At 53.2% G+C, this 57671-nt stretch carries 53 protein-coding genes and 2 pseudogenes (1 of these 55 running past the window's edge); 42 read left to right on the top strand and 13 right to left on the bottom strand.

Going from position 1 to position 57671, the window contains the following annotated elements; all coding sequences use genetic code 11:
* The 15 genes from DNH61_RS15035 to DNH61_RS14965 all read left to right on the top strand — a co-directional run.
* Nucleotides 1-490: the 3' portion of a helix-turn-helix transcriptional regulator gene (locus DNH61_RS15035; RefSeq protein WP_111147505.1), read on the top strand. The gene continues 170 nt to the left of window position 1, outside the view; 490 of the gene's 660 nt are visible here — the last part of the coding sequence; its start codon lies off the left edge, out of view; the stop codon is at nucleotides 488-490.
* On the top strand, nucleotides 487-1296 hold the full coding sequence (locus DNH61_RS15030) for a pyruvate, water dikinase regulatory protein (protein WP_111147504.1): 810 nt from the start codon (nucleotides 487-489) through the stop codon (nucleotides 1294-1296). Before DNH61_RS15035 ends, DNH61_RS15030 begins: the two co-directional genes overlap by 4 nt.
* 30 nt (nucleotides 1297-1326) lie before the next feature.
* Nucleotides 1327-2292, top strand: a complete 966-nt coding sequence (glpX, locus tag DNH61_RS15025) for a class II fructose-bisphosphatase (protein WP_111147503.1) — start codon at nucleotides 1327-1329, stop codon at nucleotides 2290-2292.
* Nucleotides 2293-2386: 94 nt separating this feature from the next.
* Nucleotides 2387-2785, top strand: a complete 399-nt coding sequence (ndk, locus tag DNH61_RS15020) for a nucleoside-diphosphate kinase (RefSeq protein ID WP_111147502.1) — start codon at nucleotides 2387-2389, stop codon at nucleotides 2783-2785.
* A gap of 254 nt (nucleotides 2786-3039) precedes the next feature.
* Nucleotides 3040-4206, top strand: a complete 1167-nt coding sequence (locus DNH61_RS15015; RefSeq protein WP_146241032.1) for a P-loop NTPase family protein — start codon at nucleotides 3040-3042, stop codon at nucleotides 4204-4206.
* Complete coding sequence (locus tag DNH61_RS15010) at nucleotides 4163-5410, top strand: TadA family conjugal transfer-associated ATPase (protein WP_111147500.1); 1248 nt, start codon at nucleotides 4163-4165, stop codon at nucleotides 5408-5410. The genes DNH61_RS15015 and DNH61_RS15010 overlap by 44 nt, the downstream gene beginning before the upstream one ends.
* Nucleotides 5407-6153: a type II secretion system F family protein gene (locus tag DNH61_RS15005; RefSeq protein WP_111147499.1), complete on the top strand. Its 747-nt coding sequence runs from the start codon at nucleotides 5407-5409 to the stop codon at nucleotides 6151-6153. The genes DNH61_RS15010 and DNH61_RS15005 overlap by 4 nt, the downstream gene beginning before the upstream one ends.
* Before the next feature lie 60 nt (nucleotides 6154-6213).
* Nucleotides 6214-7080, top strand: coding sequence for a type II secretion system F family protein (locus DNH61_RS15000; protein WP_111147498.1), 867 nt, complete (start codon nucleotides 6214-6216; stop codon nucleotides 7078-7080).
* A 97-nt stretch (nucleotides 7081-7177) separates the two neighbouring features.
* Complete coding sequence (locus DNH61_RS14995) at nucleotides 7178-7366, top strand: Flp1 family type IVb pilin (RefSeq protein ID WP_111147497.1); 189 nt, start codon at nucleotides 7178-7180, stop codon at nucleotides 7364-7366.
* The gene (locus tag DNH61_RS14990; RefSeq protein ID WP_111147496.1) at nucleotides 7350-8045 is read left to right on the top strand and encodes a hypothetical protein; all 696 of its coding nucleotides are present in this window, start codon (nucleotides 7350-7352) and stop codon (nucleotides 8043-8045) included. Before DNH61_RS14995 ends, DNH61_RS14990 begins: the two co-directional genes overlap by 17 nt.
* A gap of 81 nt (nucleotides 8046-8126) precedes the next feature.
* Nucleotides 8127-10439, top strand: a complete 2313-nt coding sequence (locus DNH61_RS14985) for a pilus assembly protein (protein WP_111147495.1) — start codon at nucleotides 8127-8129, stop codon at nucleotides 10437-10439.
* Nucleotides 10405-11361: a TadE/TadG family type IV pilus assembly protein gene (locus DNH61_RS14980; RefSeq protein WP_181438725.1), complete on the top strand. Its 957-nt coding sequence runs from the start codon at nucleotides 10405-10407 to the stop codon at nucleotides 11359-11361. The genes DNH61_RS14985 and DNH61_RS14980 overlap by 35 nt, the downstream gene beginning before the upstream one ends.
* Nucleotides 11362-11429: 68 nt before the next feature.
* Nucleotides 11430-11969, top strand: coding sequence for an A24 family peptidase (locus DNH61_RS14975; RefSeq protein WP_245948199.1), 540 nt, complete (start codon nucleotides 11430-11432; stop codon nucleotides 11967-11969).
* Between the two features lie 47 nt (nucleotides 11970-12016).
* The gene (locus DNH61_RS14970; RefSeq protein ID WP_111147492.1) at nucleotides 12017-13921 is read left to right on the top strand and encodes a DUF6382 and FHA domain-containing protein; all 1905 of its coding nucleotides are present in this window, start codon (nucleotides 12017-12019) and stop codon (nucleotides 13919-13921) included.
* A 299-nt stretch (nucleotides 13922-14220) separates the two neighbouring features.
* Nucleotides 14221-16071, top strand: coding sequence for a S8 family peptidase (locus DNH61_RS14965; RefSeq protein ID WP_111147491.1), 1851 nt, complete (start codon nucleotides 14221-14223; stop codon nucleotides 16069-16071).
* 678 nt (nucleotides 16072-16749) lie between these two features.
* Here DNH61_RS14965 and DNH61_RS14960 read toward each other — a convergent pair.
* Together DNH61_RS14960 and DNH61_RS14955 are read right to left on the bottom strand one after the other, a co-directional pair.
* On the bottom strand, nucleotides 16750-17241 hold the full coding sequence (locus DNH61_RS14960) for a hypothetical protein (protein ID WP_111147490.1): 492 nt from the start codon (nucleotides 17239-17241) through the stop codon (nucleotides 16750-16752).
* Between the two features lie 177 nt (nucleotides 17242-17418).
* On the bottom strand, nucleotides 17419-18336 hold the full coding sequence (locus DNH61_RS14955; protein WP_111147489.1) for an arginase family protein: 918 nt from the start codon (nucleotides 18334-18336) through the stop codon (nucleotides 17419-17421).
* A 105-nt stretch (nucleotides 18337-18441) separates the two neighbouring features.
* On the opposite strand from DNH61_RS14955, the gene DNH61_RS14950 reads away from it, so the two are divergent.
* Nucleotides 18442-18783 (top strand): winged helix-turn-helix transcriptional regulator, encoded by a 342-nt coding sequence (locus DNH61_RS14950; protein ID WP_111147488.1) that lies wholly within the window; start codon nucleotides 18442-18444, stop codon nucleotides 18781-18783.
* A 40-nt stretch (nucleotides 18784-18823) separates the two neighbouring features.
* Entirely contained in the window at nucleotides 18824-19315 is a 492-nt protein-coding gene (locus DNH61_RS14945; protein ID WP_111147487.1) for an HXXEE domain-containing protein, read from the top strand.
* A 101-nt stretch (nucleotides 19316-19416) separates the two neighbouring features.
* On the opposite strand, the gene DNH61_RS14940 is transcribed toward DNH61_RS14945, so the two are convergent.
* The 3 genes from DNH61_RS14940 to DNH61_RS14930 all read right to left on the bottom strand — a co-directional run bounded on the left by DNH61_RS14940 (nucleotide 19417) and on the right by DNH61_RS14930 (nucleotide 21500).
* A complete protein-coding gene (locus DNH61_RS14940) occupies nucleotides 19417-20313 on the bottom strand; it encodes a TIGR01777 family oxidoreductase (RefSeq protein WP_111147486.1) in 897 nt (298 codons plus the stop codon).
* Between the two features lie 111 nt (nucleotides 20314-20424).
* Entirely contained in the window at nucleotides 20425-20958 is a 534-nt protein-coding gene (locus tag DNH61_RS14935) for a hypothetical protein (RefSeq protein WP_111147485.1), read from the bottom strand.
* Between the two features lie 104 nt (nucleotides 20959-21062).
* Nucleotides 21063-21500 carry a DUF2621 domain-containing protein gene (locus DNH61_RS14930; RefSeq protein ID WP_111147484.1) on the bottom strand — a complete coding sequence of 146 codons (438 nt, stop codon included), beginning with the start codon at nucleotides 21498-21500 and terminating at the stop codon, nucleotides 21063-21065.
* Between the two features lie 110 nt (nucleotides 21501-21610).
* On the opposite strand from DNH61_RS14930, the gene DNH61_RS14925 reads away from it, so the two are divergent.
* The 4 genes from DNH61_RS14925 (at nucleotide 21611) to ppnP (ending at nucleotide 26457) form a co-directional block, all read left to right on the top strand.
* Entirely contained in the window at nucleotides 21611-22741 is a 1131-nt protein-coding gene (locus DNH61_RS14925; protein ID WP_111147483.1) for a deoxyribonuclease IV, read from the top strand.
* 203 nt (nucleotides 22742-22944) lie between these two features.
* Nucleotides 22945-23847: a formyltetrahydrofolate deformylase gene (gene purU / locus DNH61_RS14920; RefSeq protein ID WP_111147482.1), complete on the top strand. Its 903-nt coding sequence runs from the start codon at nucleotides 22945-22947 to the stop codon at nucleotides 23845-23847.
* A gap of 151 nt (nucleotides 23848-23998) precedes the next feature.
* Nucleotides 23999-26017, top strand: a complete 2019-nt coding sequence (tkt, locus tag DNH61_RS14915) for a transketolase (protein WP_111147481.1) — start codon at nucleotides 23999-24001, stop codon at nucleotides 26015-26017.
* A 122-nt stretch (nucleotides 26018-26139) separates the two neighbouring features.
* On the top strand, nucleotides 26140-26457 hold the full coding sequence (gene ppnP / locus DNH61_RS14910; protein ID WP_111147480.1) for a pyrimidine/purine nucleoside phosphorylase: 318 nt from the start codon (nucleotides 26140-26142) through the stop codon (nucleotides 26455-26457).
* Nucleotides 26458-26602: 145 nt separating this feature from the next.
* Here ppnP and DNH61_RS26800 read toward each other — a convergent pair.
* Both DNH61_RS26800 and DNH61_RS14905 read right to left on the bottom strand, forming a co-directional pair.
* A pseudogene (locus tag DNH61_RS26800) lies at nucleotides 26603-26935 on the bottom strand (PilZ domain-containing protein); the annotation flags it as partial.
* Nucleotides 26936-26986: 51 nt separating this feature from the next.
* A pseudogene (locus tag DNH61_RS14905) lies at nucleotides 26987-27874 on the bottom strand (NAD(P)-dependent oxidoreductase); the annotation flags it as partial.
* A gap of 282 nt (nucleotides 27875-28156) precedes the next feature.
* Between DNH61_RS14905 and DNH61_RS14900 the strand changes: the two are divergent.
* From DNH61_RS14900 to DNH61_RS14870, 7 genes are all read left to right on the top strand, one after another.
* Nucleotides 28157-29506 (top strand): glucose-6-phosphate isomerase, encoded by a 1350-nt coding sequence (locus DNH61_RS14900; RefSeq protein ID WP_111147478.1) that lies wholly within the window; start codon nucleotides 28157-28159, stop codon nucleotides 29504-29506.
* Nucleotides 29507-29530: 24 nt separating this feature from the next.
* A complete protein-coding gene (locus DNH61_RS14895) occupies nucleotides 29531-30163 on the top strand; it encodes a YigZ family protein (RefSeq protein ID WP_111147477.1) in 633 nt (210 codons plus the stop codon).
* Nucleotides 30164-30301: 138 nt separating this feature from the next.
* Complete coding sequence (locus tag DNH61_RS14890; RefSeq protein ID WP_111147476.1) at nucleotides 30302-30673, top strand: DUF4383 domain-containing protein; 372 nt, start codon at nucleotides 30302-30304, stop codon at nucleotides 30671-30673.
* A 347-nt stretch (nucleotides 30674-31020) separates the two neighbouring features.
* Entirely contained in the window at nucleotides 31021-31827 is an 807-nt protein-coding gene (gene cysT / locus DNH61_RS14885) for a sulfate ABC transporter permease subunit CysT (protein ID WP_425452255.1), read from the top strand.
* The gene (locus tag DNH61_RS14880; protein ID WP_111147474.1) at nucleotides 31824-32621 is read left to right on the top strand and encodes a sulfate ABC transporter permease; all 798 of its coding nucleotides are present in this window, start codon (nucleotides 31824-31826) and stop codon (nucleotides 32619-32621) included. The genes cysT and DNH61_RS14880 overlap by 4 nt, the downstream gene beginning before the upstream one ends.
* Nucleotides 32622-32624: 3 nt before the next feature.
* Nucleotides 32625-33689, top strand: coding sequence for a sulfate/molybdate ABC transporter ATP-binding protein (locus tag DNH61_RS14875; RefSeq protein ID WP_111147473.1), 1065 nt, complete (start codon nucleotides 32625-32627; stop codon nucleotides 33687-33689).
* 122 nt (nucleotides 33690-33811) lie between these two features.
* The gene (locus DNH61_RS14870) at nucleotides 33812-34837 is read left to right on the top strand and encodes a sulfate ABC transporter substrate-binding protein (protein WP_111147620.1); all 1026 of its coding nucleotides are present in this window, start codon (nucleotides 33812-33814) and stop codon (nucleotides 34835-34837) included.
* Nucleotides 34838-34919: 82 nt separating this feature from the next.
* Here DNH61_RS14870 and DNH61_RS14865 read toward each other — a convergent pair whose 3' ends face one another.
* Nucleotides 34920-35729, bottom strand: coding sequence for a Cof-type HAD-IIB family hydrolase (locus DNH61_RS14865; RefSeq protein ID WP_111147472.1), 810 nt, complete (start codon nucleotides 35727-35729; stop codon nucleotides 34920-34922).
* A gap of 226 nt (nucleotides 35730-35955) precedes the next feature.
* On the opposite strand from DNH61_RS14865, the gene DNH61_RS14860 reads away from it, so the two are divergent.
* Together DNH61_RS14860 and DNH61_RS14855 are read left to right on the top strand one after the other, a co-directional pair.
* Entirely contained in the window at nucleotides 35956-36798 is an 843-nt protein-coding gene (locus DNH61_RS14860; protein WP_111147471.1) for an aldo/keto reductase, read from the top strand.
* Nucleotides 36799-36991: 193 nt separating this feature from the next.
* Nucleotides 36992-38434 (top strand): S41 family peptidase, encoded by a 1443-nt coding sequence (locus DNH61_RS14855; RefSeq protein WP_245948192.1) that lies wholly within the window; start codon nucleotides 36992-36994, stop codon nucleotides 38432-38434.
* Nucleotides 38435-38632: 198 nt separating this feature from the next.
* Here the strand turns inward: DNH61_RS14855 and DNH61_RS14850 are convergent, their stop codons facing one another.
* A complete protein-coding gene (locus DNH61_RS14850; protein ID WP_111147469.1) occupies nucleotides 38633-39325 on the bottom strand; it encodes a hypothetical protein in 693 nt (230 codons plus the stop codon).
* Between the two features lie 679 nt (nucleotides 39326-40004).
* The gene (locus DNH61_RS14845) at nucleotides 40005-41540 is read right to left on the bottom strand and encodes a M14 family metallopeptidase (protein WP_245948191.1); all 1536 of its coding nucleotides are present in this window, start codon (nucleotides 41538-41540) and stop codon (nucleotides 40005-40007) included.
* Between the two features lie 300 nt (nucleotides 41541-41840).
* Here DNH61_RS14845 and DNH61_RS14840 point away from each other — a divergent pair, with 300 nt between their 5' ends.
* The 10 genes from DNH61_RS14840 to DNH61_RS14795 all read left to right on the top strand — a co-directional run bounded on the left by DNH61_RS14840 (nucleotide 41841) and on the right by DNH61_RS14795 (nucleotide 51620).
* The gene (locus DNH61_RS14840) at nucleotides 41841-42896 is read left to right on the top strand and encodes a FecCD family ABC transporter permease (protein WP_111147468.1); all 1056 of its coding nucleotides are present in this window, start codon (nucleotides 41841-41843) and stop codon (nucleotides 42894-42896) included.
* Nucleotides 42896-43903 (top strand): FecCD family ABC transporter permease, encoded by a 1008-nt coding sequence (locus DNH61_RS14835; protein ID WP_111147467.1) that lies wholly within the window; start codon nucleotides 42896-42898, stop codon nucleotides 43901-43903. Before DNH61_RS14840 ends, DNH61_RS14835 begins: the two co-directional genes overlap by 1 nt.
* 46 nt (nucleotides 43904-43949) lie before the next feature.
* On the top strand, nucleotides 43950-44765 hold the full coding sequence (locus DNH61_RS14830; RefSeq protein WP_111147466.1) for a helix-turn-helix domain-containing protein: 816 nt from the start codon (nucleotides 43950-43952) through the stop codon (nucleotides 44763-44765).
* Between the two features lie 166 nt (nucleotides 44766-44931).
* Complete coding sequence (locus DNH61_RS14825; protein WP_111147465.1) at nucleotides 44932-45492, top strand: VanZ family protein; 561 nt, start codon at nucleotides 44932-44934, stop codon at nucleotides 45490-45492.
* Between the two features lie 122 nt (nucleotides 45493-45614).
* Entirely contained in the window at nucleotides 45615-46427 is an 813-nt protein-coding gene (locus tag DNH61_RS14820; RefSeq protein ID WP_342771449.1) for a DUF368 domain-containing protein, read from the top strand.
* 200 nt (nucleotides 46428-46627) lie between these two features.
* Nucleotides 46628-47017, top strand: coding sequence for an ArsR/SmtB family transcription factor (locus tag DNH61_RS14815; RefSeq protein ID WP_111147463.1), 390 nt, complete (start codon nucleotides 46628-46630; stop codon nucleotides 47015-47017).
* Nucleotides 47010-49199, top strand: coding sequence for a heavy metal translocating P-type ATPase (locus tag DNH61_RS14810; protein ID WP_111147462.1), 2190 nt, complete (start codon nucleotides 47010-47012; stop codon nucleotides 49197-49199). Before DNH61_RS14815 ends, DNH61_RS14810 begins: the two co-directional genes overlap by 8 nt.
* 169 nt (nucleotides 49200-49368) lie before the next feature.
* Nucleotides 49369-49863, top strand: a complete 495-nt coding sequence (gene lepB / locus DNH61_RS14805) for a signal peptidase I (protein ID WP_245948190.1) — start codon at nucleotides 49369-49371, stop codon at nucleotides 49861-49863.
* Nucleotides 49864-50052: 189 nt separating this feature from the next.
* Entirely contained in the window at nucleotides 50053-50772 is a 720-nt protein-coding gene (locus DNH61_RS14800; RefSeq protein WP_111147460.1) for a futalosine hydrolase, read from the top strand.
* A 2-nt stretch (nucleotides 50773-50774) separates the two neighbouring features.
* Nucleotides 50775-51620 (top strand): 1,4-dihydroxy-6-naphtoate synthase, encoded by an 846-nt coding sequence (locus tag DNH61_RS14795; protein ID WP_111147459.1) that lies wholly within the window; start codon nucleotides 50775-50777, stop codon nucleotides 51618-51620.
* Nucleotides 51621-51738: 118 nt separating this feature from the next.
* On the opposite strand, the gene speD is transcribed toward DNH61_RS14795, so the two are convergent.
* Both speD and DNH61_RS14785 read right to left on the bottom strand, forming a co-directional pair.
* Nucleotides 51739-52566, bottom strand: a complete 828-nt coding sequence (speD, locus tag DNH61_RS14790; RefSeq protein WP_111147458.1) for an adenosylmethionine decarboxylase — start codon at nucleotides 52564-52566, stop codon at nucleotides 51739-51741.
* Between the two features lie 161 nt (nucleotides 52567-52727).
* The gene (locus DNH61_RS14785) at nucleotides 52728-53510 is read right to left on the bottom strand and encodes a squalene/phytoene synthase family protein (protein ID WP_111147618.1); all 783 of its coding nucleotides are present in this window, start codon (nucleotides 53508-53510) and stop codon (nucleotides 52728-52730) included.
* Nucleotides 53511-53803: 293 nt separating this feature from the next.
* On the opposite strand from DNH61_RS14785, the gene DNH61_RS14780 reads away from it, so the two are divergent.
* On the top strand, nucleotides 53804-55093 hold the full coding sequence (locus DNH61_RS14780; protein WP_425452249.1) for an aspartate aminotransferase type Ic: 1290 nt from the start codon (nucleotides 53804-53806) through the stop codon (nucleotides 55091-55093).
* Between the two features lie 77 nt (nucleotides 55094-55170).
* Here the strand turns inward: DNH61_RS14780 and DNH61_RS26440 are convergent, their stop codons facing one another.
* Complete coding sequence (locus DNH61_RS26440; protein WP_181438723.1) at nucleotides 55171-55344, bottom strand: hypothetical protein; 174 nt, start codon at nucleotides 55342-55344, stop codon at nucleotides 55171-55173.
* 211 nt (nucleotides 55345-55555) lie between these two features.
* On the opposite strand from DNH61_RS26440, the gene DNH61_RS14775 reads away from it, so the two are divergent.
* Complete coding sequence (locus DNH61_RS14775; protein WP_111147457.1) at nucleotides 55556-57625, top strand: methyl-accepting chemotaxis protein; 2070 nt, start codon at nucleotides 55556-55558, stop codon at nucleotides 57623-57625.
* Nucleotides 57626-57671 lie beyond the last annotated feature (46 nt).

The raw sequence follows: 57671 nt of genomic DNA, 5'->3' as shown, positions 1-57671 counted from the left end.
CGGTTACTTCCTGGGTACGGCTTACCGGGCGGAGTCCGGAAGGCTGAACGGCTTCAACCACTTAAAAGTTAGGGAGGTGCAGGCGGTACCGGTCAGTGTTGCGGAGACCCAGTCCGTGCATGATGCGGTTGTGACATTGTTCACCGAGAATGTGAACACGCTGCTGGTCGTAGACAGTCAGCAGCGGTTTGTCGGCATTATTACGCCGAAGGACCTGTTGAAGGTGACGCTTGGCAATCCGAATGCCGAGGCAATTCCGGTCAGCATGGTGATGACCCGCTATCCGAACATTGTGACAGCGGCGCCCGATGAGCTTGTCCGGGATGCCGTGCGCAAGATGGTCACTCATGAACTGGACTGCCTACCGGTCATAGACAGCAGCTCGGGCAGCGGGCGTGAGGCGACGGGCTGGATTACGAAGACGCATGTCATCAGTCTCTTCGGTGATATCGTGTCCGCTGCACAGTTGGGAGGGCAGGCGGACGGATGACGGCACAGCAGACGATTTATATTTGCTCGGATGGAGTGGGAGAGACGGCGGAAGCGGTTGCCCAGGCAACAATGCGGCAGTTTGGCGGCGACAAGGTGCGGATTAAGCGGTATGCTCCTGTGAAGGATGAGGACGAGATTTCACAGGTAGTGGCGGAAGCCTCCCAGAACGGCGGCTTCATCGCCTTTACGCTTGTACAGCCCGAGCTCCGGGAGATGATGCGGGAGGAAGCGCTGCGGCACGGCGTGCGCGCTGTCGATGTGCTCGGTCCGATGATGCAGGCTTACATAGACACGTTCAACGGCATGCCGAAGCGTGAGCCCGGGCTGCTCCATAAGCTGGACGATGATTATTACAGGCGGATTGAGGCGGTCGAGTTCGCCGTCAAGTTCGATGACGGCAAGGATGCGAGAGGCCTGCTTCAGGCCGATGTTGTGCTGATTGGCGTATCCCGGACGTCGAAGACGCCGCTCAGCATTTATCTGGCTCACAAGGGGGTGCGGGTGGCGAACTACCCGCTCATTCCCGAGGTGAAGCCCCCTGCCGAGCTGCTGGGAACACCCGGCAGGCTAATAGTTGGGCTGACAATGGAAGCTTCGCATATGAGGATGATTCGAAGTGAACGGCTGAAGTCCATGGGGCTGCCGCAGAGCGCTTCCTATGCAACCGAGAAGCGGATTGAGGAAGAGCTTGCTTACGCAAGGGGGGTTATGGAAACGGCGGGCTGCCGGGTCATTGATGTAACCCGCCGTTCCATTGAGGAAACAGCCGGTATCATCATGGGATGGATGAATGAAACGGGATAGATCAGGCAAGACAGAATAGGGAGGTTCGGTATGGAGAGGGAACTAGCGCTTGAACTGGTACGTGTGACGGAGCTTGCGGCATTGTCGGCATCCCCTTGGATGGGGCGGGGAGACAAGAACAGCGCAGATGGAGCAGCAACCGAGGCAATGCGCCGAATGTTCGATTCCGTATCGATTGAGGGAACGGTCGTCATCGGGGAAGGTGAAATGGATGAGGCGCCGATGCTGTTTATCGGCGAGGAAGTGGGGAGCGGCAACGGTCCGAAGGTGGATGTGGCGGTCGATCCGCTGGAAGGTACGGAGATTGTCGCCAAGGGTCTGAACAACGCAATGTCTGTTCTGGCTGTTGCTGGGAAGGGACAGCTGCTGCATGCGCCGGATATGTACATGGAGAAGCTCGCGGTTGGACCGGCCTTGGCCGGCAAGCTGAACGTGCTGGACCCGATCCGGACGACAGTTGAGAAGGCTGCGCTTGCGCTTGGCAAGCCGCTGTCGGATCTGACTGTGATTCTGCTGGACCGGGACCGCCATGCGGAGATTACGGCTGAGCTTCGCGCAGCCGGTGTACGGATCAAGTTTCTCTCTGACGGCGATGTTGCCGGTGCAATGGCGCCGTCCTTTCCTGAAACGGGTATAGACTTGTATGTCGGCTCGGGAGGCGCTCCCGAAGGGGTGCTCGCCGCTGCTGCGCTGAAATGCCTGGGCGGAGAAATTCAGGGCAGGCTCATGCCGGAGAACGACGAGCAGTTTCAACGCTGCATCGACATGGGCATCACAGACCCGCGCCGCGTTCTGACAATGGACGATATGGTTGGCACCGGGGATGTCATATTTGCCGCAACCGGTGTAACGCCGGGCGAATTTCTTGGCGGGGTCCGTTATTTGCCGGATCAGCGGGCCGAGACTCATTCCATGGTCATGAGGGGGAAGACACGGACGATCCGTTATATCAAATCCCTCCACTATTTGCCGAATAAGCCGCTGCTGCGCAAGTAATCCGGCCGGAAGACGGCAGGGCAGCGAAGGCTGCTGGCCGCAGTGCGCTTTTCGAATAGCATTATATCTATCTCGTTGAAAGGGCTGAATTAGTATGGAAAAGACGTTTGTCATGGTGAAACCCGACGGTGTGCAGAGAGGCTTGATTGGTGCTGTCGTGTCGCGTTTCGAGCAGAAGGGCCTGACGCTGGCGGATGCGAAGGTTATGACCATTCCCCGGGCGCTGGCTGAGGAGCATTACGGCGAGCACAGGGAGAAGAAATTTTTTGGTGAGCTGGTCGATTTTATCACCTCCGGTCCAGTATTCGCTATGGTTTGGGAGGGACCGAATGCTGTGCAGAACGCGCGCACGCTGATCGGCAAGACCAATCCGGCAGAAGCAGGTCCAGGCACGATCAGGGGAGACTACGCACTTATCGTTGACAGCAATATTGTTCACGGCTCGGATTCACCGGAAAGCGCAGCCCGCGAGATCGGATTGTTCTTCGGATAGCATGCGGCCTCTAAACTCGTCTATTGACGAAGGAATAGAAACGTGGTAAATTTATCCCAAAATTACACGATTGACCGGTAACGGAAGCACCGTTTACGGCCTTGCAGATTCTCTGCGGGCGTAAGCGGTGCTTTTTTTTTGCGTCTTGGCAGGAAACCGGCCCAGTGTGTCAGCTGGAAGCGGCGGAAGTCTCTGCTGGTATGGATGTAAGAGCATCGGGTTTGTATTCAGAACAACAGGAAGGGGAAATCAGGATGTATCAATTGGCGGTAGCGGTGAAGGAGGAGGGGTATATCAAGCGTCTGGCCGATTATGTACGGAGCTCTCCTCAGGGCTCCGAATGGAGGATTACAGGCTTTACTTCAACGGCAGCTCTGAGGCAGTACATGAAGGGCGGTTATGCGGTAGACATGATGCTGGCCGCTCCTGACTTCATGGAGGAGGCATTCGCCTCCTGCGCTCCGTCCGTCATTAAGCTGGCGCTGGTCCGCAGACTGGGTGAGCTGACGGGATTGAATGCTGGCGCAGAAGAACTGCTGCAGTACCAGCCGCTGCCTCAGCTGCTGCGGCAGATTGCAGACCGGCGTTTGGCGGGGAAGGCTCGTTCTTCTCACGGGGCAGCAGAACGGAACGGGACGAAGATAGCTGCCGTCTATTCGGCGGCAGGGGGGATCGGCAAGACGGTAACGGCCTTGAATATGGCTCATCAGGCAGCGGTTTCCGGCCTGCATGTGTTCTATCTGAATCTTGAGCCGTTCGATGCGACTCCGCTGCTGCTGGGAGGGGCTCAGGAGGAAGGGCTGTCACGCCTGCTGTATGCTCTTAAGTCCCAGCCGGATACGGCAGGGGACCTGATGCGCAAGCTGCGCAGGCAGCATCCTGTATTGAGAGCGGATTTCCTGGCGGGCGGTTCGCACCCGGACGAGCGGTTCGCCATGACGCCTGAGGATACGGACAGGCTGCTTGAGCTGCTGCGGTCAGAAGGTGACTACGACCTGATCATTGTTGATTTGGACAACGTGATGCATGACTGTCATCGCGTCATCTTTGAGAAGAGCAGTTCCATTGTCTGGCTGACCACAAGGGACGCTATTGTAAGGCGCAAGAATGAGATTGCACTTCAGTATATGGAGCGAAGCTGGCCCGATAGCCGGGATCAGCTAATGGACGCGATCTGCTGGGTGCAGACGCGGATGCTGGAGGGAATGCTGCCGGAAGAGGAGCTGCGGGATACACACGGGATGACCGTGGCGGGCATTCTGCCTTATATCCCGGAATGGAAGTGGATGCAGCCGGGCCAGCTGCTCGGTTCACTGCCATTCCAGGCAGCTGTCGTTATGCTTCTGGATAAGCTCGGCTTGAAGGGAGGAGAGGCCATTGCTTGCGGAGGAAGACATACTGCTGCTGCGGGAGCGGGTTAAGCAGCGCATTGATCTGCAGGGGGCAGTGGAGGACAGCGAGCTGCTGGGCGTTATTGAACAGGTTGTGTTCGAATGGTCTGCAAGCCGTGTCCTGACGGCCGCGGGCAAGCATCAGGCGGTCCGGCGGCTGTTCCATTCATTTCGCGGTTTGGATATGCTGCAGCCCCTGCTGGACGATCCTGCGGTCACGGAAATTATGATCAATGGCCATGAAGAGATATTCATCGAGCGTGCCGGATTAATCAGCCGCTACCCGCAGAGCTTCGAGAGCAGGGAAAGGCTCGAGGATCTGATCCAGTCCATTGTCGGCTCGGTGAACCGGGTGGTGAACGAATCGAGCCCGATCGTGGATGCGAGGCTGAAGGATGGCTCAAGGATACATGTCGTACTGCCGCCGGTGGCTCTTAAGGGTCCGACACTGACCATCCGGAAGTTCCCCGAGCGGCAGCTGCTGATGGATGACTTGATTGCGCGAGGCGCACTGCCATCAGAGGCGGCTGAACTGCTGGGAAGGCTGGTTGAAGCCAAGTATAACCTCTTCATAAGCGGCGGTACGGGTACAGGAAAGACAACCTTCCTCAATGCGCTGTCCCGCTTCATCCCGGCAGACGAGCGTGTGGTGACCATTGAGGATTCCGCTGAGCTGCAAATCCGCAACGTGCCGAACCTGGTTTCGCTGGAAGCCCGTAACGCCAATACGGAGGGCAAAGGGGCAGTCACCATCCGCGAGCTGATCCGGGCATCGCTCCGTATGCGGCCTGATCGCATAGTGGTTGGCGAGGTGCGCGGCGGGGAAGCGCTGGACATGCTGCAGGCCATGAACACTGGGCATGATGGAAGTTTGTCAACTGGGCATGCGAACAGTGCGAAGGATATGATTGCCAGGCTGGAAACGATGGTCCTGTCAGCGGCAGAGCTGCCGATACCGGCAATTCGGGGGCAGATTGCTTCGGCCATTGATATTATGGTCCATCTATCGCGGCTGCGTGACGGCTCCCGGCGTGTAACGGAGATTGCAGAGGTTGCCGGATTTCATGACGGCGACGTGCAGCTTAATACGCTCTACCGTTATGCGGAGCATGAGGGGGGAGCCGGAGAAGAGATGTCCGCAGTTGGCGGCCTGGTACCAACCGGAAGAGGGCTCATCGATACACGTAAATGGGAGATGGCCGGTTTTCAGAGAAGGGAGGTTGATGCGGGGTGATTTTGCCGGATTATCAGAATGCCCGCCTCTCTAGATTGCAGCTGGTTGGCTCGGTATGCGGCGGTGCGGCTGTTGTCTTTGTCGGCGCGTATCTGTTCTACAACTCGGTCCTTATTTCACTGCTGATGTCTGCTCTGGGCTGGTTTACCCCCCGGTATGTACGCAGGTGGCTGATTGACTGGAAGAGGACGCGGCTGAAGCGGCAGTTCAAGGAAGCGCTGCAGTCCATTGCTTCTTCACTGGCCGCGGGTCGTTCCGTAGAGAATGCGATCTGCACGGTTCCGGAGGATCTTAAGCTGGTCTACCCGGATGCGAGAATAGAGATCATTCGCGAGTTTCTTTTTATGGGGAGCTGCCTCCGTAATGGCGAAACGCCTGAAAGATGCCTGCGTGCATTTGCTGACCGTGCCCGAATTGATGATATTACCCAGTTTGCTGATGTACTGGCTACGGCTAAGCGGTCGGGCGGCGACATGGTTGGCATCGTCAGACGGACGGCACAGATGATTGGCGACAAGATGGAGGTCGAGCAGGAGATTGCAGTGCTGATCGCACGCAAACGGTTTGAGTCCAAGGTTATGCTGGCCGTGCCCTTCGTGTTTATGGCCTTTCTTTCGCTGACAGCTCCCGACTATATGGCGCCGCTCTACAGTGGAATGGGATATCTGCTGCTGACTGCAGCGCTGGGTGTGCTGTATGGCTGTTATCTGCTGATTCGCAAGTGGATGACCATTGAAGTTTAGGGGAAGCGGTTTAACAGAAGCGTGAAATGCGCCGCCAGATTACAGGAGAGGAGGGATGCCATGCAGGCATTGATTGTGGGTGTGCTTGCAGGCTTATGGGGCTGGATGTTCTGGAACTCGGAACGGGTAACCAGGAAGAGGGAGAACGGATTGCAGGCCGCAGCCAAGTCATCACAGCTGGAGAGGCTGATCGGCAGGCCGTTCATGCTGGCACTGGAGAAGTGGAGACTGTTCGAAATACTGCAGTCGTTCCTTGCGGTCCTGCACGTTAGACTACTGCTGATTGAAGGTGAAGCCGTAACCCCTCGCCGCTCCAGAATGTTCATCGCAGAGACAGTGGGGCTCGGTTACGCATCGTTAACCGGCCTGGCATTACTGGGCCTGCTGGCGGATGAACCCGCCATGCTGGCCATGGGCGTTCTGATGCTGGGGCTGGTTCCGGCTGCGAGGATACGCGGGTTATTCAACAAGGTGGAGGAGCGCAGAAGGGAGATGATTCGAACACTGCCGGATCTGCTCAGTAAGCTAATGCTGCTGGTAGGGGCAGGCGAGACCGTACAGACCGCGCTGTTCCGCTGCGCTGAGGCCGGTAAGGAAGACCATCCGCTGTACAAGGAGCTGCGCAGGGCGATGAATGCGTACCGGAACGGCGAGCCATTCGGCCAGTCGCTGGAAGCCTTCGGCAAACGCTGCGGTGTCCAGGAGGTATCCGTTTTCACTGCGGTTCTGCTGCTTAACAGCCGCAAAGGGGGCGACAGCTTTGTTGTCTCCCTGCGGGAGCTGTCCCTTACGCTCTGGGAAAAGCGCAAGGCGCTTGCCAAGGTGAAGGGAGAGGAAGCGTCCTCGAAGCTGGCTTTTCCGCTGACAGCCATTTTCTTCGTATTAATGGTGCTGGTCGGTGCACCTGCCGTGCTGATGATGTCTTAGCTGGTTCAGGCACCGATATTGGAATGACTACGTAAATTTAAGCCAAATTATATAACCGCACGGGCGCAAAGCCGGCGGATTACAGGAGGATTTTATCATGTTAACTATGATGAAGAATCATGCACGGAAGCTGTGGAAATCGGAAGAAGGGCTTGGAACGCTGGAGGTTATTCTCATCATCGCTGTCATTATCATTATTGTTATATTGTTCCGGAGCTGGATTGTTGAATTTCTAACTAAACTGATGGGCAAGGCGGAAACGAGATCCAATGAGATTTTCTCCTAACAAGCTTGCCAGGGCCTGGCGTGATGAGAAGGGAAGTGCGGTGCTGGAATCGACAACGGTGTTTCCGCTTGTCTTCATCTCTATACTGCTCATGATGCTGCTTGGACTGGTCGTTTACCAGAGAGTCATTCTATACTACAACGCTTCATCTGCTGCTGACCGGGCTGCCTTCCGCTGGGATAACAGCCACAGGGATCCGGCGACAGGCCTTGCACCCACCGGGATGTACGACGGCTTATATTGGCGGCTTGCCGAAGACGATATGCTGGATGGTATTTTTGGGTTGGTGGCGGGAAGTGATGGCGGAAGAGTCGAGCTTGATCTCCCGGCCGCCGGGGAGAGGGAAGGAGAAGAGTCGGGTCTGCAGCTGAAGAAGATGAAGCAGGCCGCTGCAAGACTGCCGGCAACGCTCTCTGGAACAATGGGGTCTGACCGCCAGAAATTAATTCGTACGATAGATATGCATCTCGTTTCACCCTTGACGGTGGGGGCAATCACCAGGATGACGGGAAGCTCCACGATGGAGGGAAGAGCGGTCAGTACGGTTGCGGACCCGGTGGAATTCATCCGTACGGTGGATTTGGCCCGTTATTATGCGGCGAAATTCGGCACGGGACCAGCGGCAGCAGCCAAGCGGCAGGAGGCCGGTGAAATTGTTAAACAGCGGGGAAGGCCTTAATGGAAAATGCGAGTTGTACGCTGGGCAGGCGGCTGTGATGAGTTTAGCGCAGCAGGCTAGGAAAGCAGGTGAATTTGTTATATGGATGACATAAGACATATCCGCCGAAGGAATAGCGGCGGGGGGCGGAATGGCGGCAGAAGCAAGAGGGGGAAAGAGATACCCCGGCTGGTAAAGAGGGAGGGACGAAGCGCATTCCGGTCCGTGAATGGTTCAGTATCACTTTACCTTGTCATGATTGCTTCCGTGGTACTGCTCTTCATGTCCGTCCTGATCGATTACGCCCGGATTGCCGCCTTTGAACGCCAGGTGGAAAGTGCCGCGTATGCCGGTGTCCGATCCGTACTGTCTGCTTACGATGAGACGCTGTACAGCCGGTACGGATTATTCGGCAGAGGTGGTACTGATTCGCTGACTATCCTTCAGGATTCGATTGAGGACGGCATGTTAATTCAGCGCGAGCAGTCCTTTCAGCTGCTGAGGGGAAAGGTAGAGAATCTTCAGGCTTTTGACGGCGACAGTCTTGGGCTGCATCCGGTGCTCAGGCGGCAGATTCTCGAGGATATGAAATATAAGGCGCCTGCTGACTTTGCGATGGAGCTGGCTAATCGGCTAAAGCCTCTGTCTTCTTCAATGAAAGAAGCCAAGGAGACGGTTCAGCGTATGGATGAGTTGAGGAAGCTGTATGACAAGCGGCAAAAGCATCTGCTGCAGGCGTTGGCTTACCAGCGGCAGGCGGCACAGGAGGCAGAGCAGTCGGGAATTGGCGGACTGGTCCCTTCCGCCTTCAGCGTTGTCTCCGGCTATGCCAGCTACCAAAGCTGGATTGCGAGTGATGCGGCACGCGAAGAAGGCACAGAACCGGAGTATGAGGATGAGATTGCACAGTATGCGGCTTCCGCCAGATCCACAGCATCCCAAGTTGGAAATGCGGGAACGAGGTTTAAACCGGAGCATGACCGGCTGCTTGGGCTGGCAGCGGGGGAGGTTGCAAGTGCGAAGGCTGTCAACGAACGCATGAAACAAGCAGCAGCGGCTTTGTCCACGGCTGCTCAAACAAGTATCCAGTCTGGGCAATCTGCGGGAAGTAACGGGGGCAGCAGCGGGGGAATGGGAGGGCTAACAGGCAGTGGGACAGGGGTGTCCGGCAATCAGCAGGATACCGAGCGGCTGGTTCTGCCTGATAGATGGTTTGACGAATATCAGACAGAGCTGGATGAGCAAAAGACGGATGCAGGCGCCATACAGCAGGCAGCAAGCCGCTTCCAGTCATCAGTGTATGCTGCTGTTGGCGGCTATGCAGCTTCAGACAGCGGAATGCCGGTTGCGGCTGCATCGTTAAGCAGCGCCTATACCTTGTACAGCGAGCGCTATCTCTCGCCTGGCAGCCGGCTGGCCGCAAGAGAAAGGGCTATCCGGTATGATCAGGCAGCTGACGATGAACGCAAGGCACTGGAAAGGCAGGCAGAGTCCAAGATGAGTGAAGCCCGCCAGCTTCTGGACCGTGTCGCCGATATGCAGCACTCCGAGGAAGCGGCAGCAGCCTTCGAGGAGCTGAAGGGGCTGTATGAGCACAACAGGAGCCTGAATGAGCAGGTATCAGCCGCCGGTGAAGCGGTGGAATTATCACCTTCGGGAAGCGCAAGAGCTCCGGCCGGTGAATTGGACAGCGGGGGAACAGCAGCAGAGTCGATGTCTTCAGCCGATCAAGTATTCGGCGGGCTTTCGGACACGATGCTGTCCATACGGGATGAGCTGTATATTAATGAATACGCTGTTCACCGCTTTACCTCGCTTAGCCCTGACCAGCTGGGACTGATGCCTTCCCCCGCTGGGGGCGGGACCGTGTCGCCGGTACCAGTGTTCGCAGCTGAAAGGCAGGAAGTGGAATATATCTTGTACGGCAGCCACGACCAGAAGATGAACCTCGGGCTCGCCTACGGAGAAATCTTCACGATACGTCTAGCCGTACGGACGATGGAAGGACTGATTGAGTGCCGTTCACTTGGACACCCTCTGCTTATTCTTGCGGCAGCAGTTGTCTACGGTATTGAGAAGACGCTTGAGGATATGGCCGAGCTGTTCCGGGACGGAACTACGCCCATCTCCAAGTATATACCCGGAGAGCTTCGCTATAAGGATTATCTGCGTCTGTTCCTTCTCATCCACGGAAGCGAGGCTGATAAACTCTCCCGTATGTCAGCTGTTATTGAGCATAACACCGGATACAGGCTGCACGAGATTCCCGCTGCAGTATCAGGGGAAGTGAAGGCGTCTGTACGGTTATGGTTCCTTCCGGGTGTCATGAGGATGGTCGGTTATGTCAGCCCATTACAAGGAAAGGTTGTCGGAAACCGTTATGAGACAACTAAGACGGCGGCTTGGTCTTATTAAGCCACTACGGGATGAGCGGGGCGCAATGGCAGTGGAGGCATCCGTCGCACTGCCTGTATTTCTGTTCGTGCTGCTGTTCCTGATCTTAATGATCCGTATGGCAACTGCCCAGATGGTTCTACAGGACACGGCTTCACAGGTAGTCAGGCAGTCGGCGGCGCATATTTATCCGGCTGCACTGGCGGCGGAACGGCTGCCCGGCAGCCTGTCCGCTGTACCGACGCTGCCGCAGATTGAGCTTGGAGAAATTGGACCTGTAGCGGCGGAGCTGGCGGAGTATTTGCCGGAGCCAGCCGGGGCCTTAGTGAGCGGAGCCCTGAATGGGGACTGGAGACCACTGCAAAATATGGCTGCGACCGAGCTTGGAAGAGGACTGGTTATGCCGGTCGTTAACGAGCTTGCTGAGGACACTGAACTGCAGACGGAACGTATCGGTCTGCGTGAGCTGTCGCTGCCAGATATCCAGACACGGGAGCATCCGTACTTTACGGTAGTGCTCGATTATGATTTTCCGCTCGGCCTGCCATTCACGAAGCAGTCCATAACGCTGACCGCTACAGCAAGGGAGAGGGTGTGGCTCAGCGATTCGGCTTCTGCCAAGGTTCATACCGGCGGGACAGAGGAACAGTCTGAGCTGCGGATTATCGCGATCGAGCCTTCACCGGTACGGCCGGGCCGCAAGGCAAGAGTCATTGCATCCGCTGCTCCTAACCAGGCGGTTTCGCTAACAGTAATATATAAGAGCGGTACAAGCCGGGCGAAGCATTTGGGCCAGGCAACTGCTGACGAGCACGGCATTGTAACCTGGGAATGGCATGTATCGGGGAATACCACATCGGGTACTTGGGAGGTCCAGGTTGAAGACAGCAGCGGTGCAGCAGTAAGCGGGCATTTTATCGTGGCGAGGATGGATGAGGGTTAGCGTGGTAACCGGCAGAGAAGATGAGAGTGTTGCCGGATTAGTAACTATATAAGGATAGAATGGCGGTGATGGTTTTGATGATTGCATGGTGGTCTGCAGCAGGCGCTGCTGTCCTGCTGGCTGCAGCCTTCATAACGGATATCCGGTCGATGACAATCCCCAATTGGTTGACTGTCCCCTGCTGTGCCGCAGGGCTGCTGGCCCATTTGGCGGCCGGGGGATGGTTAGGGCTTGGCAGCGCCCTGCTTGGGGTGTCGGTAGGCTTTGCACTGATGTATGTGCTGTATGTGTTTGGCGGTGTAGGCGCGGGAGATGTCAAGCTGTTCAGCGCTTTGGGGGCTTGGACAGGGGTTGCGGGCGTTTGGGGTGTAACCATGTATTCCATACTTTTTGCGGGTGCGGCAGGGTTCATTATTCTCGTCTGGAAGAAAGCCCGCCGGGGGAAACCGCTGAACGGCCAGCTTCGTTTGGCGGGTATTCACCTGAAGCTGCTTGATGGCTTCAACAACTTGAATGGACCGGCAGCGGCCGAAGAGAAGGTAACGATCCGCTTTCCGTTTATGCTTGCTGTTTTACCGGGGGCAGCAGTGTTCTGGTTCGCAGGATGAGCAGCATTGGAGCCGGATTTATTATGTAGATAGAGGAGGCTGCATACGTGGAGCCGTTTATAGTGGATTTTGCCATGCAGCGGGGGCATGAAATGATTATTACGCGGAACCCTCCGATGCGCAGAGACGAGCTGGATGAAGTGGATTTGCAGATGCTGCAAGCGGAGAGCTCGCCGCGGCTGCTGCCGGTAGACTGGCTGGAGGTTGATGGCGGGATTACCTTCCGCTTTACGATTACAGGCAAGCGAATGCTGTCCAATGTGCTGCAGACGAAGGCTATTACCATGCAGCAGTATTACGAGCTTCTGCTCGCTGTTGTGGAGGCTATGGATGATTGCCGTCATTATCTGCTGAGGGAGTCCTGCTGCCTGCTGCATGAGAACATGATGTTCATGGAAGGGGAACGGTTTGACGGGCTGCGTCTGGCCTACATTCCGATGAAGGATCAGGCGATGTCTGAGCAGACCTCCGTGACTGCCAGGCTGCTGACCTTGGCGGTTCGCTGGGTAGCAAGGGTGCCAGCGGTGGATGGAGCCGGCCTGCAGCAGATACTGAAGCTACTGGAGCAGCCGGGAATGCCTCTTAGCAGATTGCGGGAACTGCTGCTTAAGCTGATTGGTGAGCCTTTTGCGGCAGCAGCTGCTGCGAGTCCGACTGCGACAGACAGCACAGCGAAAGCAAGGACCAGCCGCGGACAGACAGCAGCAGGCATTGCTTCCAGGGGTTATGAGTATGGCTCCAGTCAAGGATTGCATGCCGGGGCATCCGGGAACCCGGAATTAATGGGGGTTAACGGGCAGCGGGGGCGCGGACAAGCAGACCGGAAGGCAAAAGCGGAGCTGCTTGATTCCATATTTTCATCACCTGACGGTGATCATGAAGCCGAAGCCGTCCGGCAGGGCGGCAGCAGCCGAACGAGCTTTGGAGCTGACAAACGGGTACGATTCGAACCGGCTGCCGGGCAGGAATGGGATAATGGACGTATGGGTATACAGCCGGTGGTTGCAGACGCATCTCATCAAAATGCTGATGGTGGCGGCCCCAGTGGAGATACGGCAAGAGCCAAGTGGATTGCGGCTGCAATAGCTGTTTTGGCTTGTGCAAGCTGCTGGAGGTTTCTCTATCTGGATAACCCGTCAACCAACCAGCTGCTACTAAGCAGCGGACTCACTCTGCTTATTGCTGGAGGGCTTCTGCTTGCTTGGAAGCGGATGGCTGGCGGAGAGACGGATGATGAGGAGGATACGATGGCAGATGGCGTGATGGACTCGGGACCATTGCTGAACGGTGCGAGGTCTTCCAGATGGAGCTTTCCGGAAAAGGAAGAGAGCATGCTTCAGGGCAACTGGCGTGAGGCGGAGCAGGAAAAAAATTCGCAAAGCCGTATGGGAGCGGCGAATGCAGCGGATAGGCGGGCCGGCAGCGCCAATTCTTCGGGAAACACGGTGTATGATGCTTACAGAGTGGAACACATCCTGGAAGAACAGAGCAGCGGAATGCCGCACACCGGCGGCGGTGAAATGCCATTTAACATGAACACTGCTTACATAGGTGCCCATGCAGATGAAACAGTATTGCTGCCGCAGAACCGCAGCGGGCAGAGTAGCCTGGATTTGACCGCTGTGCTTCCCGAAAGATGCCTGCCGGTATTAAACCGGTCCCATGATAAATCCGATACTGTGTTTCCATTAGCTGCAGGCCAGTGGTTTATCGGCCGCAGCAGTGAGTTATGCCAGATTGTGGATGAAGCCGATGGTGTATCCCGCACTCACATTGAAGTCAGCTCCAATTCTGAGGAAGGAGTTGCGGTCAAAGACCTTGGCTCCCGCAATGGCAGCAAGCTTAATGGCAGCCCTATGGTTCCCTATAAGCTTTACCGGCTGTCTGAAGGCGACTCCCTGCAGCTTGCGGGCGCAAATGGCCCGGTGTATACCTTTCGCAAGAATGGATAGCAGCGTAAGAGACCTTATCTTAAGGAATAGTTCCTTGGGAGTCGTCTTTTTGTTTATATATTTTCTGTATGACAAGTGACCTTGTTCTACAAAATGGACAGCTTGAATTGATTTGGTGGCCTTTTCTAATTTGTAAAGCCCTGCTCGACTCAACGGATCATGCGCTATAAATAACTCCCTTAATGGAAACCATAAAACACCAAAAAATTGTTTGGATAAAGAAAATTCTTTCAATACAAACTATGCTAGTGGTCTTAATACAAGGTCTATAACTATTTCTACCACAAAGGAGAATATCAATGCGCCTCGAAGAAACTACTGACCGAGTACTTACTGAAATTGACCCCAAACTGCAAAGGATAATTGAGAGAAATACAAGAGAAAAAACCAATCTAACAACTGCTGTTGATGGTGAAGAACATTTCATACCGGTAATCGCTAAGGTTACGGATATTGACGAATGGAATACCATCCCGGGAGTCAAGCATAAGGCTGATATGGGCTTGGCACCGGATAAAAGTGGTCGAATTGTTACTGCTCGTGTTGATATGAATGAGCTTGAGAATGTAAGGAAATCAAGTGCTGTACTTAGCTTAAAACTAGCTCAGCCTGTGAGCACAACCCTTAATAAGACAACTGAGGAGATAAACGCGCGAACCGATCTCTTGCCGCCCAGTATAGCGAAAGACCATGCGGGCCACGGGGTAGTGGTTGGAATAGTGGATATCGGTTGCGATGCTGTCCATAACAATTTTAGAAATAGCGATGATTCAACAAGGCTGCTTACTCTTTGGAATCAGCATGCCACAGGGGAAACCTACACCGGTCCCTTTGGGTATGGCAGGGTCTTTAGCAAGGAGGAAATAAATCAGGCAATTCAGGCGGAAAACCCTTATGAAGCACTAATGATCCCAGATGAATTAATTCATTACATTCATGATGAACCTTGGCATGGAACTCATGTTATGGATATCGCAGCTGGAAATGGAAAGGGTACAGGAACTCCCGGAGTAGCGCCAAAAGCTGATCTTGTGTTTGTTGAGCTTGCTGCCAATGATATTCCTTGGGATGGAGCTAGAGCTGTTGGTCACTTTTTTGGTGATTCGGCACAGGTATTAGAAGCCGTTAGATATATTTTTGACACGGCAGGAGAAAGGCCATGTGTCGTTAACCTTAGCTTGGGTACCAATGGAGGCCCTCATGACGGTACCTCCCTTGTTGAACAAGGATTTGATGCGATACTTAATGAAAAGCCTAATCGTGCTATTGTTATTGCGGCAGCCAATTCATACGGAGATGGTATCCACGCAAGCGGGAAAATAGTTGAAGGTAATACCTTCGACCTGCGCTGGGAAATAAAGCCTAACGATTATACCTCCAATGAGCTTGAGATATGGTACAACGGAGGGGATGAGTTTGTTCTTGAGGTGATCGACCCAACGGGCTTGAGTATTGGCACCGTACAACTCGGGTCAAATGCTACCGCCAAAAATCAAACGGGACAAGTTGTCATGTTCGTGGCTCATCGAAAACATGATCCTAACAACCAAGATAATTTGATCGGCGTTTTCCTCGAACGCGGCGTATCCCCGGGGACTTGGACATTGCGACTTCATGGTAAAAAGGTAATAGATGGTGATTTTCATGCATGGGTTGAGCGGGATGATCCTAGCCGTAGACAACCGAACAACCAATCTAAGTTTGCTTCTCCTAATAATAACTCTCATACGCTCGGGTCCATTGCATGTGGGCATAAAAGTATTGTGGTGGGTTCGTATAATGCTTATGATCCCAAGAAGACGATCTCCGCCTTTTCAAGTGCTGGTCCGACGAGAGATGGGCGCCAGAAACCTGAAATCAGCGCCCCAGGGCATACTGTTATAGCCGCGAAATCAGGTTCTAAAGACGGCACGACCACGATGTCGGGAACGAGTATGGCATCACCAGCAATAACTGGTGTTGTTGCTTTAATTCTTGCTGAGGCAAATGCACAGGGCATTAAGCTAAGCATAGATCAAACCCGCGAAATTGTTGATAAAGCAGCAAGAAAAAATCCACCTAATGCCTCGGCTTGGGATGAACGTTATGGATTTGGAAGAATAGATGCTAAAGCGGCAATTGAAGCTATAAAATCACTTGTTCCAGTTTAAGAGAAAAAGCTTTGTTCTTGGGCTGGTTCCTAGCAGAATTTCAAAGGATGATTTTTTCTCGTAATGGATCACGTCGGTTTAAGCAGTTGCATAAGATGCAGAGATCGGAATGTCGGTTGCAATTAAGTCGCTAAGCAGCGCCTACACCTTATACAGCGAGAGCTACCTCTCGCCTGGCAGCCGACTGGCCGCAAGGGAAAGGGCTATCGGGTATGAGAACCGGGCAGCGAGATTCAGTATACCGGCAGCGGTGAGATGTCCTCCATCCTGAATACCGACTATATAGGTGCCCATACGAACGAGTACTGCTGCCCAGTAACCGGAACCAGGCTCCTGCTGCGGCCGAACAAGAGTTGCCGTTACTGAACCGGTCCTATAACATGAGCTAAATGGATTTTCCAATATCCGAGAGCGAGTGGTTCATCGGCCCCAGCAGTGAGTTATGCCAAATTGTAGACGAAGCCGATGGTGTATCCCGCACCTATATAGGGGTGAATTGAACATGGTAATAAAGGGATGAATGTAATTATCCCAAGGGAGAATTATAAGTGTGGGTACCAGGTTTCTTGGCTGGCTGGACAAAAAAAGTAGACCGCCCCGTACCAAGGTGATGGTCTACTTTTTCGTGGTTCTGTGAGTAAGACTGGAGCTTTCAACATAAAACGGACCTTGCTTAAGTTACCTTGAGCATAGACCTTCGTTATGTTCAAATTCTGTACATAGTCCTGTTAGCCTCGTGTGAACCTCTACAGCTTGTTCCTTATCTACAGCAGGAGAGCTTATAATAAGAGTTCCGCCCTCGCTATTGTCACCTTGTAAGGCTCCATACAATTTGCCTTCGGTTAGATGTATGCTGTAGTCTTTGGTTTCGTTATCGTAAAAAATCAATCCGAGAATGGTTCTTTCTGCTTTATCATAAGCGATTAATCCAAACCCATGTTTAAAAAGTATAGTTGGATATTCCATCCCACCAATGGTTAGAGAACCTTGAAAGTTATTATCTTTGTCATATTGCCCACTAATAGAAACTTCAATGCTAGTTCCTGTATTCGATGAAGAGTTGTATAGGAATGCGGGGGTGTTTATCTCAACTTTCTCGCTATTGGAACAACCGGACAAGCCGATAATTAAACAAAGACATGCTAGGACTGTCACAGTTATTCTATTCATCTCGTTGCCCCCAGTAATAACCTTTGACCCAATCATTACGAGTACAGCAGTTGATTTCTCTTTGAAGGATTAAAATCCACCACTTATCCAGTATTGTAACTATAATACATCTGCCTTTTTAGTATACAGTATTTGGCTGTATTGAAGTGCTTTTCTTTTTTCTGAGGCTGTCATCAATCAGCTATTGAGTATAGGGATCTCTCCAAGCAGCTTCTTCAGGTTAATGGAATCCCATGGAAGATGCTCCGTTATCCCGAGGCCAACAACGTCTGTTACAGCGGATAGTTCCTTCAGCAGAGTCAACAGCTGGGGCAGCTGCATGGTTCCTTCAGGAGAATAGTTAACGGGTGCAGAGGGATTGGCGAATAATTGAGAACGGAATGCCTTGGGGTCAAGCACATCTACATCAAGGTGGATAGCCAGATGCTTAATTCCGCTAGCTCTGATCCATTCTTTAATTACATCCAGATTGTCCGTTAACTCCTCGGCTCCAGCTGTTCTGATGCCAAGTCTTTCAATCACTTTTGAGTCTTCTTCCGCAGGATATATGCCCAGCCGTTGAAACGCTTCTGAAATGACCTCAGTTTCTTGTTCGGTAGGCACTTTTAAGCCGGCAATAAAAACATTTTCTGGTTTCAGCGGGACCTTCACCTGCTTGACGAATTCATCGTCTCCGATCCCCAATAGATTTCCGAGCGGCAATGTATGTCCGTTATCATAACCGACATATCTTACTAAATCAGAATGAGCATCAACCCATATTAAACCTAACTCCCCTCCGTACCGCTCATTCAAGTAGGCGAATGGAGCCTGCTCGACCAGGCAGTCACCGCCAAACATGACGATGCGCTCCGGCTTGTGAGCCTCAATGAGATGATGAGCGGACTTTAATTGCTCCAGAAGCTGCGTTCTTCCATTCATACCGTTCTCATTCTCAAGAGGGGTTCCATCATAAGCTTGAACGGGAACATGGAGTAAGGGTTGATCGTCATTATCCGGGGCAAGCCAAGCAAGCAGTTCGGCTCCGAAAGAGTAATTTGGATTGTTTCCCCCTTGCCACTGCGGCATCAGCAGGCGTATTGTTTTTCGAGTCATCTCAGTCTCTCCTTTACCTCAAAGTAAGGCCAGTATAAGATGAAACTAAATGAAAAAACAGTACGCACTTTTATGACAGGTACTATCAGAAAGGATAGTGAGAGCATGGGTATGGGGGAGTTTAAAGGTAAAGTAAAACACATTCAAGACACACCTTTTGGATATACAATATCGGTTATTGGCGGCAAGTGGAAAATGGTGATTCTGTATCTTCTGGCTGAAAATGAGCCGGTGCGGTTCAATGACCTGAAGAGGCAGATCGGGACAATTACGTATAAAACCTTGAGCTCACAGCTGAAAGAGCTGGAGGCAGATGGCATGGTTAAGCGGAAGGAGTATCCTCAGATTCCTCCCAAAGTCGAGTACAGCCTGACGGGTAAAGCGAAAACACTGCTGCCCATTATGGAAGAGTTATGTGAGTGGGGGGTAAAGAATCAGAGCACATAGTGAATAGGAAACGATCATTCTAACGAGGAGGAAAAGCCGGATGGAGCACCTCGCAGTCTTTTTCTGCTTAGCTATTACACTGCATAATATGGAAGAAGCCATTTGGCTGCCCAAGTGGTCGCAGCACTCTTCGAGATTTCAGAAGCCGGTTACTGCAGGTGAATTCCATTTTGCTGTCCTTGTTATAACGGTTTTGGCTTATTTGTCGGCATTTAGTTATGTTTATCTGTCGGAATCCGATTTTACGAAGTGGATCTTCGTAGGCTTCTTAGGCTCCATGATTATTAATGCTGTATTCCCGCATCTGATTGCCACAGTAGTAATGAAAAGATATGCGCCGGGACTACTCACGGGGTTATTGCTAAACATCCCCATCAATTCATTGATTCTCTATCAGATGTTTACAGAGGATTTAATTGCATGGAATGAGATAATTCTGTCTACGTTAGCTGTGGGCATGTTCTTGCTAGCACTTATTCCGGTATTATTCAAGATGGGCGGGAAAGTATCACCAGAGCAAATCGCCAAATAAGTATGCTGAGGTTCGTTTACAATTGAGCCGGCTTCGAAAATGCTAAACAGCAGCAGGAGCCGTCCTTATAGGACAGCTCCTGACATTTCAAGTTTATCCGCCTATTTACCCACCAGATCCTGCATGGCCTGGTCAATGGTCGGGTAACGGTATTCAAACCCGGCATCAAGCGCTGCCTGCGGCAGGCACTTCTGGCCCTCGAGCAGCAGCACGGACAGCTCGCCAAACAGGGTACGCATGAGAGCAGCAGGCACCGGGAACCAGTGCGGGCGCTTCATTGCCCTGCCGATGGCACGGCCGAACCGGTCATTCGTAACCGGGTCCGGCGCCACGGCATTGACTGGTCCCGTCATATCCTGATCTAGACAGAAGAGAATCAGGCGCAGCATGTCTTCAATGTGAATCCAGGAGATCCACTGCTTGCCGCTGCCAACCCGGCCGCCCCCAAAGAGGCGGTAGGGCAGCGCCATCAGCGGGAAGGCGCCGCCCTTGGCAGACAGCACAATGCCGACACGGAGCTTGACAAGCCGGTCAGTCGGAATGCGGTCGGCTGCTTCCTCCCACTTGTCCACAACCTCAGCCAGAAAATCCGTAATCTGCTGAGGGCTGTTCTCTGTGAAGGTTTCCGTCTCGGATGTTCCGTAATAGGAGATTCCGGATGCGTTAACGACAACCATTGGCCTATGTTCGAGCGATTCCACGAGCCGCTCCAAGCCGGCTGCCGCCTTCAGCCTGGATTGCATAATGCGCTGCTTGGCGGCATCAGTCCAGCGCTGATTGATGGATTCACCGGCCAGATTAACAAGGGCGTCAAGCTGCTTTACACCGTGCGTGCCATTGTTGATTTGATCCCAGGTCATCGCCCGCAGCTTGGGGTGGCGCTTCATCACATGCCCTACAGAGCGGGTGATAATCCATACGTCATCCCCGCGATCCAGCAGCCTGTCTACTAATCTGGAGCCGATAAATCCAGTTCCGCCTGTTACCGCAACACGCATCCAAACCTCACCATCCGTCCTCAGTAGTTCAAATATTTCAAATACTTGCGTACTCCCATTATAACAGCTGCTGTTTGCAGGATCTCCGCTGCTTCGAATTTTTATCGTGTATTAATCCAGCTTAATGTCCGTCAGCCATCTCTGAGTGACAGTATCGCCGTTCACGTCCAGCTGCTTCTCAATATAGTCATACCGAACCTTGGAATCAGGCTCGATGCCTTCTAGCACAAGTGCTATATCCTCATCAATTTGTAAAACCATAGGGCCTTCCTCTGTCATAATCTCGACGGAATGGTTATCCGGCTGTCCGGTATAGGTGCCCTGACCCTGAATAACATTGCCGTCCCCTGTATCTCTTTGGTCTGCATCGTCATCGGTAATAGCTTCGTCTGCCGGATTATTCGTGTCGCTGTCAGGTGCTGAAGGCGCTGCTCCCGGGTTATCCTCTGTTACGTCCCCGGAATCAGGCGATGTACGCCCCTGCTGCGGATCAGTTGGATCCGCCGTTTGCTGATCATGATTAGGGGTGGGCTGATTGACCTCGTCCCCGCCTGAACAGGCGGACAGGATGGAGCCTGTCATCAGCAGGATTGCACCCAATTCCATAACGCGTCTTATAGGTTTCTTATCCGGTTGCTTGGTCATACTGCAATCTCCTCCCTGTATCTATCTTTAGAGACTTTATACCCCTTAAGGTTAAGGGTCAATCGAAACAGGAGATGCAAAAAGCCGCCCTTGCCGGCGGCTCGTTACTTGTTTATCAGATGCTTGTAGGGTGTGTAGTCAATGCCTTTCTTATCCAAAAATGAGACCAGGCTCCTGTAGTCGCGTGCCGGGGTAGCCCGGATGTATCCTTCTATGCAGTGATCTCTTGTTACGGAAGAAGCACCGCTCTCAATGGCGACCTGACCGATCTTAGCGGCAATTGAATGTTTGGCAATATCGCGGAACGGTCCGGGTACAGGTGATACCAGCACGTCCAGGAACTGCTTCGATTCATCCGTCCACATCGGCCGGCTGCGTTCCACCCAATAGTTCTGCCAGTCGAGCTTGGATTTGCCATCGCGCATCGGAAGCACCTTCAGGAACTTGCGGAACATGAAGAAGCCGCCGATCGACATGAAGACGACCATCACAACCGCCCAGAAGAGGATAAAATACATAAACCAGTTGGATGTCCAATCCATCTTTACCTTCACCTCATCCTGAATTATACCTTATTCCTAGATTTATTTCGATATACCCTGTAAAATAAGGACTGATGTATGTCTGGATGCCGAAAGGAGCGGGTAGCCGCATGTTAAAAATAGGATCTCATGTTTCATTCTCGGACAAGGGGCTTCTGACTGCCGCACAGGAGGCGGTATCGTACGGCTCAAGCTCTTTCATGATCTATACGGGAGCACCGCAGAATACTCGGCGCAAGCCGATTGAAAGCCTATATATTGAAGAGGGCAAGGAAGTAATGAAAGCCCATGGAATCGGCGAGATCGTCGTTCATGCGCCTTACATTATTAATCTGGGCTCGTATAAGGAAGATACCTTCGAGCTCGCGGTCCGGTTCCTGCAGGAAGAAATGCGCCGCACAGAGCAGATTGGTGTGAAGAATATTGTTCTGCACCCTGGCGCCTATACGGACAAGGATGCGGAATACGGCATTGCCCGGATCGCTGAGGGACTGAACGAAGTGCTGGAAGCGACGAAGGATTGTGATGTTAATATCGCGCTAGAGACCATGGCGGGCAAAGGTACCGAGGTCGGACGCTCGTTCGAGGAGCTTGCCGCCATTATTGAGAAGGTCAGCCGCAATGACCGGTTGACGATCTGTATGGACACATGTCACATGCATGATGCGGGATACGATCTTGTAGGCGACCTCGACGGCGTACTGGCAAGCTTCGATAAGATTGTCGGTCTGGACCGCGTTGCAGTAGTTCATATCAATGACTCGAAGAATCCTTCGGGGGCCAAGAAGGACCGCCACGCGCCGATCGGAGCTGGCTATATTGGCCATGATACAATTAAGCGGATTGTGAACCATGAACTGCTTGCAGGCAAGCCGTTCATTCTTGAGACGCCTTGGATCGGCAAGGAGGACAAGACCACAAGACCGATGTACGAGGCTGAGATTGCACTGCTGCGCGGAGATGCGATGGAGCGGTTTGGCGAGACATTCTTCGACCATGTGGAGCGTCTGCATTATTTCTTCGAGAAGGAAGAGATCGACTACCGGACGTATGTGCTGTCGGTGTGGGACACGCTTAAGAATGACGCCAAGGCGAAGAAAGCCGACCCCCGTGAGCCAATGGACCGACTGTATGACCTCGTCATGGAAAATCGTGTGCTCCCTGAAGAGCTCAGCGAGGAAGCTGTCAACCAGCGCTTAACGGCTTGGTTTGCAGGCAAGGAACTGCTTGTAAATGCTTAATCGGCTAGAATAATCGGCCAGAATAAGGTCATGAAATTATACGGAAGTGCGCTATGCCAGGCGTTTCCGGCACTATAATGGCAGGCGGAGGGCAGCAAGGCAGGAACAGCGGCAGTTGGACATAGAGCCATAGCTCGACCCGCAGAGTCTGCCTTCTGCATTCTGCTTACATACATAACCAAGGGAAGGAAGATTATACCGTTATGCAGCAGAATACATACCAGCCGCAGCAGTCGGCACGCCGTGCGAACAATGAGAACCGCGCCCGGATGCTGATCTCCTGTCCGGACCGTCCGGGCATAGTGGCTGCGGTGTCGCAGTTTCTATATGAGCATGGAGCGAATATTGTCCAGTCCGATCAATATACGATGGACCCGGAGGGCGGCATGTTCTTCATCCGCTTTGAGTTTGACCTAAACGATCTGCCGAAGCAGCTGCCGCAGCTGCAGGAGGATTTTGCCCGCGTTGCTGACCGCTTCGATATGAAGTGGCTGACGTTCCGGGCCGCCCGGAAGAAGCGTCTTGCGATCTTCGTTTCGAAGGAGGATCATTGTCTGCTGGAGCTGCTGTGGCAGTGGCAGGCGGGCGATCTTGATGCTGACATTGCAATGGTAATCAGCAACCATCCGGATATGCGCGAGCTGGTGGAGTCGTTCGGCATCACGTACCACCATATTCCGGTAACGCCGGATACGAAGGAAGAAGCCGAGCGCCAGCAGCTGGAGGCGGTGGCCGACAAGGCTGACCTGATCGTGCTTGCACGCTATATGCAGATCATTACGCCTAAATTTATCGAATATTATCCGAACCGGATTATCAACATTCACCACTCCTTCCTGCCGGCCTTCGTCGGCGGCAAGCCGTATGCGCAGGCTTATAAGCGCGGCGTGAAAATTATCGGCGCAACCGCTCATTATGTGACAGAGGAGCTGGACGGCGGTCCGATCATCGAGCAGGACGTACAGCGTGTCAGCCACCGCGATGATGTCACCGAGCTGAAGCGGATCGGCCGCACAATTGAGCGGGTCGTTCTGGCTCGCGCGGTCAAGTGGCATATCGAGGACCGCGTCCTCGTGCATCAGAATAAGACGGTTGTGTTCAGCTAGCTGCCTGACCGGCAGCTCTCTTCGCTTTACCGCGTTATTACGTCACCTATGGAAAACCTGAAGCGCTAATGGTACAATATTCAAAGCCAATTGAAGCTCTGGATAGGACTTTATTCCGGCTCACTAGAACAGGAATGGGAGGAAACATGCAATGACAGTCAAGAACAAGTCTATCGACCAGCTTTCGATCGACACGATTCGCACACTTGCTATTGATGCAATCGAGAAGGCTAAATCCGGACATCCTGGTATGCCGATGGGCTCTGCCCCGATGGGTTATCAGCTTTTTGCCAGCACCATGAACCATAATCCTGCTAATCCAAGCTGGATCAACCGTGACCGGTTCGTGCTTTCCGCCGGACACGGCTCCATGCTGTTGTACAGCCTGCTGCACCTCAGCGGATATGATCTCCCGATGGAAGAAATCCAGAATTTCCGTCAATGGGATTCCTTAACGCCAGGCCATCCGGAATTCGGACATACGGCAGGCGTCGACGCGACAACCGGCCCGCTGGGCCAAGGCATTGCAATGGCAGTAGGTATGGCCATGGCAGAAGCCCATCTCGCGGCTACTTATAATAAAGATAAATTCAATGTTATCGATCACTACACGTATTCCATCTGCGGCGACGGCGACCTCATGGAGGGCATCTCAAGTGAAGCGGCCTCCCTCGCTGGTCATCTGAAGCTTGGCAAGCTGGTTGTACTGTATGATTCGAACGATATCTCGCTTGACGGCGAACTGAACCTGTCGTTCTCCGAGAATGTTGAGAAGCGCTTCGAAGCCTATGGCTGGCAGGTGCTCCGTGTTGAAGACGGCAATGATCTGGGCGCGCTGTCGAAAGCGATCGAGAAGGCACAGAAGGAAACGGACAAGCCTACCCTGATCGAAGTGAAGACCGTTATCGGCTACGGCAGCCCGAACAAAGGCGGCAAGGGCGGCCACGGCGGTACTCACGGTTCGCCGCTTGGTCCGGATGAGACGAAGCTGACGAAGCAGGCGTATGGCTGGCCGGAGGATGCACAGTTCCACGTGCCGGACGAAGTGCGCGCTCATTTCGCTGATGTGAAGTCCAAAGGCGCTGAAGCTAATGCTGCTTGGGACAAGCTGGTTGCAGAGTACAAGCAGGCGCATCCGCAGCTTGCGGCTCAATTCGAAGCAGCCGTTAACGGCGAGCTACCTGAAGGCTGGGACAAGGACCTGCCGAAGTATGCGGCAGAAGACAAGGCGCTGTCCACGCGTGTTGCATCCGGCAACGCCCTGAACGGTCTGGCACCTAACGTGCCTAACCTGCTTGGCGGCTCCGCTGACCTGGAGAGCTCCACTATGACTCATCTGAACGGCCTGACCAACTTCAAGCCGGGCAGCTACGAAGGCCGCAACATTTACTTCGGTGTTCGTGAGTTCGGTATGGCAGCAGCTATGAACGGCATGATGCTTCATGGCGGCGTGAAAGTATTCGGCGGTACATTCTTCGTATTCACCGACTATCTGCGTCCGGCGATTCGTCTTGCTGCGCTGATGAAGCTTCCAGTTGTGTACGTGCTGACGCATGACAGTATCGCTGTCGGCGAAGACGGTCCTACACATGAGCCGATTGAGCAGCTGGCTTCGATTCGCATCATTCCTGGTCTGACGGTAATCCGTCCGGCTGACGGCAACGAAACATCTGCTGCATGGCGTTATGCGGTAGCGAACAAGGACAACCCGGTAGCGCTTGTTCTGACCCGTCAGAACCTGCCGATCCTGCCTGGTACAGCAGATCATGCTGTCTCCGGTATCGAGCGCGGCGCTTATGTCGTATCCGATGCGAAGAACGGCAAGCCGCAGGCTCAGCTTCTGGCAACCGGCTCTGAGGTTCAGCTGGCTGTTGCAGCACAGAAGGCACTGGCTGAAGAAGGCATCGAAGTGCGCGTAGTCAGCATGCCGAGCTGGGATTTGTTCGAGAAGCAGGACAAGGCGTACAAGGATTCGGTTATTCTTCCGGATGTACCGGCACGTCTGGCTATCGAGATGGCTCATCCGTTCGGATGGCACCGTTATGTCGGCGACAAGGGCGATGTGCTCGCGATCGACAGATTCGGCGCTTCCGCTCCTGGCGACCGTGTCATCAAGGAATACGGCTTTACGGTTGAGAACGTTGTAAGCAAAGTGAAGGCTCTGCTGTAACACGTCTCACGTTTGCTATAGGCGGCGGCTTGTGTCCGAAGGCGGCAGGCTGCCGCAGGAAGAAGGGACCGCGGGAAATCCGCGGTCCTTTTTCACTACAAGGAGAAGGGGATAGATGAATCATGACTCAATTCGAACATGTAACTGTCGTAAAGCAGGCAAACGTCTACTTTGACGGCAAAGTGACCAGCCGTACCGTTCTGTTCCCGGACGGCACGAAGAAGACGCTCGGTATCATGATGCCAGGCGAATACGAGTTTGGCACCGATGCCAAGGAAATTATGGAGATCATGGCAGGAGAGCTTAAGGTACTGCTTCCCGATGCCAGCGAGTGGCTTCATATCAATGGTGAAGGTGAATTTATCGTTCCCGGCAATTCCAAGTTCAAGCTGCAGGTTGAATCGGTAACCGATTACTGCTGCTCATACCTGGCAGAGTAAGCTGTTATGGCTGAGAAGGGCTGTTGAGCTTTTCTCAACTTATGTAAGAAGACCAAGGACCGTCCACAGCTCCCGTAAGGGAGTGATGGACGGTCCTTGGTCTTTTGCAGATACCGGATAAATGAGTCAGCAGCCGTGACAGCGATCAGTTCTTCTCAGCCAGCTTACGGTCAATATACTGCTCCAGCTGCTGTCTCTGATACAGCGGAATACCGGACAGCATACAGCCATAGTAGAAGAGATCGTCATGCTGTTCGATCCGGATAATCCGGGCTGTTATCGGGGGCAGGTTGGCATCGTTCTGGAAGTGAATGACGACGAACATATCCATCTCGAGCGGATAGGTGGTGGCAACCTGCAGACCTCCTTCAGACAGATCGCGCAGCGAGCCCACTATGGATTGTCCGGAGAATGCGCCTTCCTGTTCCCACTGATAGACAGACATCATAAGCGGAATGTCCAGCGACAGCCGGGCTTTACGACGCCGTTCCCCGCCTTGCGGAGGTTGTGACTCCCCGGAATCTTGCTCCTCCCCGCCAATTCGTCTGCCGATCCATTCTTCGTAACAGTAGGCAAGGGCGGCTAAGTCCAGCTCACCGTGGCCAGCGGACTGCCCAAGCTGGAAGAGGCTCTTCGAAGCTTCAAGCATTGGTGTCGAAACGCCAAGCGTATCGGTCAGTACAGAAGACAGCTTTAGATCCTTAAGCATGAGAGCGAGTGAGAATTGTACGGAAAAATCATGCTCCAGAATCTTGCGGCCCTTCAGATCTGCCTGCTTGCTGGCGGCGCCGCCGGACTGAACGAGTCTCAGGAAGGAATCGCCGTTGATCCCGCCTTTGGCGGCGATAGCCATGCCTTCAATTAAGCCGGCCGCATTGATGCCGACGATCGTGTTGTGGGCAAGCTTGGCAGTAGCACCGCTCCCCGAAGATCCCATATAGATGACTTCGCGTCCCATACTGAGAAAGGCTGGTTCGACCCTTCTGACGATTTCCTTGTCACCGCCTACCATGAAAACAAGGGTGCCATCAATGGCTGCGGGCTTGCTTCCGGTTACCGGCGCATCGAGGAAATCTGCGTGCTTCTCCGCGATATCCGCAGCGAGCCTCCGGGCCAGGGCCGGCGAGATTGTGCTGCTGTCTACAACGATGGTGTCCGGCTGCAATCCGTTCAGAATGCCCTCGCTGCCATAATAGACCTCATCTATGGCCTGGTCGTTGCTGATCATGGTAAAGATCAATTCACAGGTTCTGGCAACCTCCAGCGGAGATTGGGCTGCATTCGCACCGCTCGCAAGAAGCTCATCCGACTTGCCGGGGGTACGGTTATAAACGGTTACCTGATACCCCTTCCGAAGAAGATTTTCCGCCATTGGGCCACCCATCGTTCCTAGTCCAATAAATCCGACAGTCTGCATAGTTAACCGTCACCTTGCCTCTCCTAATCTATACCTTCATAGTAACCACATCGGAGCGGCAAGTCCAGCTTACTTGGAGCCCGCCCGATTCACATAATAAAACGTGATAGCAGGACTCAAAATTCTTTATAGGCAGGTGTGATCTGTTTCCTTGTGTTTGGCCTTCAAATCCAGTATTCTAAGGCTAGGCCGTAACTGTCGGGACGTGTTTCGTCCCAGTGGGTATGAAAGCTTCAGGACAAGCTATCTGTTATACATTATCCGGTAGGAGGAAGAGAAAACATGGCAAAAACCGTTTCATTTGATTACAGCAAAGCGCTGACCTTCGTAGGCCAGCATGAAGTGGACTATTTAAAGGATGCAGTGAAGCTCGCGCATGAGCAGCTGCACAACGGCACAGGTGCCGGGTCGGATTACTTGGGCTGGATCGACCTGCCGACCAATTATGATAAAGAAGAATTTGCAAGGATCCAGAAGGCAGCGGAGAAGATCAAGTCGGATTCCGAGGTGCTGGTTGTCATCGGTATTGGCGGCTCTTATCTTGGTGCCAGAGCAGCAATCGAGATGCTGTCCCATTCCTTCTATAACCTGCTGCCGAAGGGCGAGCGCAAGACGCCTCAAGTGCTGTTCGCAGGCAACAACATCAGTTCTACATACGTAACGCATCTGCTGCAGCTGCTGGAAGGCCGCGACTGGTCGATCAATGTGATCTCCAAATCCGGCACGACGACCGAGCCGGCGATTGCTTTCCGTGTTTTCCGTGAGCAGCTGGAGAAGAAATACGGCAAGGAAGAAGCGCGCAAGCGTATCTACGCAACTACCGACCGCGAGAAGGGCGCACTGAAAAAGCTGGCGACCGAAGAAGGCTACGAGTCGTTCGTTATTCCGGATGACGTAGGCGGACGCTACTCCGTTCTGACTGCAGTTGGCCTGCTGCCAATCGCAGCAGCCGGCATCGACATCGAAGCAATGATGAAGGGCGCAGCTGATGCATCCAAGGAATACGCCAACCCGAATCTGAGCGAGAACGAGAGCTATCAGTACGCGGCTGTACGTAACGCGCTCTACCGCAAGGGCAAGGCGATTGAAATCCTGGTGAACTATGAGCCGTCCCTGCATTTCGTATCCGAATGGTGGAAGCAGCTGTTCGGTGAGAGCGAAGGCAAGGATTACAAGGGCATCTACCCGGCTTCCGTCGACTTCTCGACTGACCTGCATTCGATGGGCCAGTTCATTCAGGAGGGTGCACGCAACCTGTTCGAAACGGTAATTCAGGTGAATGAGGTTAGCGAGCATATCGAAATCGGGCATGATCCGGCCGACCTGGACGGGCTGAACTTCCTCGAAGGCAAGACGATGGATTTTGTCAACAAGAAGGCGTTCCAGGGTACGCTGCTTGCACATACGGACGGCAACGTGCCGAACCTGATCGTTAACCTGAAGGATATGAGTCCTTACACATTCGGATACATGGTTTATTTCTTCGAGAAGGCTTGCGGCATCAGCGGTTACCTGCTTGGCGTGAATCCGTTCGATCAGCCGGGCGTTGAAGCTTACAAGAAGAATATGTTCGCGCTGCTCGGCAAGCCGGGCTTCGAGAAAGAGAAGGCAGAGCTGGAAGCGCGCCTGTAACAGGCGCTGCTGCCGGATCGCCGGATGCTCGAGCGTTACAAGACGCTGCGGCAGGAAGCCAGCAAGGAAATCGTGATCAAGAAGTCGCGGTTCATCGGACACGCCAAGCCTGTCGCCAGTGAAGAGGAAGCAGTTGCTTATATTGAAGAGATCAAGAAGAAGCATTGGAATGCAACGCACAACTGCTCAGCCTATATGGTTGGGGAACGCGATGAAATCCAGAAGCAGTCGGATGACGGAGAGCCCAGCGGCACGGCCGGCAAGCCGATTCTGGAGGTTATGCGCAACCAGGGGCTGAAGGATGTTGTGATTGTCGTAACCCGGTACTTCGGTGGTATTATGCTCGGAGCTGGCGGTCTGATCCGGGCTTATACCGACGGCGCGGTAGCGGGCATTGAAGCTGCCGAAGCGATTATCAAGGTGCTGCACCGGGAAGTGTTTGTCGAAGTCGACTACACCTGGTATGGCAAAATCGAGAACGAGCTGCACGGCAGGCAAATCCGGGTGGGCGGGACCGATTTCACCGACAAGGTGACGGTCACCTGTCTGCCGAAGGAGCCCGAGGCGGAGAGATTCGTGAACTGGATTACCGATCTGACTCAAGGGCAGGCGGTAATCACGCTGGGTGAGAGCCGTTATTTTATTGAAGGCGAGTAAGCAGCCGGGCGTGGTCATTTTTCCGATCGTACATGCATAGTGTCATAAGAAGGGAGGCGAGCCTCCCTCTGCCGGCTGCTTGGCGCCGTACGCGCCGCTGAATAGGCGAGCCGGACCTATCGTGACGGGGGGAATCCGATGGCAGTGAGACGTTTTTCCGCTTTGACAGGGCTTGTGTTCCTGCTGCTTAGTTTAACCGGCTTTATTAGTCCTAGGCTGCTCGGCCTGCTGCAGCTGGATATGGTACATCGTATTATGTATCTGGTTGTCGGCGTATTAGGTCTGCTGGCAGCCTCTCATGAAGGGTACAGCCTTCGGTTTTCTCAGGTCATTGGGGTGTTCTATCTGGCACTTGCTGTGCTGGGAGTCTTCACCGGCAGTCTGTTCGGTATGCTGCATGGAGACCTGCCCGATCATGTGCTGCATTTCCTGACTGGCGCGATTGCCTTGTATTTTGGGTTTGTGGTTGCGGCCGAAGCAGAGCCGGCCCGCAGAGGACGGGTACAGTGAGGCGAGAACCTATAGGCTGAAGTCTTTCATAATGAAGAGGATTGTGGGGGGGAACTCTCGCAGTCCTTTATTTTTGTTGCGTGCAAATCGGTATTTGTGAACAAATCTTGATCTTCCAGACGCACAAATCATAGAGACTTTACCGCAAATATGCACCCTTTGCTTGTCTCATTACTATACTTTAAGTATCTCATCAATAAATCTTATTTAAGGATTGACGATTCAGGCACGCTTCTGCTAAAGTAAATAATACCTAGTAAAATAATAGGAATTAAAAAGCCAGTTATAACATTAGCAGGTTGATCGGATATACCGAAGGTCTGGGAGGTAAGAATTTCGTGAACTACATGCTGCGCAGCCGGTGGTGGAGCTTCGGCTTCAGAAGCGCCATAATGCTCTATTTTATTATTCTGATCGTGCTGCCGATACTCGGCGTCTACACACAATCGTTCTCACTGGGGTGGGCGCCATTCTGGGAAAGCATAAGCGATCCTCTGGCCTGGAAAGCCGTCCTCCTGACGATTCGGCTGGCCCTCATAGCAACGGTCATCAACGTATTGATCGGAACCATGATCGGCTGGGTGCTTATCCGTTACAGATTCTTCGGAAGACGCATTCTCAACAGTCTGGTCGATCTGCCCTTCGCTCTGCCAACGGCAGTAGGCGGGCTGATGATTCTGCTGCTGCTTGGTCCCGGCAGCTTCGTCGGCGACATCGCACAGAGGCTTGGTATCGAGATTGTATTCCACGAACCGGCGATCGTCATAGCAATGCTGTTCGTCACCTTCCCGTTCGTTATCCGGGCGGTACAGCCGCTGCTGGAGGAGATGGATAAGGCCGAGGAAGAGGCGGCATACACGCTTGGGGCATCCAAGGCCAAGACATTCCTGCAGGTTATATTTCCGACTATGCTGCCTGGAATATTGAGCGGGGCTATGCTTGCATTCTCCCGCGGGCTGGCAGAGTTTGGAGCGGTCGTGCTTGTTGCGGGCAACATTCCCGGCAAGACCTTGATTGCTTCGGTCTATATCTTCGGTGAAGTGGAGAGCGACAATCCGCAGGGTGCTGCGGCGGTCTCGATCATTTTGCTGACACTGTCCTTCCTCATTCTCTGGGTCCTTAATGTGATTCAGTCGAGGAGGTCAGGCGTATGAAGAAGCTATGGATTCCGCTTACCTATGCCGTGTTCCTGGTGCTGCTGATTGCGCCGCTTATGGGGATCTTCTCCGGATCTTGGGCAGATGGCTGGGCTGGCTTTGTTGAAGCGCTGACCCGTCCGCAATCGCTGCATGCGCTGTGGATGACATTCTTGATTGTTATTATTGTTACAGCACTTAATACTTTATTCGGTGTTATGCTTGCTCTCTACCTTGTACGGGCAACCTGGCTTGGCCGCCGGATGAAGCAGCTGCTTAACAGCATCGTTGATTTGCCCTTCGCGGTATCGCCGGTTATCGGGGGCCTGATGATTGTGCTGCTGCTTGGTCCGAATACGGTGATCGGAACATTCTTCGAAGATATCGGTTTTAAAGTAGTTTATGCGATGCCGGGTATGGTGATTGCGACGCTGTTCGTCACGTTTCCGATGATGGTCAGGGAAGTCATGCCGGTCCTGCAGGAAATTGGTGCGCAGCAGGAGGAAGCGGCGTCAACGCTTGGCGCTTACCCGTGGTATACCTTCTGGCATGTCACCTGGCCGTCGATCCGCTGGGGCGTGATCTATGGCGTGGTGCTTACCGTTGCAAGATCAATGGGCGAATTTGGTGCTGTACTTGTCGTATCGGGGAATATTATTAACAAAACCCAGACGGCAACGACGCTTGTATATCAAGACGTTGAGAATTTCAATATTGTCGCCGCCAACAGCGTCGCGCTTGTGTTGGCCGCTATATCAATCGGTTTGCTTCTCCTGATGGAGTGGGCAAAGAAGCGAAAGGAAGTGCACTAAGCCATGCATATCGAAGTCAGCGGGTTAAACAAGTCTTTTGGTGATTTTCATGCGGTGCGGGATGTCAGCTTCTCGATTGAGAAAGGCCATCTGATCGGCCTGCTTGGCCCAAGCGGCGGCGGTAAAACGTCCATTCTGCGTATGCTCGCCGGGCTTGAAACGCCTTCCTCCGGTGATATTGTGTTTCACGGCAAGCGGGTAAATGATCTTCCTCCGCAGGAGCGGGGCATAGGCTTTGTCTTTCAGAATTATGCGCTGTTCAAGCATATGACCGTCTATGACAATGTCGCTTTCGGCCTGAAGATCAAGAAGTTCTCGAAGAGCCAGATTCGTGACCGGGTTATGGAGCTGGTGGAGCTGACAGGCCTCAAGGGATTTGAGCACCGTTATCCGCATCAGCTGTCCGGGGGACAGCGCCAGCGTGTGGCGTTTGCCCGTGCGCTTGCGCCGGAGCCGCAGCTGCTGCTCCTTGATGAGCCTTTCGCGGCTATTGATGCGAAGATCAGGCAGGAGCTTCGGACATGGCTAAAGGAAATGATCGAGCGTGTCGGCATTACTTCGATCTTCGTGACCCACGACCAGGATGAGGCGATTGAGGTAGCGGATGAGATCATGATTATTAACAAAGGCCGTCTGGAGCAAAAGGGCTCGCCTTGGGATATCTATAAAAGTCCGCAAACACAGTTTGTGGCAAGCTTCATAGGCGAATCGACGATTGTGGAAGATGTGTCCAAGCTAAAGGGATTTGAAGAGGCGGCCGGCTGGCCGGGAGCACAGGCTCTAATCCGTCCGGAATTTATTGAAGTCGGTAATCCTAGCGAATTCCGCCTGCAGTCTGCAACGGAGCAGGGAAAGATCAAGCATGTTCATTTTCGCGGCAGTGAGTGGATGGTTGAGGTGGAAGTCGGTAATGTTACGCTGATTACCTACCGCTCCCTGGAGAAGGAAATGCTGCATCCGGGTGATGAAGTGCGTGTGCTGGTGCATCGCGCCTATATGTTCAACCAGAGCGACAGCTGGATGATGGAGAACAGGCTGAAGGAAGACCCAATGCCCATTCATATCTAAATGCAGAAAGCGTTGTGTGAACGATGAAATTATACACATCTTCGGCGCGTAAGCGCGGGCGGAGCACACAGTTTGCAGGGTCCGGGAGAAGCTCGGTGCTCTGGCGCTCCATATTCGGTACCATGGCTGTCCTTCTGCTGCTGCTCAGCGCTGCCTGCGCCGGGCCCGCGGAGGAGGAGGGAACCGATCCTAGCTCTGCTCCCGCCCAGGGGGACGTGACGCTGGTTATTGGCGCTTATTCCGTCGTTAAGGATGCTTTTGCCGAGCTGCTGCCGATGTTCCAGGAGAAGTGGAAGCAGGAGACCGGGCAGCTTGTGACGTTCCAGGAGTCCTATGAGGCCTCTGGTACGCAAGCGAGGTCGATTGTCGGCGGCTTTGAAGCAGATGTTGCCGTGCTGGCGATGGAGACCGATATTGATAAGATTGTGAAGGCCGGAATGATTACGCATGACTGGCGGGACCGGGTTTATGAAGGAATGATTACGAATTCTATTGTGGTCATGGGAACCCGGGATGGTAATCCGCTTGGAATTCAGGATTGGGAAGATCTGACCAAGGAAGGCGTTAAAGTGCTCTATCCGAACCCGAAGACGTCGGGCGGAGCGCAATGGGATATCAATGCCATCTATGGTGCAGGACTGCGAATCTCGGAAGAGCGCACTGGTCAGCCTGACCCTGCGTTCGCCAAGCAGTTTCTTGCTGATATTCATGCGAACGTGGAGTCGCTTGACAAGAGCGGCCGTGCTTCCATGGCAGCCTTCGAATACGGCGTAGGCGATGTCATCGTTACTTATGAGAACGAGCTGATTGCGCGTATCAATCAAGGCGTAGCGTATGATATCGTGGTGCCCGAGCACACGATCCTGATTCAGAATCCGGCTGCGGTGGTTGATACGAACGTGGATGATCACGGCTCGCGTGAGGTAGCGGAAGCGTTCGTCGAGTTTCTTGGCTCGGCGGAAGCTCAGCGTGTGTTTACAAAGCATGGTTTCCGTCCAACGAATCCGGAGGTCGCCGAGGAAGTGAAGGGACAGTTTATCGAGCCGGCCGGCTTGTTTGATATCGGGTACCTGGGCGGCTGGTCCAAGGTGCGTGAGGAACTCTACTCGAAGCGGGGCATCTGGTATCAGGTGCTGGCGGGTATTTAAGACACAGGAGCACTAGGTGAGTATCCACCCGAAAAAAAGGGCTGCACATGAGTCGCGTGACTCGTATGCAGCCCTTGTTCGATTAAACTTGGCTGTCCGCGTTCAGGATGAATTTCTCAATCACATGACGGACGCCATCCTCATTGTTGCTTAAGGTAATATAGTCGGCGATCTCCTTGAGCGCTGGAACTGAATTTGCCATTGCGACGCCAAGGCCGGCCACCTCCAGCATCTCACGGTCATTCCATGCATCGCCGATTGCAATGACTTCATCCATTGAGCAGCCGATCAGTTCGGCCATGAAGGCAACGGCATGTCCCTTGGTGCCTTCCTTATGCATGAACTCCAGATAATGCGCTTTGGACTTGGTGATGTGTACACGGTCGCCGACGATGGCGCGCAGCTCTTCTGCGACTGTATCGAGCAGATCGGGGTCGTCGATGATCAGCATTTTGGTAAGCGGCTCGAGCAGCAGCTTGGTATAGTCGGGCTGAACCTTGTAAGGAACATTGGAGAGCTTCGAGTAGCCCTTCACCTTGTCGTTCTCCTCGGTGGTGTACAGCTCGTCACGTATATACAGCTGCAGGTGCAGCCCCTTCTGCTCGCAGTATTCGAAGATCTGCTGCGCGGCATCAGTCGGCACGCTGCGTTCATACAGCACCCGTTCGTCGATCAGGTTCTTTACCAGGGAGCCCTGGTAGGTGATAATCGGCACGTTCAGCTCAATCTGGCGTGCAATCTGCTGGGCGGAGGCGAACATTCGGCCAGTTGCCAGTGTAACGGTAACCCCTTTCGCGATAGCGGCGGCGAGCGCCTGCTTGGTGGCTTCGGTAACCTGGACATCATCATTCAGCAGTGTATCGTCACAGTCGATCGCAATCAACTTATACATCGGTTTGCTCCACTCCTTATCATTCTCTTCTATTCGTTACGATCAGGCATATAGCCTTGATTGTAGCGGAAAAGGCGGACCTGGACAAGGGGAGCGTGGGGAATGCAGGACACTTAACAATAGTTATGACATAGAGGGAAGCTCCTAGCTTTGCAGAGATGCAGGATGATTTCATCCGGCATCCAGTTGGATTATAATGAACGATAGACGAAGAGGGGGATGACCTATGAATGACTGGCCGATCAACGGTCTTTCGATACAGCTGCCCGCTGTGCTGCCTGCAGTGGGAGCATTAGGGGCTCAGATTAGCGGGGATCTGAAGGATATGAAGAGCCTGCTGGATGATTATTGGGCGCTGGGCGGTCATGCAGTGATGATCAGTCCGGATGCGGAGGATCAGACCATCCGCCTGCTGGGTCAGTGGATGAAGGACCTGGGTCAAGACAGGGATGGCCTGATCTGGATCGGTATGGGGAGCGGTGAGGTCGATGCAGGTCCCCGGATGCGCAAGACAGTGCTGGAACGGCGGCTGCTGCACAGCCTGGAGCTGGTTGAGGGTGAAGCAATGGATCTCTACCTGCTGGAGGGAGATGATCCGAACGTGCATGTCGGCTATATACTGGAAGGAATGAATGCACTGCGGCAAAAAGGATACTGCCGGGCGTTCGGCGCTCACGGCTGGAGTATGGAAAGACTGCGAGAGGCTGCGCGCCACGCTGAGCGCTCGGGTGTGCAGGGCTTCTCTTGTGCAAGCTTGTCTGTGGAAGCGGAGTACGCAGCGGGCTCGAGACCAATTGGAGAAGCGGACGAGGCTTGGCTCATCGAGCACAAGCTGCCGGTCCTGCTGCAGGCTGGCTCAGGCGTAGTTTCGGCATCCCAGCTGCTGCAGGAGCTAGTGGACGGCAGAAATGCGAATGAGCTGGAGCAGCCGGACAAGCAGGATGAGACCATTATGCCTGCGGCTGCTATTGCTGATATGCTTCGCCGCCCATACTCAGCAGCAGCGGTTGTTCCGGCCGGAGCCGGGCAGGCGGATGATATAATCAAGGCCGCGCAAGCCTGGGCCTAGCGGGCGATTCTGTTTTTGGGATAGTATCCGGGGCGGGATCAATGCGGCTGATGCGCTTCTAGCTGAAGGATACTGAGCATACAATCTTGTTATGTGCTTGTACAGCAAGCCAACGGTTTGTTAGTGCCCGACTAGAGAGTGTGCGGGCTGTCTGATGAAGGATGAGCGGACATTACGGGGTGGAAACGAGGAGATGAGCATGTATTCGACAACGACCGAGGCAAGGCGGCGGCGGTTTAGACTGCTCGTGATCGTCGGTTTGCTGGCGGCCGGAGTGGCCGGGTTCGCGGGTGGACGCTGGTGGATGGAATACCGTTATCCGATGCTGAAGGATCCGGCTTTCGCCAATCTGGATCGAACCTATAAGGAGATTATGTCTGATTATCTGGACGGGGCGGAGGGGACCGATCTGATCCACGGGGCAGCCGAAGGAATGACTGATTCACTGGGAGACCCTTATTCCGTCTATTATACTGGAGAAGAGGGCATCAGCTACGTTCAGCGCTATGAGGATCATATTGTGGGGATTGGCGTGGAGATTCGCGAGGAAGACGGCGAATTCGTCATTAATTCCGCCATTAAGGGAGCACCGGCCGAGAAGGCAGGTCTGCTTAAGGACGATGTCATTATAGCGGTCGATGGCAAGGAGACGAAAGGCCGTACGATGAACGATCTGATCAAGCTGACGCGAGGCGAGGCGGGTACGAAGGTCAAGCTGACAATCCGCCGAAGCGGACTGGCGGAACCATTCGAGGTATCGCTTACGCGTGCTAGTGTTCCGGTTCGCACGGTCACTTCCGAGCTGCTTGAGGATGGAATTGGCGTTGTGCAAATCTCCCGCTTCGCAGAGAAGACGGATGTAGAATTTAATGAGGCGGTAGACCGCCTTCTGGAGCAGGGAATGAAAGGCCTAATGATTGATCTGAGGATGAATCCGGGCGGACTGGTTAACCCGACGATCGAAATCGCTAACCGGCTTATTCCGAAGGACAAAGTGATCCTGCAGGTGGTCTATAAGAATGATCGGAAGGAAATTACCTACCGCTCGGAGCAGAAGAAGCCTTGGACGCTGCCGATTGTTGTCCTGATTGACGAAGGCTCGGCAAGCTCATCGGAAGTGCTGGCCGCTGCGCTTCGTGATTCTGCAGGCGCTAAGCTGGTTGGGGTCAAGTCCTTCGGCAAGGGAATCGTACAGACCTTCCAGCAGTTCAAGGACGGCTCCGTACTGAAGCTGACGGCTTCGCAGTGGCGTACACCAAGCGGCAATTGGATTCACGAGCAGGGCATCGCTCCTGATCAGGAGGTTAAGATGCCGGAGTATGCAAGACTGCCGGCCCTGCCGACCGATGAGGTGCAGAAGACGGGCAGCTATGGCCAGAGCGTGCAGACAGCGGAGCAAATGCTTGAAGCACTGGGCTACAGCACGGGCAAAGCCGAAGGTATCTACGATGAACGGACTGCCTCCGCTGTCAAACGTTTCCAGGAAGCCGAGCGGATTGCCCCGACAGGCACAATTACCGGCCGAACGGCTTTCCGTCTGATGGAGCGGCTGAGAGAGAAGGTGCAGTCCGATGATCCGCAGATGAGGGAAGGGCTGCAGGCGCTCCGTCAGGAGCTTGCTGCTGCAGTCCGTTAAGCCGGTGAACTGCGGTTCTCGGTTGTGAATTTGCCTGAAGGGCAACTAAGCCCAGCGGCAAGTTTTTGCGGCTGACCGCACGGAGTTGATTTTCCAGATAGAATTAATTAAACTGTCCGGTTAAAGTCGCTGGGACTTTCCGGGCAGTTTTTTTGCGCTTAATGGGAACGAAAAGCAAGGTGCGGGATATCAAGAGCTTCAACTCAACTCTATTGCACGGATATGAGAGTTGTTTTTATTTATAGTTAAAATAATTCTATTGGCATATCTTGAGAAATACTCAAGTGTAGGGGATGTTAATATATCATTATTAAACGTCCAGTGTATGGGTGATAAAATAATATTGCCCTCTTTTGAAATGTGAGTGTCCACAAAAAAATCCCAAAGTTCACTTGAAATTCTTAAAGAGTCTTCGGGAACATGCAGTCGTTTCCGAAACTTCTCAATGTCTAATTCAATATTCTCGGTATTAATCTCGACATTGAGAGATAGGGGGGTATTCTCTTTCATATAAAACTCTTTTACAACTGGACTAATGAGGCCTAATTCGAGAAGGTGTTTTTTGTAATACAGTTCTGATTCTGAGTTAAGTTTATTTAAACTTATTGTTGTCATAATGCCATCTTCATATATACCCTGTATTTTTGAAAAATTACATAAGATAGTGTCCGATAAATACTCATACATATTGTTAGAGTAAATCGGGATTTGAAAACATACTCCATCAATGTCTAGTAAGAAAGGGCAAACAATCCATTGAAGAATGATATTGTTTGCAAGATCATTAGGTGTTTTGAATTCAGATGCTTGGATTTTTACGATTTGAAAGTCTGGTTGCGCTTCGTGTGGCATTATTAAGTTGCTTTTTTCAATTCTGTTAAACCAATCCATTCGTTATCACTCCATTAAATAAAGCTGTCAGTCAATTGAAAGCTTTATTATAATATCATTATTTAACTGTTACATTCGCAGATTTTACTGGTAGTATGTTGTAAACTGCTTTTCTACCTTCAACTGCACGGATCTTCCAATAACATATCAAAGCAAACATGTTAACAAAGAATGCCGATTTCATTAAATCTCAAGTCCGTATAATGAAAGAGAGCTATTGGACCCGCTTAACTTCCAGTACTTATGATTCTTAAACGTTGTTAATGAGTGAGCGTTTCGTGAGAAATCTCCTGAAATACGAGGGACGAATCTGAGCACCGTTATTACTCTGATAAACCAGTAATTCACCGAAAATCCCCGATTAGCGTTGCTGAAAATCGTTACAATTGAGCAGGCTTCGATTTATGGCAATTAACGTGTCTAGGATTCGTTAAACATACCAGGGTGGGCAGCGGGAGAGTCCGGGTTCCATTACGTGAAACGAGAGCTGCTGCTCCAGTGAGCGGCATTGAACCCGGGAAACGGCAAACGGCCGGTCAGGAATAGGCTCCTGGCCGACCGCTTTCACATCCGTTATATTATGAGAGTTATTTCTGATCGAACAGGACCGGTACGGCTGCATGCTGCTGCACAGGCTGCGCTTGACTCTGCCTGACAGGCAGCAGTGGCTTAGACGCGTCTAGCGCTGCTCGGCATTCAGCCCTTGTTGAGGCTGCGTCTCGGACTGCTCGGCATTCAGCTCTTGTTCAGCCTGTGCTTCAGATTGCCCGGAAAGCTCTGACGTGCCAACTGTACTGACCTCCGATTCCTTCACCCAGAGGGCTCCGCTGAAGGTCGATATGAGGTACCAATCCTGCCAGCGTTCTATAGCCTGTACCGTCTGGCGGGACAGTCGTGCTGACGTTGGCTGCCGGTCCAGCGGTGAGGCGTACAGACCGGTCGATGGTGAGACTTCCAGCCGGGTATCCTGCAGAACCTCGAAGGTGCCTTGTACGGCAGCACCGCTGCTGATCCATCTGGAGCCGGAGGCTGTTGCGATCTCCGCCCAGTCTCCCTTGACTCTAAGAATCTCATAGCGTCCAGGATACACAATATCGAGCTTGGCGGATTTGAGCTGCGGCCACTTGGAAGCCCGCTCTGTCCGTGTCAGCCGGAGCTCATGATCAGCCTTGACAGCCTGCTGACGGCCCATCCAGAGGCTGTATCCTTCTGCCGCCAGCATCCAGCCGGTATTCTGGTGCTGCCTCCAGATCCGGTCCCACTCGGTGAGGGGTACATGAACCTCTCCGGCAGCGCGGGCAAGCTCTGGTGTCATGCCGGGGCGGTCAAAGGTGCTGATAAACCAGTCGGTATAGCCTCCTCCAGACGGATTGGCCGTCGGGGTAACAATGCGGTAGCCTGTCATGGCGCTGTAACGCCGGACAAGCGCCTTGTCGCGGGCGATGCTGGCAGGCTTGGTGTGGAAATGCCAGTAAACAATCTCGCCTGACGAATGGTAGGCCAGCGCGAGCTCCGGTGAAGCGGCAAGGGTAGCTTCTGCCATAGCCTGCGCTTCCTTGGCCTGCAGCGGCTTAACGCCTTTATAATTCATGTAATAAGGCCCCGGGGCAGGATTTCGGATGCCTGTCCAGTCAGCCGGATACTGCCTGTTCAGATCAATCCCCTTGGCATTGGCCTTCCAGCGCTTGAAGTTCCGGCTGCCGCCGTTCATCTTCAGCAGAGCGGCATGATCCTCTTCCGGGAAGGCGGACAGCCCTTGCTGCTGAAGGGTTACGCCATCCGGGTTAACCATGGGAACGATTCGGAAGGTAACGTGATCAAGCAGCTCCCGAACGGCATAACCGTTCCACGCCGTATTCCGGACATAAGCTTGTGCGTAACGGTCGACCATGGTCATCAGCAGGATGGTTGTCATCCATTCTCTGGCATGATGAGAACCGTTCAGCATAATTACCGCAGGTCCCCTGCCCAGATCAACTGACCAGATATCACGACCGTATTCGCTTTTGCCGATGGTTTGCGTCTTGATCAGCTCCGGGTAAGCCTGCTCCAGCTTCTTAAGATCCTGGACCATGATATTGTACGTGTAGGTCTGCTTCGGGTTCACGATGGAGCCTGCCGCTTGGGCGGAGCCTGATAAGGGCACGATGCTGCTGAACAGGACGAAGCTCATAAGAAGAATAAGTCCGCGCTTTGCTTGAGACCGGGATAACATACGGTACGGTCCTCTCTTTCGCATATAGTCAGTAGAAATGGCCTTTACGAAGGTGACAACAATCTAAGGGCCGATCTGACTTCATTCGACAAAAGGCAAGCCGTTTCCTTCCCGGGTGCATGGGAGAGAATATTCAATATTCGCAAGCAAAACGGGATTTCGCTATAATGAAAAACATGCCATGACATGAAAGATTGATGAGCATACCATGAAGAAAAATATTGACAAATGAGAATCTTTCTCAAATAATGGAGATGTGAGTTGTGAAAATGATTCTCATTACTGGATGTAGGTGAACATATGGATTCTTCGGCGCAGCAATCGCCGACCTCTGGTAAACAAGCTATACCGGCAGTTAAGGCCAGGCCTGTTAATGCCATTCTGATCTTGATTGCCGGGACAGCCCTCCTGATCCTGGCGATGGGGGCTGCCATTGCATTTGGTCCGCGGAACATCAGCTTCGCCGAGGTATGGCGGTCGCTGATTGCTTTTAACCCGGCTATTACCGACCATCAGATCATCTATGAGCTCCGGCTGCCGCGGACAATAGCGGCCGCGCTGGTAGGAGCCAGCTTTGCCGTGAGCGGTGCGATCATGCAGGGTATTTCACGCAATCCAATGGCTGATCCCGGCATACTGGGCATTAATGCAGGTGCAACGCTTATGCTTGCAGTCAGCTTTGCATTTTTTCCGGCTCAGAGCTATCAAGGCATTATGCTGTTTTGCTTTGCAGGAGCAGCCATGTCAACAGCACTTGTCTTCGGCATAGGCTCCGCTGTGCGGGGAGGACTTTCCCCAGTGCGTCTGGTGCTTGCTGGTTCCGCTATCTCGGCATTGTTTCTGGCGGTCAGTCAAGGGCTTGCGCTTCATTACCGCGTCGGCCAGGAGATGGCCTTCTGGTTTGCTGGCGGCGTTGCGGGTACCCGGTGGATACAGGTACAGATTGCACTTCCATGGATTATCGCGGGGCTGCTCGCAGCATTTGTGCTGGCACGCTCCATTACGGTTCTTAGTTTGGGCGAGGAAATAGCCGCCGGGCTCGGGCAGCGGACCGGACTGATCCGGCTGGCGAGTCTGGTCATTGTGTTCATGCTGTCAGGCGGCAGTGTGTCACTCGTAGGCCCGGTGGCCTTCGTGGGCTTGGTCATCCCTCATCTGACTCGTTCGCTGGTTGGGGTGGATTACCGCTGGGTGATTCCCTGTACGGCCGTGCTGGGTGCTATCCTGGTAGTCGCTGGCGACTTTGGCGCCCGCATGATCAACCCTCCTAGGGAAGTTCCCCTTGGCGCCCTGATCGCCATGATCGGCGTACCTTTCTTCCTCTATGTTGCCAGGAAAGAAAGGAGGGAGTTCTGATGAGCATCAACAGGAGCAGCCGGTCCGCGCTCGTGATGAGCATCCTGGGCGGTGCAATTGTATTGATGTTTCTGGCGAGCGCGAATATGGGCTATAAGTGGATCCCGCCGGTTGACATCGTGAAGACTTTGTTCGGCTACGGTACACCCAAGCAGGAGCTGGTGCTGCTGGAGTTCCGGCTTCCCCGCATCGTATTGGCCATTCTTGTAGGCGCCGGTCTGGCCGTCTCGGGAGCTGTACTGCAGGCTGTAACACGCAATCCTCTGGCTGATCCGGCTATCCTTGGCATTACGAGCGGTGCGGGTCTGGGTGTCAGCCTGTATGTGATTTCCGGGTTGATGGGCACCTTCAGCTCGATCTTTGCCCTGCCTGTAGTCGCCATGCTTGGAGCCTTCGCAACAGCTGCAGCACTGTACATACTGTCATACAAGCGGGGAGAGGGCATCCGCCCGATCCGGATTGTGCTCATTGGTGTGGCACTGGCAGCCGGTATCAATGCTGCCATGATGGTTCTTGCCACGATGATGGATTCGAATGAATACCAGTTTGTATATACATGGCTGGCAGGTACGCTTTGGGCAACGAATTGGCAGTACGTGCTTGCCCTGCTTCCATGGATCGTGATCCTGGTACCGCTGACGATGCTATATGCACGTCATCTGAATATTATTACGCTGACAGAGCAGGTGGCCATTGGACTTGGCACGGCTGTAGAGCGTACCAGGCAATCCCTGATAGCAGCAGCCGTTGCGCTGGCAGCGGCATGTGTTGCGGTAGGCGGCGGAATCGGCTTCGTGGGCCTGCTCGCCCCACATTTGACAAGAAGGCTTATTGGTCCGCAGCATCAGTATCTGATCCCGGCAAGTGCGATGACGGGTGCGCTGCTGGTGCTCGCAGCTGATGCGATCGGGCGCGTGATTCTGGGTACAACCGAGGTGTCTGCGGGTATAGTGGTGGCTATTATTGGAGCGCCATATTTTATTTACTTGCTGCTAAGAACAAGATAGACAGACAAACTGCTTGAATGCGTTGATAGGGAAAGGAGTGGGGATAATGAATCGATCCTGGTTAATCGACCGGCTGGGGCAGGCATCCTTCTCGCTGGTCGGGGTATTTAACACGGTGGAGGAGCCCGGTGCTGAGCAGCATGCTTATGCAGTGCCCGCTTCGTGTTTCGTCTATGTGCGCGGCGGCATAGGTGAATTCTGCTTTGACGGCAGCTATTACGAAGCTTCGAGAGGAAGTGTCTTCCATATGGAAGCGGACCGGAGAATGACGGTTTCCGTTCCAAGAGACAGTATGCCGCTGGAATTTTATATGATCCTGTACAGCGATGCTTCGGGTGAAATGCCTACTGATCCGGAAGGCTCCCATTCCTTCCTGAATGCAGCGGATGTGGAGGGCGATGTTCAGGTGCTGGAGGACATGCTGCACAACTGGAACAAGCCGGGCAAGATTGAGCAGTTCCGCTCCAAAGCGCTGTTCTATACCTTCCTCTCACGGCTGCTTGCCTATGGCGAGGAGGTTTGTCAGGACCGTGAGGCCCTTCAGGCGGTGGAGAGGACGAAGGAGTACATGCAGCAGCATTACATGAAGCCGATCTCCCTTCAGAGCCTGGCTGAGCTGGCGAACCTGAGCGTGGGGTATTATGCAACCCTGTTCAAAAATCATGTCGGGATGAGTCCGATCGATTACCTGATCCGGATCCGCATGCAGCGCGCCAAGCAAATGCTGGTTACATCACGCGCCTCGCTTAAGGATATCTCGCATTTGGTCGGCTATCAGGATGTTTATTATTTCAGCCGTTCGTTCAAGAAGCATTTCGGCTTGTCGCCGAGCCGCTTCTCCAAACGGGAGTATGAGGCCTGATTGGCTGCAGCAGCAATAATAGTAAGAGTTTGTTAAATCGAGCCCTTCAGTTACAGCTCATCCGGTATCCGGCTGGCTGACTGGGGGCTTTTTGTATGGACAGGTCCATTGCCCCCGTAATCCGGTATAGGTTACAATTAGCCTTTAGAAAGGGGTTTGTTCTGTCTTGGATACCGGCTTCATCATTTTTGCTGTTATAGCAGTTATCATCTGGGAGAGAAGGAGAATCCGGCTGTGGCGGAGCCGTAGAAGAGAGCGGCATCGCGTGCTCCACGAAATCTTTATGCAGGTGAGCTTCGTTTATGTCATGGGCTTCCTGTACATGACCTTCTTTCCGCTGCGCGGACTTACTTGGCCGCTGTTGCCCCTGCCATTCGACAATACGGTTCCCCTGCAGGAGACGATCCGGCAGTTCCGAAGAATGCAGGACGGCATCCCGGTCTTCGGACTGTTGTACGCAGGAGGAAATATTGCCTTGTTTGTCCCTCTTGGCATGATGGCGCCTATGCTGCACAAGGCATTCCACAGCCTGCTGCTGACCTGCCTGTTTGGGCTGGCTGTATCGTTTGCCGTTGAAATCAGCCAGAATATGCTCGGTCACCGGAATTCCGATGTGGATGACTTGATTTTTAACACGATAGGTGCAGGGATTGGATACGTATTGTATCGAATTATAACAGCAGTCCCTTTACTCCGAAGGCTGGCCGATAAGGCAAGTTTCAAGTAATAGGCGAATGCGGATAATAATGCTCGAATTATGCATGCTACATATTGTAAAATGGAGACAGCCTGTTACGGGTGCAGTTTAGAGACAGATATTATAATGTGGAATAGGAGCAGTGAGTCGTGATGGAATGGCGTAATATCATTAGAGGCGCAGTGATGGGGATCAGCGATCTGATTCCGGGAGTCAGCGGCGGGACGATGGCGCTCGCGCTGGGTATCTACAAGCAGCTGCTGGAGGCCATTAACGGCATCTTCAGTCGCAATTGGAAGCAGCATTTTGCGTTCCTGATACCGCTTGGAATCGGTATACTGGCAGCGGTGTTCACCTTAAGCGGTCTGATGGAATGGCTGCTGGAGCATCACCCGAAACCAACCTTCTTCTTCTTCCTGGGTCTGATTCTGGGCATTATTCCACTGCTTCTGCGGAAAATTGAGTATAGAAAGTCGTTTCGCGCCTCGCACTATCTGCTGGTTGCGATAGCAGCCGTGCTCGTGGCGCTGACTGCTTTTGCCCGGGAGGACGGGCTCGATAGCGTAATCCAGAATTTCACGGCCGGAGATTATATCTTCCTGTTCTTTGCTGGGTGGCTTGCCAGCTCAGCCATGATCCTGCCGGGCATCAGCGGCTCTTTCGTGCTCCTGCTGCTTGGCGCTTACCCGACCGTTATCGGGGCATTATCGGACCGGAATTTGCTGGTCATTGGTGTGGTTGGCTGTGGAGTCGTGATCGGCATTCTTGTCATGAGCAGACTGATTCACTTCCTGCTCGCCCATTATACAGTGGGGACTTACGCTGTCATTATCGGTATGGTGGTGGGTTCCATTGTGGTTGTGTTCCCTGGCTTTACCTCGCAGATTGGTACGCTTCTGATCTGTCTGGTCATGCTTGTAGTCGGCTACGGGGCTTCCTTGCTGATTGGTCGGTTTGACCGCTAAGCAAGCAGCATTTTCTATCGGATACATCGCTTTATAAGCCGCCTGTTCCCTTTTTGTAAAAGGGAGCAGGCGGTTTTTTTGATATCCAGCCAGCGGGAATCCCGACACACATTCAAACGAGTATTTGAATATAGTTTCATTATGCAGTACACTATAATCAAATGGACGTTTGAATGTTTTACTGAAAGGTGGCATTAGCTATGGTAACCACTAAGCAGAGTTCCCGGCATGGCGAGCTGTGTGAGATCGAATGCTTTGATGAAGTGAAGGTGCAGAGAGTCCAGCAAAATCTGTCCGAGCAGCAGCTGACTGTGCCGGTACGGATGTTCAAGGCGCTGGCCGATGAAACCCGGATGAAAATCGCCTATGCGTTGACTATTGAAGACGAGATGTGCGTCTGCGACGTGGCTCATGTCATTGGTTCCAGTACAGCGACTGCTTCTCATCATCTCCGGCTGCTGCGTGACAAGGGGCTGGCCAAATCCCGCAAGGACGGCAAGCTGGTGTTCTATTCACTGGATGATGAGCATGTCCGGGAGCTGGTCAGGAATGCTGTAGCGCATGGAATGGAGGGTGAGCTTCATGGCTAATCCGGAAGGCGGACGGGATAGTGCAGCAGCAGGTGCAGACGAACGGGACCGGCATGTGTATCGGGTTCAGGGCTTTACTTGCGCAGGCTGTGCAGGAACCTTCGAGAAGAAGGTGCGTGAGCTTCCGGGCGTTACGGAGGCGCAGGTTAACTTCGGTGCGGCGAAAATCACTGTCTATGGCTCCGCATCGCTGGGTGAGCTGGAGAAGGCGGGAGAATTCGAGCGCCTGAAGCTATATCCCGAGCACCAGCGCGTGGAAGAGCGGCCTAAGGAGCCGTTCTGGCGAAACAAGGCGGTGCTGACTGTCATTGCATCCGGCCTGCTGCTCGCTGCAGGGGTGATTGCCCTCTGGCTGCAGGCTTGGGAAGAGAGCCTTCTGTCTATCATGCTCTTCTCCGCATCCATTATTACAGGCGGGTACGGGATGTTCAAGAAGGGAATAAGCAATCTGGCCAGTCTTCGCTTTGATATGAATACGCTGATGACGATTGCGGTAATTGGTGCTGCGATAATCGGCGAATGGAGCGAAGGAGCCATCGTCGTGCTCCTGTTTGCGGTCAGTGAGGCACTGGAGTCTTATTCCATGAACAAGGCCCGGCAGTCGATCCGGTCCCTGATGGATATCGCTCCCCGGGAAGCGACGATTGAACGGAACGGCCGACAGGTCTCAATACCTGTCGAGGATATCCGTGTGGGCGACCGCATGGTTGTAAAGCCCGGACAGAAGATTGCCATGGATGGTGTGATTATAAACGGAGAGTCCGGCATCAATCAGGCGGCCATTACAGGCGAATCAATTCCTGCATGGAAGCGGGATGGAGATGAGGTATTTGCCGGCACGATCAATGGCGAGGGCCTGCTGATAATTGAGGTCACACGGACCTCGGCGGACACGACGCTGGCCAAAATTATTCACCTGGTTGAGGAGGCCCAGGCCGAGAGGGCGCCTTCGCAGGCATTCGTTGACCGGTTCGCCCGCTACTATACGCCGTTCATCATGCTGGTGGCACTCGGCGTAGCGGTTCTGCCTCCCTTGATCGGGGGAGCGGATTGGTCACATTGGGTATATGAGGGTCTGGCTGTTCTTGTTGTTGGCTGCCCATGCGCATTGGTGATTTCGACGCCGATTGCCATTGTTACGGCGATTGGCAGTGCAGCGAAGCGCGGCGTATTGATCAAAGGAGGTGTATATCTGGAGGAAGCCGGAAGAATAAAGGCCGTCGTATTCGATAAGACGGGTACCTTGACCCGCGGTGTTCCGGTTGTAACCGATCTGGTCCCGGTAGGAGAAGCATCCCTGCATGAGGCGCTTGGCAAAGCTGCCGCAGTCGAGAAGGGCTCCACGCATCCGCTTGCAGCTGCAATAGTCCGCAAGGCGGAGGACAGCGGAGCTGTTCTGCCGCAGGCGCAGAACTTCAAGTCCATGACAGGACTTGGCGCCCAGGCGGCTGTAGAAGGCAGCTTGTATCAGGTAGGCAGCCCCAGGCTGTTTGCGGAGCTGCTGGCTGATTCGCAGCAGTACGGCGGCCTGACGGAACAGATCGAGAGGCTTCAGGCGGAGGGCAAGACGGTAATGGCTGCGGGGTCCGGTTCCGGGATTGAACTGCTGATCGCGGTGGCGGACGAGCTGCGCGCTACGAGCAGGCAGACGATAGCCGCACTGAAGCAGGCAGGCGTTATGCATACGGCTGTGCTGACTGGTGACAACCGGCTGGCTGCGGAGGCGGTAGCTGCCGAAGTCGGTGTGAATGAGTACCGGGCTGAGCTGCTGCCTCAGCATAAGGTAGAAGCGGTTAAGGGGTTGAAGGAGAAGTATGGAAATGTGGCTATGGTGGGAGACGGAGTCAACGACGCACCTGCCCTTGCTTCGGCTGATGTAGGGATTGCAATGGGAGGAGCGGGCTCGGATGCGGCGCTTGAGACGGCGGATATTGTGCTGATGGCCGACGACTTGGAGAAGCTGCCGTTCACCATCAAGCTGAGCCGCAGGGCAGTCGGTATAATCAAGCAGAATATCGTTTTCTCATTGGGGATTAAGGCGGCTGCGCTGGCCCTCCTGGCTCCGGGGCTCTTAACCCTCTGGATTGCCATATTGGCCGACATGGGCGCTACGCTCGCCGTTACCTTGAACAGCATGCGGCTGCTGCGGGTAAGGGACGCGGGGCACGATAACCAGCAGTAGAGGCTTTTAGAAGAATCACAGAAACAGGGAGGCCGGGAACGGTCTCTCTTTGTTTTTTGATTTTATACCAATAGCTGCTGTAAAATACTAATAGGCATATGAGTACATTACAATCCGAATGACGAACTTGAAACGAAAGTAGGTAGATCTGATGAAGGTGAAGAAGTTCTTGAAAGAATGGATACCGGTACTGGCGCTTGCACTTATCCTGTCTCTGACAATCCGTTCCTATGTAGCGGAAGCTATGGAAGTACCGTCGGGGTCCATGCTGCCAACCATCCAGATTCACGACCGGCTAGTTGTGGAGAAGCTGCCCTGGGATGTGAAGCTCTCCTTCCAGGACATCGTTGTGTTCTACCCTCCGGTTGCGAATGAAGACAAGCGCTATGTGAAAAGGCTGATCGGCCTGCCGGGCGACACGATTGAGGTGAAGGACGGTATGCTGTACCGGAATGGTGCTGCTGTAGATGAGCCTTACATTATGGAGCCTATGCAGTATACGTTCGGGCCGGTTGAAGTGCCGGAGGAGCATTACCTGTTCCTTGGGGATAACCGTAATGACAGCTATGATTCCCATATGTGGGATACGCCCTTCGTGAGCAGGGATGCGCTAGTGGGGAAAGTGTTGTTCGACATCCCGACGCATCTGCTCTACGGCGAGTAAAGTCCTGCGGAAGCAGCCGCAGAACGCAGAACTCAGAATGCAAATGTAAAGCCAGTTCTCTTATGAGATACTGGTTTTTTTGTACGGTTTCCCAGGCTGCAAAATTTGTAGACCGCTGCCGAAGCTGATACACTGGTCTGGACAGACAATCGGACTGCAATACAGCGAGGACAAAAGGAGAAGCGCGTCATGGATGGTAAAGAATCTCTGCAACCAAGGGCTGAGTCGGCAGCCGTTACAAGTAAACAGAAGGAAGAGGGACGGCAGGGCAGCATTCTGATCATTACGGCAGTAGAGGCAGAACGTGAAGCTGTACTGCGCGGGATAGGGCAGGACGACAGGTTCAAGGTAATGGCAGGCGGCGTCGGCCCGGTAGCTGCGGCTGTTTCCACTACAAGAGCGCTTGCATCTGCCTCAGACTATAGTCTGGTCATCAGCGCGGGCATCGGGGGCGGCTTTGCCGGCCAGGCTGATATTGGCTCCATTGTAGTCGCAAGTGAGATTATCGCTGCAGACTTGGGAGCGGAAACGGCAGAAGGCTTCAGCAGCCTGGAGCACCTTGGCTTCGGCAGTTCGCGGCTTGGCACGGACCAAGCGGCCTCTAAGCGGCTGGAAGAAGCCTTGCGGGCAGCCGGCATGCCTGTCCGGCTGGCGCCTGTCTTAACGCTGGCCACGGTTACCGGAACGGCAGAGAAGGCTGCAGAACTGGCAGGGCGTGTTCCAGGGGCAGCGGCCGAGGCGATGGAGGGCTTTGGTGCAGCCTGGGCTGCATCGGTGTTTCAGCTGCCCGTGATGGAGATCAGAGCGATCTCCAATGCGGTTGGTCCCCGGGACCGTGCGGCCTGGCGGATTCAAGATGCGTTTCAATCACTGGAGTCGGCATGCGCCGTGTTAAGGGAGGTAATGTAACGATGAAGATAGCCTATTCACCATGTCCGAATGATACCTTTATATTCCACGCCTGGGCCAGCGGATTGATCCCTGGTGCGCCTGAGCTGGAGGTTATGTATGCGGATATAGATATAACCAATCACTTGGCAGCGGAGCGTAAAGGCCCTGAAGTGATGAAGATCTCTTATGCCGCGCTTCCCTGGGTGCTGGCGGATTATGCACTGCTGCCCTGCGGCGGAGCGCTCGGCCGCGGCTGCGGACCGCTGGTGCTGACAGCCGGCGGGAACGGGCAGGCGGGCACGCCGGAAATGCTGTCCGGCAAACGGGTGGCCGTCCCAAGCGAACGCTCCACCGCTTATCTGCTCTTCCGGCTGTGGGCAGCTCAGCAGGTACCAGGCGGTGTCGGTGAGATTGTCGTTATGCCTTTCCATGATATTATGCCAGCGGTGCGGGACGGACGAATTGATGCAGGCCTTGTTATTCACGAGGCGCGGTTTACATACCAGAATTATGGACTAACCATGCTGACTGATCTCGGCAGCTGGTGGGAGTCGGATACGGGCCTGCCGATCCCGCTCGGAGCCATTATTGCCCGCAGAGGCATGGACACCAGGGCTCTGACGGAATATGTCCGGGCTTCGCTGCAGTATGCCTGGGCGAATCCTGAGGCTTCACGTGACTATGTCATGAGCCATGCTCAGGAGATGTCTCCTGAGGTAGCCAAGCAGCACATTGACCTCTATGTCAATTCCTTCTCCTCTGATCTTGGCGAGGATGGATATTCAGCAGTGGAGGCGCTGCTCACAAGGGCAGCTGCCGAAGGCTTGGTGCCGGCGGTTGATCCTGCTCTGCTCAGAAGCTGCTGATTACAGCTTACTCAAGCCCAATAAGGGGCGTCCTTAAGCCATACCAGGCTTAGGGACGCCCCCGTGTGTTAGCGGGACTGCATCAGCCCCGCCGCGATTTTTGCCGTACAATTAGTCATTAGTTTACACCGGGTGAGCCGTTGCTCATATTTTTACCATAGAAGATTTCATCCATCTCAAGCGTCAGCCGCTCCGTGATCTCGGCCTGCTGCTCGCCCGTCAGCTTATCCTTCGTATAGCCGAAGAGGTAGTTGTTCAGGTCAAACTGCTTCAGCTTGCACTTGGTATGGAAGATGTTCTCCTGATAGACATTAACGTCGATCATATCGAACTCTTCCTTTACTTCATCCGGAATATAGTTCTGAATGGAGCTGATATCGTGGTCGATAAACAGCTTGTGCCCATGGATATCCCTTGTGAAGCCGCGCACCCGGTAATCGATCGTCATGATATCGGTATCGAACGAATGAATCAGATAATTGAGCGCCTTAAGCGGCGAAATTTCCCCGCAGGTTGACACATCAATATCCGCCCGGAAGGTGCTGATGCCTTCGTCCGGATGGTATTCCGGATAGGTATGAACCGTGATATGGCTCTTGTCCAGCTGCAGCACAACCGATTCGGGCAGCGGGCCCGGCGATTCATGATAGGCTTCATGCGGCACTTCCACAATAGGTCCCTCAGAGACGAGTACCGTTACACTAGCGCCCTGCGGCACATAATCCTGCTGAGCGACATTCAGCACGTGGGCCCCTATAATGTCGGCCACATGCTTGAGAATCTTCTTCAGGCGGTCGGAGTTATATTGTTCATCAATATATTCAAGGTACGCTTCCCGTTCTTCCTTGGTCTGGGTATAACAGATATCGTACATATTAAAGCTCAATGATTTCGTAAGATTATTGAAGCCGTGAAGGGTTACACGCTGTTCAGGTGTGAGTACCATTGTTTTTTTATCCCTCATTTCTTTAACCAGATGTTTGATTTGTTGTTATATTACCCATAAAATAAGCTGTTCATCGCCTGTGGCGACAATTTTTACAATAGAAACGACAAAAAACCTCCGAAACAAGGCTAGTACCTTGTCTACAGAGGTTTCGGACCCGGCTAACCGGTAACGCGCTTTACAATCTCCAATACATTCAGGCGGGACAGCTTGGTGCCGCCGGTTGAAATGACGTTAACAGTCGCATGGGCCAGGGCAAGAGGGATGCTGCAGAACTTCAGGGCCGGCCCCGGCTTTAAATCCGCTATATAGCTGTCTGCCTGCTGCAGGTTGCGCTTGGCATAGCGGATCATCTCTTCGTTATCCCAGCCTTCCGGATAGTAATCGACGCCTCGCCCCAGATCCTCGTTCCGGTTACGGAGAATGTTGACCGCCTGCAGGCCGCGTCCAAAGGCAACCGCCTTGACAGGGTCCGACTCTGTGCCGTCAAACCACAGCCACAGCTCGGACAGCATTTCGCCCACCATGCCGGCGACGCTGTAAGTATAGGCATCCAGATCCGCTACTGTATGAACGGTCCATCTGCGGTGCACCCATTCCGCCATCTGCTCGGACATCATGGTAATGTAACGCTTCACAATATCCTGTGCGGATGAAGGGCAGAGCATTAGCCATTCATAGATACGAACCGATACGGGCGGCAGAATATTCGCATGGGGGATGAGGAGTGCTTCAAGCTCGGTCCTGGGTTCTAAGCCGCGAATCGCCTCACTTACTCCGCGGAGGAGATCGATCTTCGTCTGATCGGGCAGATCCGGGTGATCCTCAATCTCATCAATAGCACGCATGCAAAGATAAGCAGAGGCGACCGCTTCTTTAAGCCCAGGCTCTAGACGGCTGATAGGTATGTAGAACGTACGGCTTGTCTTCTTCAGCATCGACATGGCGCCATTCACAATCGTTTTAGTAATGACACGTCACTCCAATAACTCTTTTGTAGTTATCTTCATGATACTATACTTCGGGTGGATTATCTAATCGTCGCCTGCTTGCCACCATGAAGATAAATTTTATTACTATTACACGTATAGCCAACCTGGTAATCAGTTAAACGCATCGGCGAAGATAAATAAGGGAAAGCTGCGTCAACTGTGAGTATTCTGCTCTGTTGCTGGCTGTCTGCTTCCATGTTAAGGTAGTGTAAGCGTAATGAATTCAGGAAGAGGAGAGGAAGCCATTGCGAGAAGCTTATGAGACGTTGAGTGCAGAGCGGTTGGCGGAGCTTCATGGTGAGCTTAGCCGGCAGTACGAAGAGGTGGTTCAGGAGCATCTGTCCCTGGACATGTCCAGAGGCAAGCCTGCTCCCGAGCAGCTGGATCTCTCCATGAACATGCTGGATACCGTCCGTTCGGATAACCTTCACGATGTGGAGGGTCCTGATGTCCGCAATTATGGAGGGCTGGATGGCATCAAGGAAGCGAAAGTTTTCTTCGCCGGGATTCTTGGTGTGCGCCCGAGTGAAGTCATGGTTGGCGGCAACTCAAGTCTTGCCATGATGCATGACACGGTTGCAAGGGCGCTGTTGTCTGGCGTATATGGCGGCGAGGTACCTTGGATGAAGGTGCCTGGCATCAAGTTTATCTGCCCGAGTCCGGGGTACGACCGTCATTTTGCGATTTGCGAACATTTCAATATCGAGATGATTACCGTGGATATGCTCGAAGACGGCCCTGACATGGATGCGGTGGAGCGGCTTGTCCGGGAGGATGGCAGCATCAAGGGGATGTGGTGCGTACCCAGATACAGTAATCCGGAGGGAATCACCTACTCGGATGAAGTGGTTCGCAGACTGGCCGAGATGAAAGCCAAGGCGCCGGACTTCCGCATTTTCTGGGATGACGCATACTGTGTTCATCATCTGACGGATGAACCGGCCGAACTTGCGAATATGTTAGAAGCATGCAGAGAAGCGGGCAATCCGGACCGGGTATTGATGTTTGCTTCGACCTCCAAGGTCACGTTCCCTGGATCGGGTGTAGCCGTCATGGCGGCAAGCGAGCGGAACCTGGAAACGATACGCAAGCAGGTGTCCTTCCAGACAATAGGCCCGGATAAAATCAATCAATTAAGACATGTCCGTTATTTCCCGGACAAGGATGCGCTGCATGAGCATATGCGGAAGCATGCAGCCATTGTCGCACCGAAGTTCGATGCCGTGCTTCAGATCCTTGACGAGGAGCTGGGCGGCAGAGAGATTGCGGACTGGAAGGCTCCCAAAGGCGGCTACTTCATCAGCCTGAACACGATAGACGGCTGTGCCCGGGAAGTTGTCCGGCTAGCTGGTGAAGCAGGGATTACACTGACCAAGGCAGGAGCTACCTATCCATACGGCAATGATCCAAGGGACCGGAATATACGGATAGCGCCTACCTATCCAACGCTAGAGGAACTGAAGAAGGCGATGCGCGTGCTCTGTATCTGTGTGAAGCTGGCAAGCATTCGCAAGCTGCAAGAAACAGGTGCATAAAGGAATATAAGAAGCCCCGGGCGAGTCTGCCAGCTGCAGACCTGCCCGGGGCTTCTTTCTTATTACTATTGAATTGCTTACTGGATGTTCTCAAGCTCGTTCGCAACCGTCTCAATCATGTTAACGAAGGATGTGAGTTCCTGTGAGCTGGCAGCCTGGTCTTCCCGCTGCTCGCTCAGGAAGGTCAAATCCTGCTCGGTCAACCCGATATAGTTCAATTGTTTGCTTCGCTTGTCCCCTACGTTGATCATGCTGTTCCTCCATCGTGTCACGTAAATCGAGATTCAATCACTTCGTTGAAAGTAATATAAGTTTATTAGAAAAGTATTCGAATAGGAAGCACCTGTTCTAATGCCGATGCCTATTAAAATAACAGTCGTACTGGAAAACATTACCCTTAAAGTTGTGTCTTATTTTGTCGATAAATGTAGAATAATGCTTACTTAAGGGGTGCTGATAACATTGAAGAAATTATGGTCGCAGAAGAGGCAGCTGCCAAAGCGGCTGTGGAAGCGCAGTACACACGAGTCGCGTATGATGAGAACAAGACTCATTTTTGCTTTTCTCCTGGTGCTTGTCGTGCCCAGCGTGCTGATCGGCTATTTTTCGTACCAGAAGGCTTACGATGAAATCCGGTTCCGGATTGAAGAATCGATCTACTCGAATATGGATTTAGTGAGGGATAATGCCCATACCCGGATGACGGCACATGTGAACAGCCTTAATCAGCTGTCAGGGCAGTTGGAAGAGATCGGTGAGGAAGCCGATGTGGAAGGAATACTTACGGAATCGATTAAGGCGCTTCCGGAAATACAATCCATTATACTGGTGGACGAGCAGGGTGAAATGATTCATACAGCGGGTGCTGTTCTGCCTGAACCGCAGGATGGCGCTGCTCTTAAAGATGCGGTTTGGTTTACTGAAAGCGCAGCCAGGAATGGGGAAGCTGTTATATCCGATACAGCCTTTGATCCAGCTGCCAATCTGATGACGGTGATGGTGTCGAAGGCGCTGCAAGATGGCCGGATTTTGTCCTTGAAAGCAGACCTGCAGGCATTCTCTGACATTGTTAAGCGTACCAGATTAGGGGATACGGGTACATTGGCTGTTATTGATTCCGAGAACAAAATTATTGCCGGGTCAGGCTTCATATTTGACGCAGGTATCTACGCGCCGGGCGTGCCTTTTAATATGGCGGTTGATAAAAACAGTGAAGCGGTCAATCGTGAAGGCCGTGATATTGTACATTTCGTTCAAGTACTTGAACAGCCAGCGATAATGGAACTCAGCACTTATGTCGGAGCGGATCAGCTGACAGGCTGGAAAGTAGTCGGTATATTAGCCCTGGATGATTACACGGTTGCAGCTAAGCCGATTTTGATCCGGGCGCTGATTGTTATCGGGGCATCCGCTCTGGTTGCAGCTATTGTCGTGTTCTTCATCGTGCGTGTATTCGTTGTGCAGATGGGCAGACTGCGTCAAGGTGTTAAGCGGGTTAGCGAAGGCAATCTTAATGAACGTGTCAACATAACGAGCCGCAACGAATTTGGCGAGCTTGCACATGATTTCAATACTATGACGCTCTCTCTGCAGACAATGGTAACCGAGCTGAGCCACGCATCCGCGCTGCTTGCCACATCGTCGCAAACGATTAAAGAAAGTACAGAACAAACCTCTGACTCGGTTCAGCATGTAGCGGAAATTATTTCACAAACCGCGGATAGCGCCGTAACAGGTGCGGAGTCAGCTCAGCAGACAGCAAGGGCTGTGGAAGAGATGGCGAGCGGTATCAGCTCAATCGCAAATTCAGCAGGAACAATTGTTGACTCGGCAGGCAGAACGGAGGAGGATGTCGCAGCGGGCAGCCGTACGATCGATGACGTGCGGGGCCAGATGGACCGGATTCTGGAGGCAGTCAAGGAAACCTCCGGAGTCATGGACGAGCTGACTGAGCTGTCGGATAAGACGAGAGGGATGAACCAGGCTATTGTGGATATTGCGGAGCAAACGAACCTGCTGGCCTTGAATGCGGCGATTGAGGCGGCCAGAGCAGGCGAATCGGGACGAGGCTTCGCTGTTGTTGCCGGTGAAGTCCGTAAGCTGTCCGAACAGTCCAAGCATACAGCAGATGAGATCAGTGCCGCCATCGGAAGCATGCTGCAGCTGATCGAACGGGCAACGAAGAATATGAACGGGAATGTTCATAACCAAGTTCATGAAGGGATTCGCACAAGTCAGGCTGCAGCGGCCGCCTTCCAGAATATTGAGCAGTCCACAGCCAGCATCATTGAGCAGATACAAGCGATTTCCGCAACAGCTGAGCAAATCTCGGCGGGCACAGAAGAGGTGGCGGCCTCGGTGAACGAGCTATCCAAGATTTCGGAGCACTCGGCCGAAGGGGCGACGACCACATCCGCAGCAGTTGAAGAGCAGATGGCATCGATTCAAGAGATTACAGCTTCTGCTCATCAGCTGGCTGAAATGGCGGCGAAGCTGCAGGAATCGGTCAAACGGTTTAATCTTGGGGAATAAAATCTAATAGATAGGTAGTAAGTAGGGGCAGCCCCGTTGTCATTCA

Source organism: Paenibacillus sambharensis (assembly GCF_003233845.1).
Taxonomy (GTDB): Bacteria; Bacillota; Bacilli; order Paenibacillales; family Paenibacillaceae; genus Paenibacillus_I; species Paenibacillus_I sambharensis.
This window is presented reverse-complemented; position numbering and strand designations above follow the sequence as displayed.

What these genes read in the sequence shown, in the direction of transcription:
- DNH61_RS14850 (WP_111147469.1), bottom strand. Translation starts at nt 39,325, where the DNA reads ATGGATTGGTTTAACAGAATTGAAAAAAGCAACTTAATAATGCCACAC.
- ndk (WP_111147502.1), top strand. Translation starts at nt 2,387, where the DNA reads ATGGAAAAGACGTTTGTCATGGTGAAACCCGACGGTGTGCAGAGAGGC.
- DNH61_RS14955 (WP_111147489.1), bottom strand. Translation starts at nt 18,336, where the DNA reads ATGACTCGAAAAACAATACGCCTGCTGATGCCGCAGTGGCAAGGGGGA.
- DNH61_RS14945 (WP_111147487.1), top strand. Translation starts at nt 18,824, where the DNA reads ATGGAGCACCTCGCAGTCTTTTTCTGCTTAGCTATTACACTGCATAAT.
- DNH61_RS14990 (WP_111147496.1), top strand. Translation starts at nt 7,350, where the DNA reads ATGAGATTTTCTCCTAACAAGCTTGCCAGGGCCTGGCGTGATGAGAAG.
- DNH61_RS15030 (WP_111147504.1), top strand. Translation starts at nt 487, where the DNA reads ATGACGGCACAGCAGACGATTTATATTTGCTCGGATGGAGTGGGAGAG.
- DNH61_RS14875 (WP_111147473.1), top strand. Translation starts at nt 32,625, where the DNA reads ATGCATATCGAAGTCAGCGGGTTAAACAAGTCTTTTGGTGATTTTCAT.
- DNH61_RS14940 (WP_111147486.1), bottom strand. Translation starts at nt 20,313, where the DNA reads ATGCGTGTTGCGGTAACAGGCGGAACTGGATTTATCGGCTCCAGATTA.
- DNH61_RS14925 (WP_111147483.1), top strand. Translation starts at nt 21,611, where the DNA reads ATGTTAAAAATAGGATCTCATGTTTCATTCTCGGACAAGGGGCTTCTG.
- DNH61_RS14785 (WP_111147618.1), bottom strand. Translation starts at nt 53,510, where the DNA reads ATGTCGATGCTGAAGAAGACAAGCCGTACGTTCTACATACCTATCAGC.
- DNH61_RS14880 (WP_111147474.1), top strand. Translation starts at nt 31,824, where the DNA reads ATGAAGAAGCTATGGATTCCGCTTACCTATGCCGTGTTCCTGGTGCTG.
- cysT (WP_425452255.1), top strand. Translation starts at nt 31,021, where the DNA reads ATGCTGCGCAGCCGGTGGTGGAGCTTCGGCTTCAGAAGCGCCATAATG.
- DNH61_RS26440 (WP_181438723.1), bottom strand. Translation starts at nt 55,344, where the DNA reads ATGATCAACGTAGGGGACAAGCGAAGCAAACAATTGAACTATATCGGG.
- DNH61_RS14975 (WP_245948199.1), top strand. Translation starts at nt 11,430, where the DNA reads ATGGTTTTGATGATTGCATGGTGGTCTGCAGCAGGCGCTGCTGTCCTG.
- DNH61_RS14980 (WP_181438725.1), top strand. Translation starts at nt 10,405, where the DNA reads ATGAGACAACTAAGACGGCGGCTTGGTCTTATTAAGCCACTACGGGAT.
- DNH61_RS14835 (WP_111147467.1), top strand. Translation starts at nt 42,896, where the DNA reads ATGAGCATCAACAGGAGCAGCCGGTCCGCGCTCGTGATGAGCATCCTG.
- DNH61_RS14855 (WP_245948192.1), top strand. Translation starts at nt 36,992, where the DNA reads ATGAGCATGTATTCGACAACGACCGAGGCAAGGCGGCGGCGGTTTAGA.
- DNH61_RS14900 (WP_111147478.1), top strand. Translation starts at nt 28,157, where the DNA reads ATGGCAAAAACCGTTTCATTTGATTACAGCAAAGCGCTGACCTTCGTA.
- DNH61_RS14965 (WP_111147491.1), top strand. Translation starts at nt 14,221, where the DNA reads ATGCGCCTCGAAGAAACTACTGACCGAGTACTTACTGAAATTGACCCC.
- DNH61_RS14865 (WP_111147472.1), bottom strand. Translation starts at nt 35,729, where the DNA reads ATGTATAAGTTGATTGCGATCGACTGTGACGATACACTGCTGAATGAT.
- DNH61_RS14890 (WP_111147476.1), top strand. Translation starts at nt 30,302, where the DNA reads ATGGCAGTGAGACGTTTTTCCGCTTTGACAGGGCTTGTGTTCCTGCTG.
- DNH61_RS14800 (WP_111147460.1), top strand. Translation starts at nt 50,053, where the DNA reads ATGGATGGTAAAGAATCTCTGCAACCAAGGGCTGAGTCGGCAGCCGTT.
- DNH61_RS14820 (WP_342771449.1), top strand. Translation starts at nt 45,615, where the DNA reads ATGGAATGGCGTAATATCATTAGAGGCGCAGTGATGGGGATCAGCGAT.
- DNH61_RS14795 (WP_111147459.1), top strand. Translation starts at nt 50,775, where the DNA reads ATGAAGATAGCCTATTCACCATGTCCGAATGATACCTTTATATTCCAC.
- glpX (WP_111147503.1), top strand. Translation starts at nt 1,327, where the DNA reads ATGGAGAGGGAACTAGCGCTTGAACTGGTACGTGTGACGGAGCTTGCG.
- DNH61_RS14930 (WP_111147484.1), bottom strand. Translation starts at nt 21,500, where the DNA reads ATGGATTGGACATCCAACTGGTTTATGTATTTTATCCTCTTCTGGGCG.
- DNH61_RS14830 (WP_111147466.1), top strand. Translation starts at nt 43,950, where the DNA reads ATGAATCGATCCTGGTTAATCGACCGGCTGGGGCAGGCATCCTTCTCG.
- DNH61_RS14860 (WP_111147471.1), top strand. Translation starts at nt 35,956, where the DNA reads ATGAATGACTGGCCGATCAACGGTCTTTCGATACAGCTGCCCGCTGTG.
- speD (WP_111147458.1), bottom strand. Translation starts at nt 52,566, where the DNA reads ATGGTACTCACACCTGAACAGCGTGTAACCCTTCACGGCTTCAATAAT.
- DNH61_RS14960 (WP_111147490.1), bottom strand. Translation starts at nt 17,241, where the DNA reads ATGAATAGAATAACTGTGACAGTCCTAGCATGTCTTTGTTTAATTATC.
- DNH61_RS15000 (WP_111147498.1), top strand. Translation starts at nt 6,214, where the DNA reads ATGCAGGCATTGATTGTGGGTGTGCTTGCAGGCTTATGGGGCTGGATG.
- tkt (WP_111147481.1), top strand. Translation starts at nt 23,999, where the DNA reads ATGACAGTCAAGAACAAGTCTATCGACCAGCTTTCGATCGACACGATT.
- DNH61_RS14985 (WP_111147495.1), top strand. Translation starts at nt 8,127, where the DNA reads ATGGATGACATAAGACATATCCGCCGAAGGAATAGCGGCGGGGGGCGG.
- DNH61_RS14840 (WP_111147468.1), top strand. Translation starts at nt 41,841, where the DNA reads ATGGATTCTTCGGCGCAGCAATCGCCGACCTCTGGTAAACAAGCTATA.
- DNH61_RS14995 (WP_111147497.1), top strand. Translation starts at nt 7,178, where the DNA reads ATGTTAACTATGATGAAGAATCATGCACGGAAGCTGTGGAAATCGGAA.
- DNH61_RS14815 (WP_111147463.1), top strand. Translation starts at nt 46,628, where the DNA reads ATGGTAACCACTAAGCAGAGTTCCCGGCATGGCGAGCTGTGTGAGATC.
- DNH61_RS14895 (WP_111147477.1), top strand. Translation starts at nt 29,531, where the DNA reads ATGCTCGAGCGTTACAAGACGCTGCGGCAGGAAGCCAGCAAGGAAATC.
- DNH61_RS14950 (WP_111147488.1), top strand. Translation starts at nt 18,442, where the DNA reads ATGGGTATGGGGGAGTTTAAAGGTAAAGTAAAACACATTCAAGACACA.
- DNH61_RS14935 (WP_111147485.1), bottom strand. Translation starts at nt 20,958, where the DNA reads ATGACCAAGCAACCGGATAAGAAACCTATAAGACGCGTTATGGAATTG.
- purU (WP_111147482.1), top strand. Translation starts at nt 22,945, where the DNA reads ATGCAGCAGAATACATACCAGCCGCAGCAGTCGGCACGCCGTGCGAAC.
- DNH61_RS14845 (WP_245948191.1), bottom strand. Translation starts at nt 41,540, where the DNA reads ATGTTATCCCGGTCTCAAGCAAAGCGCGGACTTATTCTTCTTATGAGC.
- DNH61_RS15015 (WP_146241032.1), top strand. Translation starts at nt 3,040, where the DNA reads ATGTATCAATTGGCGGTAGCGGTGAAGGAGGAGGGGTATATCAAGCGT.
- DNH61_RS14810 (WP_111147462.1), top strand. Translation starts at nt 47,010, where the DNA reads ATGGCTAATCCGGAAGGCGGACGGGATAGTGCAGCAGCAGGTGCAGAC.
- ppnP (WP_111147480.1), top strand. Translation starts at nt 26,140, where the DNA reads ATGACTCAATTCGAACATGTAACTGTCGTAAAGCAGGCAAACGTCTAC.
- DNH61_RS14870 (WP_111147620.1), top strand. Translation starts at nt 33,812, where the DNA reads ATGGCTGTCCTTCTGCTGCTGCTCAGCGCTGCCTGCGCCGGGCCCGCG.